Here is a 54,989-nt window from a genome sequence, read left to right on the forward strand (position 1 = left end):
GGGGCCTCGAACAGGATTTGAGACCCCGACATCAAGGAAAAGGTGGCGGGCCGAGCTCGCCGGCGGCGCCGACCCGACGCCCGAACGATGCGTGGCGACCACGTCAGCGGCCGACTACCGATAGGCCGCGCCACCGACGCCCGCGAAACAATCCCTGTCCCAGAGCCGCCCGCCGCGGGGTGGGCGCCTACCAGGCGTTTCTCGGCCCTTTGCTCCGCTTACCCATACGCCGCTCGGACGCGCGCGCCTGGAGGTACGCAGGGCAAGGATGAGCCGGCGCGTGGAGGTACGCAGAGCAGCGCGTATATGTGCGCAAAGCAGAGTGGTCAGAAAGGCCTGGTGGGCTGCGGCAGCAGGTGGAATTCGTTGCCGTCCGGGTCGGCCAGTCGGCCGGCCGGGGCGTCCAGCAGTGTCGCGCCCAGCTTGAGCAGGCGGTCCAGCTCGGTCTGGGGGTCGCCGTCGGGGAGCAGCTCGTAGCGCAGGCGGGCGCGGGCGGGCTTCGGATTGTACGGCGGGCCGCCCCAGCTGATCTTCGGGCCGCCGTGCGGGGAGCGGATCGCGGTCTCCTCGTCCTGGTCCCAGACCAGCGGCCAGCCGAGCGCCTCGCTCCAGAAATAGCCGACCTCCCGGGAACCGTCGGAGCTCAGCGCGCCGATGAACCCGCAGCCGGCCAGGAAGCTGTTGCCCGGCTCGACCACGCAGAACTCGTTGCCCTCCGGGTCGGCGAGCACGACGTGCAGCTCTTCGGGAAGCTGGCCGACGTCGTGGTGCCGGCCGCCCAGCTCCAGCGCCCGGGCCACCGTCTCCTGCTGCTGGCCGAGGGACCGGCTGGTCAGGTCAAAGTGGATCCAATTCGGGAGGGTCTTCGGCGAGGAAGACGGCCGGAACACCAGGTGGAAGCCGGTGTCGTCGGCGGGCTGCAGGGCGTCCCCGCCGACGATCTCCCAGCCGAGGATGCCGGACCAGAAGCGGGCCAGCTCGGCCGGGCGGCTCGCGTCGAAGCTGAGGGCGAACAGTCGGCTGCTCATCGCGGCAGCCTAGGCCGGGGTCACTGCCGGGTCACCCGAATTAGGACCAGCCGCTCGGGGAACAGCACCGGTGCCTGCACGCCGGTGACGGCCAGCATCCGGCCGCTGAGCTCGGCGCCGCCGGCCCACCAGGGCAGCGGATATTGAGTCGCGCCCTGCGCCTCGTCGGCCGGCGCGAGCGGCTCGATCCGGTAGGTGGCGTCCGGGTCGAGGCCGGGCAGCCGCACCCGGCCGGGCGGCGACCACACCCCGGTCGCCACGGTGGTGAGGGCATAGATCGCCGCCGAGCGGTCGGTGGCGACCACGCCGTGCACCCACAGCGCCGGGTCCGGGTGATCGGCGCGGACCACGGTGCCGCTGTGCAGCAGGCCGCGGATGTCCTTGTAGAGCCGGATCCAGGCGGCCAGCCGGTCCCGGTCGGCCGGGCTCGCCTCGGTGATGTCCCATTCGATGCCGAAGTGGCCGAACAGCGCCGTCCCGGCCCGGTAGTCGAGGGTGTGCACCCGGCCGGTGGTGTGCGAGACGGTCGGCCCGACGTGCGCGCCGATCATCTCCGGCGGCAGCAGCGTGCCGGTCCAGCGCTGGATGAGCTGCCGTTCGAGGGCGTCGTTGCAGTCGCTGGACCAGACCCGGTCGGTGCGTTCGAGGACGCCGAGGTCGACCCGGGAGCCGCCGGACGAGCAGCTCTCGATCTCCACGCCCGGGTGCCGGGCCCGCAGCTCGTCCAGCAGGCGGTAGAGCCGCAGCGTCTGCACATGCACCCCGGCTTCGCCGCGCGGCGAGTGCCCGGCGTCGATCAGGTCCCGGTTGTGGTCCCACTTGAGGTAGCCGATGGCGTACTCGCTCAGCAGCGCGTCGAGCCGTTCCAGGAGGTACGCGTACGCCTCGTCGTGGCCGAGGTCGAGCACCTGCTGGTGGCGGGACTCGGGTGGCAGCCGGCCCCCGGTCGCCATGATCCATTCGGGGTGGGCCCGGGCCAGGTCGGAGTCGGGGTTGACCATCTCCGGCTCGACCCACAGCCCGAACTGCATGCCGCGTTCGCGCACGTGGTCGACGAGCGGGTGCAGGCCCTTGGGCCAGACCGTCTCGTCGACATACCAGTCGCCGAGGCCGGCGTGGTCGTCGCGGCGGTGCCGGAACCAGCCGTCGTCGAGGACGAACCGTTCGACGCCGGCCGCCGCGGCCACGTCGGCGAGGGCGGTGAGCTTGGCCAGGTCGTGGTTGAAGTAGACCGCCTCCCAGGTGTTGATGATCACCGGGCGGGGCGAGCGGGGGTGCTGCGGGCGGCCGCGCAGGTAGCGGTGGAACCGCCCGGACAGCTCGTCGAGACCGTGCCCGTACGAGCCGTACAGCCAAGGGCTTTGATATTTTTCGCCCGGTGCCAGCCGGACCTCGCCGGCCAGCAGGAGTTCGCCGCCGCCGAGCAGCGACACCCCGGTCGAGGTTCGTTCGGCGAGGGTGCGGTGGTTGCCGCTCCACGCGACGTGCACGCCCCAGACCTCGCCGGTGGCGAAGCCGAAACCGGCGGTGCCGGCGGCGAGGACGATCGAGGCGTCCGCGCCGGTCCGGCCACGCCGGTTGTCCCGCAGCCGGGTGCCGACCGTGAACGGCATCCGTTGCGGGGTGCGTTCGCGCAGGTGCCGGCCGGTGAAGTCGAGCAGCTCGGCCGCCTCGGTCGGCACCGGCAGAGTCAGCAGCACCCCGTCGAGCGTGAAGGTCGAGCCCGGGTCGTCGTTGGTCAGCGTGACCCGCTGCCGCAGCAGGCCCGACGCGGTCATCTCCAGCTCCAGCCGCAGTGACAGCCCCGCCGCGGCGTCCCGGGCGGTCGCGTCGAGGCGGTGCCGGTCACCCTCGAGCGCCAGCTGCTCGAGGGTGAAGGCGGTGGAGAACGCGGCACCGTCGCGGTGGCCGGTCAGCCCGGGCGTGCCGAGCCAGCCGACCGACTGCTCGGGCAGCACGCTGACCGGCACCACCTCGTCGATGTTGTTGGAGACCTGCTGCGGGATGGCGGCCAGGGCCAGGCCGGCCAGCTCCGCCTCCGAGCAGGCACCGAGGTCGGCACCCCAGTGCAGGACCCGGGGCAGGAGCGGGCCGGCGCAGTCGAGCACCAGGCTGACACCGTCGGCGCGCCAATGGACCGGAACCTCGATCGACAACATCTACTGAGCCACCTTGAAGAGGTCGTTGAGCTGGTTGTTGAGGCCGGTCAGCGAGGAGACCGGCGCACTGCCGATGTAGACCGCGTCCATCCGGGGGTTCATCAGCGCGAGGATGTCGGCGGCGTTGGTCATCACCGGGAACAGGAACGTCGTCTTGTCGGTGACCTGCTGGGTGAACGGGGTGACGTCGAGGTTGCGGTCCTTCTTGTTGAAGGCGACGGCGAGCTCGGTCGCGGCCGGCCGGGCCGGGAAGACCACCCCGGACTCCCCGATGATGTCCTGGCACTTCTCACCGGACATGAACTTCACCCACTTGGCCGCGTTCTCCGGCTGCTTCGACAGCGTGGTGACCGAGTCGGCGAGGCCGTTGAACATCGACGCCCGCTTGCCGCTCGGGCCGATCGGCGTCGGCGCGAGGCCGATGTCGAGCTTCTTGCCGGTCGCGTCGGTCAGCTTGGTGAACGTCGAGATCATCCACGAGCCGCTGAGGCCCATGGCCGCGGTGCCGGACTGGATCTGCTTGTCGGTGCCGATCGCGTTGGCCCCGCCGATCTCGGAGTAGCTGGCCATGTAGCCCTTGCGCACCAACCCGTAATACCAGCTCAAGGTGTCCTGCAAGGCCGGTTGGTCCAAATTGAACCTGGTCCCCCACGGATTCTTGTCGGTGGCCTGCCAGCCCGCGCTCGCCGCGAACGCCGACCACTGGGTCTGCCCCCAGCCCGCCCCGCCCGAACCCTCCGAGCTCAGCCCGTGCACCTTCACATGGTCGCGGTCGAAGCCGGGCTCGTCACCGCGGACCCCCTTGTCGTCGATCGTCAGATGGGCGACCAGCTTCTCGAAGCTGCCGCCGTCCTGCGGATTCCATCGCAGGTCCTGCAGGGTCGCCGGGTCGACACCGGCCGCCTTGAGCGCGGCGTTGTCGTAGAAGATGGCGATGGTGTCCCAGTCCTTCGGCGCGCCGTAGCGCTTGCCGTCCTGCCCCTTCCACAGCGCGGCCAGGCCGGCCTGGTAATCGCCGTCCTGAAGGTCGGCGGTCGGCGCGAGATCGTCCAGCGGCCGCAGCACCTTCAGATCGACGAACTGCGCGTATTTCGCCAGGTGATCGGTGAACACGTCGGGCGCGGTGTCGGCGATGAAACCGGCGGTCAGCTTCGACCAGTAGGAATCCCAGCCGTACTGCGAGATGTGCACCGACAGGCCCGGGTTCTCCTTGGCGAATTCGTCGGCGCACTTCTGGTAACCCGGCTGCTGCCCGGAGTCCCACAGCCAGTACTCGATCACGCCGTTCTTTCCACCGGTTCCGCCGCTCCCGCAGGCGGCCGCGAGCAGGCCGACCGTCAGGGCAGTCGCGCCCATCTTGAGTTTCCGGAACATGCCGACCCTCCTCACTTGATGCCGCTGAAGCCGATGGAATTGACGATGCGTTTGGCGAAGACGATGAACAGCAGCAGCATCGGCAGCGCGGCGACCAGCGTCGCGGCCATCAGCCCGGCCCAGTCCGGCCCGGTCTGCGGGGTCTGCGACTTGAAGACGCCCAGCGCCACGGTGAGCACTCGCGATTTGTCGGTGTAGCTGACCATCAGCGCCCAGAAATACTCGTTCCACGACGAGATGTAGGTGAGGATCCCGAGCGTGGCGATCGGCGCGGTGGACATCGGCAGAATCAGCCGGAAGAACACCCGGATCTTCGACGCGCCGTCGATCAGTGCCGCCTCCTCCACCTCCTTGGAGATGCCGAGGAAGAACTGCCGCAGGAAAAACACCGCGAACGGGGTCATCAGCATGCTCGGCAGGGCGATGCCGAGCAGGGTGTCGACCAGACCCAACTGCTTGATGAGTACGAAATTGGGGAGCAGCGTGAAGATGGCCGGGATCATCAACCCGCCCAGGAAGAACGCGAACCACTTCTCCCGATGCTTCCACTCCAGACGGGCAAAGGCGTACGCGGCCATCGCCGAGAAGAACACCTGACCCACCGTGACCAGGGTGGAGACGACCACCGAATTGAGCAGGTAGCGCCAGAACGCGATCGGCTGCCCGGCCCCGCCGGCGTCGATCGCCTCCTGACCGGTCTGCAGGCCGAAGACCCGCTCGAACCCGCCCCACGACGGCTGCACCGGCAGCAGGTTGTCGGACCCGGCGTAGAGGGCGTTGTTGCTGGACAGGGCGGTGCGCAGCATCCAGTAGAAGGGGAACAGGCTGGCCAGGATGACGACGATCATGAAGGCCCAGGCGAACGCGCGGCCGATGCCGAACCGCTTCGGATCGGGCGGTTCGACGACCCGGGCGATGATCGAGTCGCCGATGGTGGTGGCGGGAGGGGCGGTGGTGGTGGCCATGTCCGTCTCCTTCAGTTCAGGTCGGACGAGTCGGCCCGGGTGACCCGGTACTGGATGAAGGTGATGACCACGAGCACCAGCAGCAGGGCCACCGACATCGCGGAGGCGTAGCCGAACTGGAAGCGCCCGAACGCCACGTCGTAGATGTAGAACTGCAGCACCCGGGACGAGTCGACCGGCCCGCCACGGGTCGCGATCGCGACCGTGTCGAAGACCTGGAACGACCCGACCACCGTGATGATCAGGACCAGCGCGAGGACCGGGCGCAGCAGCGGGACGGTGATGCTGCGGAACATCCGGGGTTCGCTGGCGCCGTCCATCCGCCCCGCCTCGTACATCGTCTCCGGGATCGTCTGCAGGCCGGCGAAGATGAGCAGCGCCGTGTAGCCGACGTGCCGCCAGACGTTGATCAGGGCGATGGTGGGGATGACCCAGGCGTCCGAGGACAGGAACGGGATCCGGTCGAAGCCGAGCGCCGCGATCACCGTGTTCCCGATGCCGAGCTGGTAGTCGAGGATCCAGAGGAAGACCATCGCGGCGACCACGTTGGAGACCAGATACGGCGTGAGCACGATGCCGCGCAGCCAGGTCCGCTTGGTGAGCCGCTGCATCATCACGGCGATGACCAGCGCGAACATCGTCTGAAGGACGATGTTGACGAATACGTAGTAGACCGTGACCTTCATCGAGTTCCAGAAGACCGGGTCCTGGACCATCCGGATGTAGTTGTCGAGGCCGTTGAACTCGGGCGGGGTCAGCAGGTTGAACTTGGTGAAGCTCAGGTAGATCCCGCGAAGGGTCGGCCAGACCATGAAGACCAGGAAGCCGATCAGCGCGGGCAGGATGAAGAGCAGGGCGAGCCGGGTGTCGTCGCGCCGGCCGCGGGCCTTGGTGGTCTTCGGAAGCGGAGCGGTCAGTGCCATCGTGTCTCCTTCACCGGAAACTTCGCGGCCACATATTTTCAATCAGGCTGAAAATAAACCGCCGTAACCGGTGTGACAAGAGCCACTCGTAAACTGGGCAGATGGTGATGGTCGGCCCGGTCCCACGAACCACCCTGTCGCCGGGTGAGCTCGCGGTCACCCGGCACCTCCTCGTGCACGGCCCGGCGTCGCGCGGCGACCTCGGCGACCGGCTCAACCTCTCGTACGCGTCGATGTCCCGGGTGGCCCGCGCGCTGGTCGACGGCGGGATGGCGGCCGAGACCCTCGAGTTGGAGACCGCGGTCGGCCGGCCGCGCCAGATCCTGACCGCGGTGCCCGGCGCCCGCCACGTGGTCGGCGTCAAGCTCACCGCCGACACCGCGTACGCCGTGGTGTGCGACCTGTTCGGCGTGGTCAAGGCGGCGACCCGAGCGGCCCTGCCGAAGCCGGACGCCGACGGCACCGTCCCGGTCGCCGCCACCGTGCGGGTGCTCGCCCAGGTCGTGAGCCGGTTGGCCCGCCGGGTCCCGCACCTGGACGGCATCGGCGTCGCCCTCGGCGGCATCGTCACCGACCGGGCGGTCGTGCGCGAGGGCACCTTTCTCGGCTGGCACGACGTCGACCTCGCCACCCCGCTCGCCGACCGCACCGGCCTCCCGGTCGTGGTCACCAACGACGTCACCGCGCTGGCCCGCGAGCAGCTGTGGTTCGGCGCCGGGCGCAGCCACTCCACGTTCGGGGTCATCACGGTCGGGGCCGGCCTCGGGTTCGGCCTGGTCCGGGAGGGCGTCGCCGTCGAGTCGCTGATCGACAACGGTCACCTGCTCGCCCACTCCCCCCTCGACCTCCAGGGGCCACGCTGCGACCTCGGCCACCACGGGTGCGCCGCCGCCTACCTCAACCGCGAGGACCTCGAACGGCGCGCATCGGCGGCGGCCGGCCGGCCGGTCACGTTCGACGATCTGCTCCGGGCCCGCAGCGCCGCCGACGCCACCGCCACCCGCCTGCTCGACGACGCGTCGCGCGCACTCGGGCACCTGGCCGCCACGTTCGCCGGCGCGCTGCAGACGACCTGCATCGTCCTGGCCGGCGAGGACGTCGCCGCCCTGACCGGCTCGCCCGTCATGAATGCGGTCATCGAAGACCGGCTACGGCCCGGGCCGGGCGAGGCCCAGCGCTGCACCCTCGACATCGTCACCACCGAGCTGGCCTTCAAAGACTGGGCCCAGGGTGCCGCAGTCGTCGGCATCCAGGCGATCCTCGGCGCCTCCTGAGACAATGGCTTCGCAGGTCACCTGATTCGTACGCCATCGGAGGACATCATCCGCATCGTCAACGCCATCGCCGCGCCCTCCGCCACCGAGCCGCTCGTGCGCACCACGGTCGAGCGCCGGAACCTCGGACCGCGCGATGTCCTGATCGAGATCAGCTACGCCGGCATCTGCCACTCCGACATCCACACCGTGCGCGGCGAGTGGGGCAGCGTGCCCTACCCGCTGACCGTCGGCCACGAGATCGTCGGGCACGTCACCGAGGTCGGCGCCGAGGCCGGGAAGCACAAGGTCGGCGACCGGGTCGGGGTCGGCTGCATGGTCAACTCCTGCCGCGACTGCGACAACTGCCAGGCCGGCTACGAGCAGTACTGCCTGGACGGCAACACCGGGACGTACGCGAGTGTCGACCGGGACGGCACGGTCACCCAGGGCGGCTACTCGACGCACGTGGTCGTCGACGAGGACTTCGTGCTGCGGGTGCCGACCAGCATCCCGCAGGAGGCGGCGGCCCCGCTGCTCTGCGCCGGGATCACGACGTACTCTCCGCTGTCGCACTGGAATGCCGGGCCCGGCAAGCGGGTCGCCGTGGTCGGCATGGGCGGCCTCGGCCACATGGCCGTCAAGATCGCCGCGGCGATGGGCGCCGAGGTCACCGTGCTGTCCCAGACGCTGAGCAAGAAGGCCGACGGCGAGCGCTTCGGCGCCGCGCACTACTACGCCACCAGCGACCTGACCACGTTCGAGGCGCTGAAGAACTCGTTCGACCTGATCATCAACACGGTCAGCGCGCCGATCGACATGCGCTCCTACCTCGGCCTGCTCCGCCTCGACGGCACGCTGGTCAGCGTGGGCGCGCCGCCGGAGCCGCTGACGGTGCCGGTGTTCGCGCTGTTCGGCAACCGGCGCTCGTTCGCCGGTTCGAGCATCGGCGGCATCGCCGAGACCCAGGAGATGCTCGACTTCTGCGCCGAGCGCGGGATCGCCCCCGAGGTCGAGGTGATCGACGCCGACGCGGTGAACGACGCCTACGAGCGCGTCCTCACGTCGGACGTGCGCTACCGCTTCGTGATCGACATCGCTTCCTTGCGCTGACCTGTCACGAAAAGGGGGACTCGCTAGTCCTCCTGGCATGACAACCGCGATCAAGAAGTGGCTGCGGGCCGGCCTGCTCCTGCTGGCCGGCCTGCAGACCTTCGTCTCCCTGTGGCAGTATTTTTTCCCACGCTCGTTCTACGACGACTTCCCGACGGTGCGCCTGGACCCGCCGTACAACGAGCACCTGGTCTCCGACGTCGGCGGCCTGGGCCTGGCCCTGTCGGCCATGCTGGTCATCGCGGCCGTGGTCCTGGAACGCACGATCGCCCTGGCCGCGCTGACCGGCTACGCGATCTACGCGGCCACCCACTTCGCCTTCCACGTCCGCCACTTCGAGCACTTCTCGCTGCGCGACGCCCTCAGCGTCGGCACCGGCCTGGGCCTCGAGGCGGTCCTGGCCCTGGCCTTGATCGTCGTGGCGTGGCGAGCACGCCAACCTGCCCTAGGCTGAGCCGCAGCGGTTTTCCGCCGCCCCGTTTTCAGCCGCCGGCCAGGAGGGCTTGGCTCTGCGCCTCGGAACAGGCCGACGTCGGTCGTTCCCCGGGCGCGGTGGTCGCGACCGTCTCGACGGCGTTGTCGGGGTGGATGCGCGCGGGAAGCTTGCCGAAACGGATCGCGCGGTCACGCGCGCTGTCCAGGTCGCCGAGTTCCTTCTTCATGCCGTCATGCTCGCACGCCGGCGCCGCCCCCGGCCTCGACTAATACGACATCACCTTCTTCAGCTCGACGATCACTTTCGACAGCGATCGGTCGATCTGGGCGAAATGTTTGGCCTCGCCGTCCTCCTCGAGCACCAGCCGTCTGGTCTCGATCCGCAGCTCCCGATAGTCACCGGCGCCCAGCTTCGCCACCGCCGCCAGCGGGATGGCCTCGACCTCGTCCGCCCGCTTCACGAAGGCGACATCACCGGCGTGGAGCCGGCGGACGGCCAGCCATTTGTGGATCAGATTGCGCGCCTTGAGGCATTCATTTTCGAGTTCGATGCTCAGATAGAGCATGCCCGGATTGTGACTCCAGGTCACCGCCACGCAGTAGTCGTGACAGGAGATCTCGGCAATGATCAGCAATTGGAACAGAAATGGGTCGGACCGGTCGGTGACCTTCCCGCTGATCGCCCGATAGTTGCGCAACGCGTCCTGCGCCGTGCGGGCACTGACGAAGACCCGCTCGTAACGGTCGAGGTGACCTTCGAGCGCGCGTTTCATATGGTCGTTCTGCCGCTTCTTCCGCTGCTCGACCAGAAATATGATCATCGAGCAGGTAGCGGTTATCGACGCCCCACCGGCGGCCCCGAGCACGGCGAACACGGCCGGGCCCACGCTCACCCCACCTGCCCACGATGCATGTTCGGAATGATGATGAAGGTGCGTGTAACGGTGACGATCGGCAGCTTCTGGATCTTCTCCATGACAAGCTGATGCAACTCCTCGACCGAGGTGGTCTCGATCCGGGCAATGACATCGGCTTCGCCGTAGACCGCCTCCGCCTCCTTGACGAACTGCGGATAATCCTCAAGAAGCGTGTTGACAAGATCCCCGGAATTCTTGGCCGGCACAGTGATCAACACATACGCAGAAACCACGGATCGGCTGGTCATAAAAGAAGCGTAGAACCGCCCCGCAAGAAGACCACCGACCGACATTCACCAGCATTCACCCGTTCGCGAAATCAGCAAATGGCGAATCGCCAACGGACGCATGTCTTCGGCCTCCGAGATCTTTCTATCGCCGGATCGGCTTCCACACCGGCCAGAGTGCCGGATGGGGCATCCGGCCAGTGCGGGGATCGGCGATGATGCAGGGCGGCACCGTCCCCCTTGGACTGTTGGAGACCGCAATGGATGCTCGGCTCGAGCTGACTCGTCCCGATGTGCGGCTGCGCGACGCCTGGCTCGCTGCCTACGCGGAGTGGCCCGCGGGCTCCCACCTGGACGCGTCCGGGCTGCGGGACACCGACGATGTGCGCAGCCAGGAGGGCTTCGCCGCTTGGGTCGCGAAGCTGCTCAGCTGCGCGGACCCGCAGGCACCGCTCCCGCCGGGCCAGGTCGCGCACTCCACCTACTGGTGGATCACCGAGAACGCGGACGTGCTGGGCTCGGTCGAACTGCGGCACGACATCGACCACCCGCTCCTGCTCGACGCGGGCGGTCACATCGGATACAGCGTGCGCCCCGGTCACCGCGGGCGCGGCATCGCGTCATGGGCGCTGGCCGCGACCCTCGACCAGGCGCGCGCGGCCGGCATGGACCGGGTGTTGCTGACCTGCTCCCCGGAGAACTCAGCGTCCGCCCGCATCATCGAAAAGGCCGGCGGCGAACTCGAAGACATCCGCGAAACCCCCATCGGCCCCAAGCGCCGCTACTGGATCTCGCTATGACCTCGCCCTGAGCCGGCGATCAGGCGCTGCATGGTGGCGTGGGCGGGTGGGCCCCACGTCGGCTTGCCGCCGGGGCGGCCGTGGGTGCCGTTGTCGCCGATCAGCATGCCGCTCAGGGCCCGGGCCATCGCCCAGCCCCGGGCCCGGCGCCGGGTGGCGGCGTCCGCCACCGGGCGGTAGGCGGCGTAGAAGTCGTCGATGGTGTCGGCGGTGAGCAGGATCCACGCGGCGGACAGGTCGTAGGCCGGGTCGCCGGCGCAGCAGTCGCCGAAGTCGATCACGCCGCTGAGCGTGCCGCCGGTGGTGAGGACGTTGGCCGGGTGCAGGTCGGCGTGCAGCCACAGGCGCGGGCCGGCCCACGGCGGCGCGGTGATCGCGTCCTGCCAGACAGCGACGACGGCGTCGGGGTCGGCGATCAGGCCGCGCTCGGTGGCCAAAGCCAGCCCGCCGGCGAAGCCGTCGGCGCGGTCGGCCAGCGGCCCGCCGCGATCACGGCCTTCCGGTGCCCCGATCGGGGCGGGCTGGTGCAGACTCGTCAGGAAGGCGGCCAGTAGGCGGGCCGAGTCGGCCGCCCGCGTGACAGGAGCCAGGTCGGCGGGGGTGCCGGGCACCCAGGTGGTGACGATCCAGGGCCGGGGGAACAGCGCGGACGGTGAACCGAGGCGCTGCGGGACCGGGATCGGCAACGGCAGCCGCGAAGCCAGCGAAGGCAGCAGGTCATGCTCCTTGCGCAGCTGAGCGTCCGCGTCGCCGACCACCCAGGGCAGCCGGACGGCCAGGTCGTCGCCGAGCCGCCACATCTGGTTGGACCAGCCGCGCGCGCCCAGCCGGATGGGCCGGTCAGCAAGGTCCGGGTGCTGATCTTGGAGCAGCGAGAGGACCAGTTCCGCAGTGATCTCGATCGCGCCGTGGGTCATGCGTTGCGACGCTAGCCCGGCCGCACCACTAGTGTTCGAGAGGTAAGTTACGCAACCGTAGGTTTGGAGGCCTGATGGCGGACGACCGGCCCTGGCTGGCGGCCTACCCGGAGGGTGTCCCGGCCGACATCACCGTCCCGACGCAGGCGCTGACCGCGAATCTCCACAACTCCATAAAACGGTTCCCCGATCGGATCGCCCTCGACTTCCTCGGGGCCACCACCACGTACGCCCAGCTCGGTGACCAGGTGGCCCGGGCCGCGGAGGCGTTGCGGAAGCTGAAGGTAAAGCCCGGGGACCGGGTCGCGCTGATCCTGCCGAACTGCCCCCAGCACGTGGTCGCCTTCTACGCGGTACTGCGTCTCGGCGCGGTCGTGGTCGAGCACAACCCGCTCTACACCGCGGACGAGTTGGCCCACCAGCTGGAAGATCACGGCGCGGAGGTCGCGATCTGCTGGGAGAAGGTGGCCACCACGATCGCCGGCAAGGTCACAACGATCGTCGCCGTCGACCTGACTGCCGCGTTGCCGCTGGTCAAGCGCCTGGCGCTCAAGCTGCCCCTGCCGCCGGCGCGCAAGATGCGCGCCGAGATGCGCGGCCCGTTACCGGACGGCGCGCTCCGGTGGGAGGCGCTGGTCGCCGCGGCAGAGCCGATAGCGGAAACAACCAAGGGCCCAGCGGTCGACGACATCGCCCTCCTGCAATACACCGGCGGCACCAGCGGCACCCCGAAGGGCGCGATCCTCACCCACAAGAACCTGGCGGCCAACGCCGAACAGAGCCGCGTCTGGGTGCCGGGCCTGCGCGACGGGGGCGAGACCTTCTACGCGGTGCTTCCGCTCTTCCATGCGTACGGCCTGACCCTGTGCCTGACCACGGCAGTGCAGATCGCCGCGACGATCGTCCTGCTCCCGCGTTTCGACGCGAAGATGGTCCTGGACGCGGCGAAGCGGCGCCCGCCGACGTTCTTCCCGGGCGTCCCGCCGATGTACGACCGGCTGGCCACCGCGGCACGCGACCACAAAGCCGACCTGAGCTCGGTGCGCTATGCGATCAGCGGTGCGATGCCGCTGCCGGCGAAGATCGTCGAGACCTGGGAGGCGCTGACCGCGGGCCTGCTGATCGAGGGCTACGGGATGACCGAGACCTCCCCGATCACGGTCGGCAACCCGATGTCGGAGCGGCGCCGGACCGGTTCGATCGGCGTCCCGTTCCCGTCGACCCGGGTCCGGATCGCCGACCGCGACGACCTGGACCGTGACATGCCGCTCGGCGAGCCCGGCGAAATGCTGTTGCAGGGCCCGCAGGTGTTCTCCGGTTATTGGAACCTGCCCGAGGAGACCGCCGCGGTGCTGCTGCCGGGCGGCTGGATCCGGACCGGGGACATCGCGGTGATGAGCGACGACGGCTTCCTGTCGATCGTGGACCGGATCAAGGAGCTGATCATCACGGGTGGCTTCAACGTCTACCCGTCCGAGGTCGAGGACGTCCTGCGCAAGCACCCGGACGTGGACGACGTGGCGGTGGTCGGCCTGCCGTCGGAGCGTACCGGAGAAGAGGTTGTCGCCGTGGTGGTTGCGGCCGAGGGAGCGTCGGTGGATGCCGAGGCGGTGCTGCGCTGGGCGCGGGAGCGGTTGTCCGGTTACAAGGCGCCGCGCCGGATCGAGGTCACCGACGAGCTGCCGCGCAGCCAGATCGGCAAGGTCCTGCGCCGCCAGGTACGCGACGATCTACTGGACCGCGAATAGTTCGGCGCCGGAGGCCGGGTCGTAGGAGACCGCGAGGACCCGGTCGGCCTGCAGGTAGATCGAGAGGTCGGCGGCGACCCGGTCCTGGGCGCGAACCTGGGTGACCGCGATCGTCAGCGTGCCGGCTTCGAAATGCTCGACGAGGTGCAGGGCGTCCCGGCCGAGCTGCACCGGGTCGTCGTGCACCGCCAGGGCGATGACGCTGTGCCGGGGAAGCCGGGCCCGGAGGCCGGCGGCCAGCCCGGCGGCGCTGAGCCCGCGCCCCGGCTGCTCGCCGACCCCGTAGACGACGAGCAGCTCATCGTTGGTGGCCAGCTCGGCGAGCCGGGCCACGACGGCGGCCGCACCGCGCCGGGTGTCCGGTTCGCCGAGGACGGCCACGGTCGTCGTGGTGGGGCTGTGCTCGGGCCGGAACCGGACCGGCAGCCCGAGCCCGACCCGCAGGTCGGAGGTCCGGACGTAGAGCGCGGCCGCCACCAGCACGGCGGCCAGCAGGCTCCAGGCGGCGGCGTGCGACGGCAGCGCGACGATCAGCAGGGGCGGGACCAGCGCGCCGAGGCTGCCGGCGGCGCCGGTCACCCCCATGATCGCGCCGGCGCTGCCGGGCGGCGCGGCCCGGCCGATCAGGGCGAGGAGGCCGCCGCCGGCCACCCCGTCGCACAGGGCGATCCCGGCGATCGCCCCGACCTGGATGTACGAGCTGGCCGCCAGCGCGACGACCACACTCAGGCCGGCGGCCACGCCGTAGCAGGTCGCCAGCAGCCGGGTCCGCGGGTAGCAGGCGCCCACGAGTCGCGCGACCGACGCCAGGGTGACCACCGACCCGGTGACGGCGAGGGCGTCGAACCAGGCGAAGTGCAGGGTGGTGACCAGGTGGACGGGCAGGAACACGGCGATCGACACCATGCCGCTGAGCGCGACGACGTAGAGCAGGGTCACCGACGAGGTCGAGGCGAGCCGGATCAGCGCCGCGCACTCCCGGACGACCGAGCCGGCGCCACCGGCCGGGGCGGGCTCGCGGATCATCACCGCGGACAGCGCGGCGAAGGCCACCAGAAGCCCCGCGAGCACCAGGGCACTGAGCCGACCCTCGCGGTCAAGCGCCCAGGAGAGGGCGGAGCAGGCCACGGCGACCGCCACCCCGAGACCGAAAATGCCCAGCATCCGGCCACGCCGGCCGTACGGGAACATCCGCGCCACCAGGGCGGCGCCGACGACGAAGGACGAGCTCGCCACGCCGGCAAAAGCCCCGGCGATCACTATCGCCGGTAGCGAGCGGGCCAGTCCGAGGCCGGCCACCGACAGCGCTCCGACCAGGCTGACGGCGGGAAGCATGACGCGGACGCCGTAGCGGTCGGTGAGCACCCCCACCGGCAACCGGACCAGTGCCGCCACCAGCACGGGCAGTCCGATCAGAGCGACATACCACCCCGGGCTCGCCGCGAACCTGTCGTGCAGGTGCGGGCCGAGGAGTATCGACGCCCGCAGGTTCAGCCCCAGCCCGATCGTCACCAGCGCCAGGATCGTGCCCGGTCTTCGCAGAAAGGTCATCGCCAACACACCCGATCCGCAACGTTTCAAGGCCCATCAAACCAGCCGTCACGCTCCGGATCCAACCATGCACCCGGGAGTGTCAATATCAGGCGATCGTCCGGCGGAGGGCGCGCAGCCGGCGGGCCTCGGCCGGATCGGTCACCGGGACGGCGGCGAGGAGCTCCTTCGTGTACGGGTGCTGCGGCTGGGCGTACACCTCGGCGGTGTCCCCCAGCTCGACGATACGGCCCTCGTAGAGCACCGCCACCCGGTCGGCGATCTGCCGCAACACTGCCAGGTCGTGCGACACGAACACCATGGTCAGGCCGAACTCCTCACGGAGCTCCTCGAGCAGGGCGAGCACCTGGGCCTGGGTGGTCACGTCGAGCGAGGACACCGGCTCGTCGCAGACGATCAGTTTCGGACGCGGGGCGAGCGCGCGGGCGATGCCGACCCGCTGCCGCATGCCACCGGAGAGCTGATGCGGGTAGCGGTCGTACTCCGTACGGGCCAGCCCCACCCGTTCGAGCAGATCTTCGACGCGGGTACGCGGGTCGCGTACACCTGAAAGGCGCAAGGGATCGGCGATGCTCTCGCCGATCGAACGCCGGGGGTTGAGCGACGACATCGGATCCTGGAAGACCATCTGCACCGAGCGACCACGCCGCCGGGTGATGTCGGCGCCGTCGAGGGTGATGGTGCCGGCGGTCGGCGCGAGCAGGCCGGTCATCACCCGAGCCAGGGTGGTCTTGCCGGTGCCGGACTCGCCGACGATGCCGAGCGTCTCCCCCGCCCGCACGTCGAGGGTGACGCCGTCGACCGCACGCACCGGCTCGGGACGACGCCAGGACCCGCGGCGCGGCTGCGGAAAATGCTTCCGGACCGCGTCGAGCCGCAGCAGCGGCGCACCCTCGATCGTCCGCGGCGGCTTGGCGTGCGGCACGGCGGCGAGAAGTTCCCGGGTGTACGCGGCGGACGGCGCACCGAGCACAGCGGCGGTCGCCCCGTGCTCGACGGAAACCCCGCGGCGCATCACCACGATCCGGTCGGTCGAACCGGCCACCACGCCGAGGTCGTGGCTGATCAGCAGCAGTGAGGTGCCGGTCGTTTCGCGGACCTCGTCGAGCAGGTCGAGGATCTGCGCCTGGACGGTGACGTCGAGGGCGGTGGTCGGCTCGTCGGCGACGATCAGTTGCGGCCGGCAGGACAACGCCATCGCGATGAGCGCCCGCTGCCGCATCCCGCCGGAGAACTGGTGCGGATAGCTGGCCGCGCGGCGGGCCGGGTCGGGGATGTGCACCTGCCGGAGCACCTCGACGGCCCGTTCCCGGGCGGCCCGGCGACTGGCCCCGGTGTGCAGGCGGTAGACCTCGGCGATCTGGTCGCCGATGGTGTGGAACGGGCTGAGCGCGGTGAGCGGCTCCTGGAAGACCATCGCGATCCGGGCGCCGCGCACGTCCCGCCAGCGGCGATCGGTCAGCGTGGTCAGGTCGAGGCCGTCGAAGCTGATCCGGCCCTCGACGACGGCGCTGGTGTGCAGGCCGAGCAGGGCGAGCGCGGTGGCACTCTTGCCCGAGCCGGATTCCCCGACGATGCCGAGCGCTCCCCCGGCCGGCAGCTCGAAGGACAGCCCGTCGACGGCGACCGTGTCCCCGAAGCGGATCCGCAAATCTTCGACGGCGAGGGCGGTCATCCCTGAGCCTCCTTCGCGATGCCCTTCTGGCCCTCGCCTGCGATGCCGTCGTTCGGTGCGGCTGGGTGCCGCTCGGTGCAGGCGGTCATCGCAGCTCCACGCGGGGGTCGACGGCGGCGTACAGGAAATCGGCGACGGTGTTGGCGGCGACGATGAGCACGCCGGTGAGCATGGTGACGCCGACGACCACCGGCAGGTCGATCTGGTTGACCGCGCCGACCAGCAGCTGGCCGACCCCGGGCAGGCCGAACATGGTCTCGGTCAGCACCGCACTGGTCATGATCGCGGCGAGGTCGATCGCGGTCAGCGTGACCAGCGGCAGCAGGGCGCCACGCAGGGCCCGCCGCCAGACGATCCGGCTCTCCGGCAGCCCGTACGCCCGGGCGGTGCGGATGTGGTCCTCGGCCAGGGTCTCCTGGATGCCGGCCCGGGTGAGCCGGGCGTAGGCGGCGGTCTGGATGACCGCGAGCGCGACCCACGGCAGCAGCAGGTTCTGCGCCCAGGCGAGCGGGTCGGTGGTGATCGGCACGTAGGTCGGGAACGGCAGCCACTGCAACTGCACACAGAAGATCAACAAGAGCAGAAGACCGACCAGGAAGACGGGTACGGCGTAGCCGGCCAGGACCAGGCCGTTGACGACCCGGTCGAGCCAGCGGTAGCGGCGCAGCCCGGCCAGCGCCCCGGCGCCGATGCCTGCCACCAGCGACAGCACCTCGGCGCCGATGGCGAGGGACACCGAGACCGGCAGCCGGTCGAGCAGCAGCGCGGTCACCGGCTGGTCGGTCTCGAACGAGTAGCCGAGGCAGGGCGCCGGGCAGTGCCGGGTGGCCGGCCCGGCCGGGTAGTCGCGGCCCGCGACCAGGCCCTGCAGGAAGTGCGCGTACTGAGTGGCGACCGGGTCGTCGACGCCCATCGCGTGCCGCACCTCGGCGAGCCGTTCCGGTGTGCAGCCCTTGCCGCAGGTGAGGATGGCCGGGTCGGACGGCGCCAGGTAGAACAGGCCGTAGAGCAGCAGCGACAGGCCGAACAGGACGAGCAGCGCGCCGCCGATCCGGCGGACCAGGTAGCCGATCACCGCAGCACCTCGCTCTGCCGCGGGTCGAGCGCCCGGCGCAGGCCGTTGGCGACCAGCACGAACGACAGCAGGGTGAGGAACAGCAGGCCGCCGGGGATGAACACGTACATCGGGTCGGCCCGGAACCAGGTCGTCGCGCTGGAGAGCATCTGCCCCCAGGACGGCGTCGGCGGGCGCACCCCGACGCCGAGGAAGGACAGCCCGGCCTCGACCACCATGTTGGTCGGCAGCAGCAGGGCGGCGTAGGTGAGCACCGGCGCGGTCAGGCCGGGCAGGATCTCCCGGCGGGCGACCCGGAACCAGCCCGCCCCGGAGAGCCGGGCCGCGGCCACGTAGTCGCGGGTGCGCAGGGTGAGCGTCTCGCCGCGGGTGATCCGGGCGGTGCCGCCCCAGCCGAGCACCGCGATCACGGTGGCCAGCAGCAGCGGGCGCGGCCAGTCGGGTGGCACGATGGCCAGCAGCGAGATGGCCAGGACCAGGATGGGCAGGGCCAGGACCAGGTCGACCAGGCGGGTCAGGATGGTGTCGGCCCAGCGGCCGCCGAGCCCGGCCGCGGTGCCGACCAGCAGGCCGATCAGCACCTCCAGAATGGTGGCGCCGATCGCGACGCCCAGCGACACCTGGGCGCCGTAGACGACCCGGGCGAACAGGTCGCGGCCGGTGCCCGGCTCGACCCCCAGCCAGTGGTCGCCGCTGATCCCGCCGAACCGGCCCAGCGGCACCCCGCCGCGGGCCGAGTCGAGCAGGTTGTCGTGGTAGGTGGTGTAGTCCTGGCCGGCCGCCGCCGCGAGCAGCGGTGCGGTGGCGGCGACCAGGACCATGAGCAGGGCGGCAACGGCACCGAAGAGGAAACCGCGGTCCCGCAGCGCCCGCCTCACTTGACCGAGACCCGGGACAGGTCGTAGGTGCCGCGCCAGCCGTCCGGCACGGCGTTCTTGACGTTCTTGCCGAACAGGAAGACGTCCTTCTCGTGCGCGAGCGGAATGACCAGCGCCAGCTTGCCGATCTTGGTGTCCAGGGCCCCCCACCGGGCCTGCGCGGTGGACTGGTCGGTGAGCGCGTTGATCGCGTCGATCTCGGCGTTGAACTCGGGGTCGTTGTACTGCGCGAGGTTGAAGTTGCCGCCCGCGGTGATGATCTGCCGGCCGTCGAAGATCGGGATCAGGAACGGGCCGCCGGACGGCCAGTCGGCACCCCAATACTGCAAGGAAGCGGCCGGTTCGGTGGCCGGCTTGCCGGTCACGTCGCGGTAGGTGGCGCTGTCGATCGCGGTCAGCTTGACGGTGACGCCGGCCTGCTTGAACGCTTCCTGCACGGCGGCGGCGACCTTCGGCCCGTACCCGTCGTTGTCGTCGTTGGCATGGGCCAGCTCGATCGTCAGGTTGGTCACGCCCGCCTCGGCCAGCACCGCCTTGGCCTTGGCCGGGTCGCCGGTGTCGCCGGCCGGGAACGGGTCGTAGGGCTGGTAGCCGAGCGCCTTCTGCGGCGGCAGGAAGGTCGTCGACGAGCCGGCCACGGTGCTTCCGCCGAGCGCGTTGACCACCGAAGTGCGATTGATGGCGTACGAGAGTGCTTCGCGCACCTTCTGGTTGTCGAAGGGTGCCTTCTTCGTGTTGAACGCCAGGTAATAGGTGGCCGGGAACTCGCCGCGGGCCACCTGCTTGTCGAGCGGCCCGCCGTTGCCGAGCTGGGCGAGCTGCTCCGGCCCGACCACCGCGTCGGTGGTGACCGCGTTGGCGTCCTGGCCGGCCCCGCTGGTCAGCCGCTGGTTGATCACCGCGCCGTCGAGCCCGGCGGTGACCTCGATCCGATCCGGGCAGGCGTAGCGCAGCGGGTCGCTCTTGGTCGTCCAGTGCGTGTTGCGCACCAGGATCAGCGACTTCTTCGGCTCGTACGACTCCACCTGGTACGGACCCGAGGAGACCGGATGCGCCTCATATCCCACGCCCTTGTCCTTGGCCTTGGGCACCGGGGCGAACTGGGTGGCGGTGGCCAGGAACGGGAAGTCACCCTCGGGCTTGCTGAGCTTGAAGATGATCGTCTTGTCGTCCGGCGTCTCGATCGCCTTGATGCCCTCGGGCTGCTTGTACGGCCCCTGATAGCTCGCCGCGTCCTGCAGCCAGTCGCGCAGGTAGGGCGCACCGCCGGGCAGCTCGGGCGCGAACGAGCGCTCGATGCCGTACTTCACGTCGGCCGAGGTGATCGGCGTGCCGTCCTCGAAGAAGACGTCGTCGCGCAACCTGTACGTCCACGTCTTCGCGCCGTCCGACGCGGTGCCGAGGTCGGTGGCCAGGTCGGGTGCGGGTTTCGCGCCCGCCTCGCCGGCCTGCCGGTTGCGGGTGGTCAGCGTCCGGAACAGCAGCGACGGGATGTTGCCGCCGCCCGAGGTGTAGAGCCGGGCCGGGTCGAGATGGGTGATGCCGCCCTGGTTGAGCACCGTCAGAGTGCCACCCTGGCAGGTCGCCGGGTCGAAGGCCGTCGACGACCCGTTTCCGCTGCTGCCACCGCCGCCGTCGCAGGCGGCCAACAGCAGGAGACCAGGCAGAACGAGGGTCAGAGCTCGCCGCATTGACACTCCTCAAGATCTATGGGCTTTGTATGCTATCCCCCGTTATTGAAGTTTGTCGTCCCGGGTTGTCGTATCCGGGAAGCTTTGTTCGTAGACAGGTCGAGAGAGGATGTCGTCACCAGCACCGGGAGACACCGACCATGCCGCACCCCATGACCAAGATTCACCGGATGTTCGAGCTGATCGAGGTGATCGGCACCGTCACGTTCTCCGAGGTGCCGACCGAGGCGTTCCTGGCCGTCGGCATGCGCAACTACTGGGACGGCTACTTCGCCGGCCGGGCCGCGCCGCTCGGGCTGGCCCCGGCCGAGGTGGTGCACGCGGTCTTCTACAACTTCGCCGACGGCGAGGTGGCCCGGCACATCCCGTGGGTCTGGGGGAAGGTCACCCCGCAGGAGGCGATCGCCATCCGCGAGCGGGGAAGCGCCGACGCGATCCGGCAGAAGATCGGCGACGTCGCCGGCCTGGCGCGGATCGCCGACCTCGCCACCCGGGCCGCGGTCAGCGCCCCGACCGAAGGCCGGCCCCTATATGCCGGGCTCCGGACGATCGACATTCCAGCCGATCCGGTGGCCCGGGTCTGGCATGCGGCCACGCTGCTGCGGGAGCACCGCGGGGACGGCCACAACGCTCTCCTGGTCGCGCACGGCATCGGCGGCACCGAGGCGCACGTGCTTCTCGCGCTCACCCTCGGGATGCGGGCGGAGGAGTTCGGCCGGGTCCACCACCTGCCGCCGTCGCAGCTCGCCGCAGTCGTCGACGGGCTTCGGGCCCGCGGCCTGGTCAACGCCGACGGCGGGTTCACCGACGCCGGCCGCGAGCTGCGGGAGCGGATCGAGGCCCGCACCGACGAGTTGGCGGCGCCGGCCTACGACGTGCTCAGTGCGGACGAGCTCGACGAGCTGATCGCCGGGCTGTCGCCGATCGTCGAACGGCTCAGCTGAGGGCTTGCAGCCACTCGGCGTTGAGGCGACCGAGGACCACTGCGGGCGCTCCCTTCACCCAGAACGCTCCTGGGATCCGCCCTTCTCTACCGCGTGAAGGTCACGTGGGTCACGCCGCTCGGGGACGTGGCCGACTCGATCGTGAACCGGTCCTCGAGACTCTCCAGGCCGTCCCAGAGGCGTACGCCCCGGCCGAGAACGATCGGGACCAGCACCACGTGCAGGTAGTCGATCAGGTCGGCGGCGAGGAACTGGCGGACCGTCTCGGGGCCGCCGCCGATGCGGACGTCCAGGCCGCCGGCCGCCTCCCGGGCCTGCGCGAGCGCCTCGGCCGGGGTCGCGTCGATGAAGTGGAACGTGTTTCCGCCCTTGAGCTCCAGGGTCGGCCGCGGGTGATGGGTCAGCACGAAGACCGGCGTGTGGAACGGCGGATTGTCACCCCACCAGCCCTGCCACTCCTCGTTCTCCCACGGCCCCCGCTGCGGCCCGAACTTGTTGCGGCCCATGATCTCGGCGCCGATGCCCGGACCCCACCCCGCGGCGTACGCGTTGTCGATGCCCTCGCTCCCGCCGTCCTTGCCGTTCATCGACCGGAACGCGCGGGTCCCCATGAACCACCCCATGAGCCGCCCGCCGGCGTGCCCGAACGGCGCTTCGAGGCTCTGCTCGTCCCCGGTGGCGAACCCGTCCAGCGAGACCGCGAAGTTGTGCACCCGTACTTTCGACATCCGACAACTGTAAGCCCGTCCCTGCCAATCGAAGCGCTTCGATTGACATGTGTGGATAGCCGTAGGAACACTCTTCGGCAGGCACGGAGTCGGATTCACCGCCGGTTACCGCGCCCGATACCGAACGAGAGGAACATCGATGAGTTCGATCGTACGAAAGGCTGGGCTCGGATTCGCTGCCGCCGCCCTGGCCCTGACCGGAGCCGCCTACGGCGTGGCGAGGTCCGCCTCGGCCGACGTCACCGCCCAGCTGACCGCCTCTCAGCTGGTCGCCGACATGGGGGCCGGCTGGAACCTCGGAAACCAGCTGGAGGCCAACTCCAACGGCATCCCCAGCGAGACGGCGTGGGGCAACCCGGTCGTCACGCAGGCCCTCATCAACCAGGTGAAGGCGTCGGGCTTCAAGACGATCCGCATCCCGGTCTCCTACCTGGGCAACATCGGGGCCGCCCCCGGCTACACGGTCAATTCGGCCTGGCTGACCCGCATCGCCGAGGTGGTCAACTACGCCTACAGCCAGGGCCTCTACGTGCTGATCAACATGCACGGCGACGGCTACAAGTCGATCACCGGCTCCTGGCTGGTCTGCGACGCGGCCGACCAGACCACGATCAAAGCCAAGTACGCGGCGGTCTGGCAGCAGATCGCCACGAAGTTCGCGAGCTACAACGACCATCTGATCTTCGAGAGCATGAACGAGGAGTTCGACGGGCAGTACGGCACCCCGACCTCGGCCTGCTACTCGAACATCAACGCCTACAACCAGATCTTCGTGGACACCGTCCGCAAGACCGGCAGCACCAACGCCTCGCGCTGGCTGCTCGTCCCCGGCTGGAACACGAACATCGAGTACACCGCCGGCAACTACGGCTTCGTGCTGCCCACCGACACGAACCGGTCCAGCACGATCCCGAGCGCCGAGCAGCGCATCATGATCTCCGTCCACTACTACGACCCGTGGGACTTCGCGGGCCAGGAGGACGGCACGATCACCCAGTGGGGCGCGGCCGCGACAAATGCGGCGAAGAAGTCCACGTGGGGCCAGGAAGACTACATGGACACCATGCTGAAGAAGATGTACGACACCTTCGTCACGCGCGGCTACCCGGTCTTCGTCGGTGAGTACGGCTCGATCGACAAGACCACGTACGACTCGGCCAACAACACCTACCGGGCGAACTACGCGAAGGCCCTGGTGGCCACGGCCAAGAAGTACGGCGCGGCGACGGCCTACTGGGACAACGGCTACAACGGCCAGCACGGCTTCGGCCTGTTCAACCGCAGCACCAACGCGGTGACCCAGCAGAGCCTCATCACCGCCATCATCACCGCCGCCGGCGGCAGCACCTCGACCACTTCACCCACCACCGCACCCACCACGACGCCGACGACGGCGCCCACCACGTCACCCACCACGGCGCCCACCACCGCCCCGACGGCGGGCACCGGCGCCTGCAAGGTCACCAACGCGGTCAACGCCTGGAACAACGGCCTGACCAACAGCATCACCATCACCAACACCGGCACCACCGCCATCAACGGCTGGTCGCTGGTCTTCACCCTGGCCACCGGCCAGACGATCACCGCCGGCTGGAGCGCCACGTACGCCCCGACCAGCGGCACGGTGACCGCGACCAACGCCAGCTACAACGGCTCGTTGGCGGCCGGAGCCTCGGCCAGCATCGGCTACCAGGCCACCCACACCGGCAACGCCGCCGCCCCCACCGGCTTCAAGCTCAACGGAGCCACCTGCAGCTGACCCACCAAGGGTGGGCCGGCGCCACTCGGCGCCGGCCCACCCTTGCCTTGGGCCGACTTCGAGGTATCGTTACCCGCCAATGAGAACGTGTTCTAGTTTCTGACGATCTCTTCTTGGCGGAGGAGCGATGGCAGACGAAGGCAACCCGGCCCGGCCCTGGTGGTCGTGGCGGAATTGGGCCCACCGGCCGACCCACCGCCGTCGGCGACGGGTCACGATCGCGCTCGGCGGCCTGCTCGCACTGATCCTGGTGTTCCTGATCGTGCCGATGCCGTTCACGAACAGCTGGGTGAGCTCCTACGCCCGCGACCGCATGGCCGCCCAGATGAGCTGCGCCGGCAAGCCCCCGGAGATCACCGTCCGGGCCGGCGCGCTGCTCCCCCTGCTACTGCACCGGCGGCTGCCCGAGGTCAAGCTGACCATGCCCGACCTGACCGTGAGCGGGGTGGAACACGCCACCTTCACCGCCACCCTGCACGACGTGAGCCAGCCCGAGCCGAATGTCACCAAGGCCGGCAGCATGGACGCGGCAATCACCATCGGCTTCGCCAGCCTGCCCGATCCCCCGAAGGGCCAGCCGGTGCCCAAATACAGCCGGGCCGAGGACGGATCGCTGGCAATAGAGGTGACGGTCCCACCCGACGCCGCGAAGAACGTGCGCACAAAGCTCTACTTGAAGATGGCCATAAACGGCCACACCATAACGTCAACCCCACAACGCCTGACCATCTTCGGCCGTACGCTCCCCGCCGAGCAGGTGGGTTCCATGACCGGAGGCGTACGCAAACAGCAGTTGCCTTCATTGCCCGCCGGCCTGAACTACCAGTCGATAACGCCCGAGAGCGACGGCCTGCACGTGGCCTTGGCCGGCGTGTCGACAACGCCGCTGAACCAGCTGCCCACAGATTTCGCAGGCCAGACGGTTTCCTATTCGTCCCGAGACGGCCTGCTGGGCATCTCCACGTCGTTCGGCATAGAACCGATCATCAACATCCCGCTGACGATCTACGTAGAGCCCAAGTTGACCGGCAGCGCAATAACCATGCAACCAAGGTCAGTGCAGATCTTCGGCGCCAACCGCCCACCCAGCGACCTGCTGGCCAAGCTGGTCCTCTCCCAGATCAAGAGCGAGGACCTGACCCAGGATCTCCCCGCCCTGCCGGCGGGAATCCGCTACCGCTCGGTGCGGGTAGACGAAGGCGGCATAAAGGTCGTAGTAAGCGGCGTGACAGTCCAGCCCTACTCAACCTTGCCAAAACCAAAGGGCGCAACCACAACCTACGGCGCCGACAAGGGCCTACTGACGGTGACAACGGTGGGCTCAGCAGGCCGAACAATGCCGGTAAAGGTCTACGCAACCCCCACCATCAAGGCGAACAAACTGGAGATAACTCCCCAGAAGATCGCCATGTTCGACACGCTGTTCCCCGCAGCAGACGTGTTCGCCGAGCTGAAGCCGAGCAACACCGCATACGACCTACAGGCGCTGCCAACCAACCTCCACTACAAGAACGTGGAGCTGGTCCCCACCGGCATCCGCCTGAACCTGACCGGCAAGGACGTAACGATGGGCAAGGACCTCCTGGGCGCCGGCTGTTGAGCCCCGCACGCCCTAGCGGGCCAGGCGGTCCAGCAGCGCACGCGACGTCAATGCGCGCCCGGGCCACGTTCCTCGGCGATGGTCAGCAGCGCGCGCAACCGGTCCCATTCGCGGGCGCCGACGCGGGCGCGCCAGGCTGATTCGACCTCGGCCATCAACGTCTCGGCCGCCTCGACCACCCGCAGGCCCAGCGCCGTGGGCCGGACGATGCGCACCCGCTTGTCGGCCGGGTCGCGCACGCTCTCCAGCAAGCCGTCGCTCTCCAGCGCCGTGGCGAACTCGCCCAAGGACTGCTTGCTCATGTTGGCCACCTCGGCCAGGTCGCTGATCCGCATGCCCTCGACCGGGGTCAGGCTCAGCAGCCTGATGTGCGATGAGCGCAGGTCGCGCAGCACCGGTGGCAGGTCCGGCATCGATGTCGTCCGGATGGCATGGGCCATGTCTTTGCGCAGGCCGTCGAGGACGTAGCCGAGCAGCGCGTGGGTGTGGTCCGGCCGCGGGCCCTTGACACCGTTCATACGGTTACCTTACTTTTTCTCCAAGTAGGAAGGTAACCTGACGATCATCGGAGGGTTCCATGTCGTCTGAGCTCGCGGTCCTGCTCGGCGTACCGGAAAGTTCGGTGTCAGCCGCACTCGCCGACATGGTCGGCGTGCCGGTCGCCGTTGGCGAGCCGGTCATCGAAGAAGTGCCCTATGCCTTTGGGAGCCCGGCCACCGGTGGGCTCTGGCGCGTTCGCGGTGATGGCTGGTCTCTCTTCGTCAAGCAGTTGCAGCATCCCCGGCACTGGCCGGGCCTCGCGCTGATGCCGCCGGAGATCGCCAAGACCTTCGCCGCCGAGCTGCCGTGGCGGACCGAGATCGAGCTCTGGGATCCGCGCGTGCAAGCCTCGCTGCCGGCCGGCCTCCGCAGCCCGATCCTGCACCGCCTCGTCGAACTGCCGGACGATCGCATCGCGCTCTGGCAGGAGGACGTGCAGCACACGCCGCACACCGGCGACCTCGGCCAGTTCGAGAGGGCGGCCTTCCTGCTCGGACGGTGGAACGCTCGCTCCATGGCGCCCGACGTTCTCGCCGTGACCGACCATCCCCCGGGCTTCGCCCTCCGGATGTACGCCGGACGTGCGGTTCCGCTGCGCGGGCTCGGCCCGTTGCGCGACGACGGCATCTGGCACCACGCGTGGCTGGCCGATCATGCGGATCTGCGGAAATCCCTGCTCGAGCTCGCCCCGCACATCCCAGCCATGCTCGACCGGCTCGACACCTTCCCGCAGAGCCTGCCGCACGGCGATGCCAGCCCGCAGAACCTGTTGGTCTCACTCGACGACCGGGCTGATTTCGTGGTGATCGACCTTTCCTTCCGTACACCGCACGCTCTTGGATTTGATCTTGGTCAGCTCCTGGTGGGCCTGACGCACGCCGGTGAGCTGCCGGCGTCGATGTTGCCGCAGGTCAGCGACGTCATCGTGCCGGCCTACCTTCGTGGCCTGGCCGCCGAAGGCGTGGCCGGCGCCGACGCCCAGGTCCGCGACGGCTTCGCCACCTCGGTCCTGCTGCGCAGCGGATTCGACGGCTTCCGCTACGACCTGCTCGGCCGGGACGACGAGCTGTCACGCACGGCCTTCACCGAACGACTCACGATGGCGCGCTTCCTGCTCGACCAGTACCACGGCGCCGTCAAGTAGAGCCGCCTCGGATCGCCGCATCCAGCAGGGCGTGGGCGTTGGCCCGCACCGTGTCCGCGGCCTGTTCCCGGGTGTAGCCGGCGACATCGGTCAGCCAGATCAGCGTCTCGATGCCGGTCGCGGACCGGATGGCGACCGCGAGCCGGTGGATGTCGATGCCGGGATGGGTGTCCCGCAGCGGTGTGAGCGCCTCGGCGATCCAGCCGATCGCGCGCCCCTGGCGTAGCGCCGTCCGCTCGGCGGCGGGCTCCAGCGACAGCCGCAGCGAGGTCCGCAGCTGCGGTTCCCACGCGACGTTGTAGCTGGTGAACTCGGTGATGACCGCGTCGAGGCGGACGCGGGGGTCGGTGCTCGGATCGGTCGGCAGCAGTGTCTCGGGGGAAATGCTCGGATGCGCGGCGAGCAGGAGACTGCGCTGGTTCGGGAAGTACCGGTACGCCGTGGACCGTGAAATGCCGGCGTGCGCGGCCGCCTCCTCCACTTTCGGGGTCAGTCCGGCGTCGAGGAGTGCGCGAGCGGCGGCGACGAGCGCGAGTCGGGTTCTCGACTTCTGCCCGGCTCGGCCGGTCGACTCATATGGCGTCTCCACGTCGTGATGGTACGGTCGCGCGATATGGGACTGGAGTCCCATGAAGACTTCTCGCGGCGGGAGCCAGTAATGAGCCACGACGATCCGACCGTCACCGACCCGAGTCTGTACAAGGTGGTATTCGAGAACGACCGGGTGCGGGTCCTGGAGTACCGGGACGAGCCCGGTGACCGCACCCACCCGCACCGTCACCCGGACAGCGTGATGGTGACGCTCAGCGCCTTCCACCGGCGGGTCACCGCGGGCGATCGCAGCGCGGAGGTCGAGCTGGCCGCCGGCGAGTCCCGCTGGCTGGCCGCGCAGGAACACGTCGGCGAAAACATCGGCGACACCCCGACCCACAGCATCTTCATCGAGCTGAAGGAGCAGGGCGCCACGGCAGCCGAACCCTCGCTCGGCCCGGACGCTCCCTGACGCCTTGAAAAAACCGACCGGCCGGTATGTACATACCGAGCGGTCTGTTCTAGGCTCGGGGCATGACAGAAGGAAGAACCCCGGCGACAGCCAAGGGCGAAGCGACCCGGGCCCATCTGCTGCGCACCGCCGGGCGGATCTTCGCCGAGCGGGGCTATGCGGCGACGACCCAGAGCGAGCTGATCGCCGCGGCCGGGCTGACCAAGGGTGCGTTCTACTTCCACTTCCCGAGCAAGGCCGACCTCGCGCTGGCCGTGCTGCGCGAGCAGAAAGGGCAGTGGCTCAGCCAGGTGGGGCAACGAGTCCTGGCCGAAGCCACCGCCCTGGAGCAGCTGCGCGCGCTCGTGCCGGCGATGCTCGACCTGCACGAGCGGGAACCGGCCGCCTGGAGCATCACCCGCCTGACCCGCGAGCTGGCCGCCGACCCGGCGCTGGCGGCCGAGGTCGCGAAGACGCCGGCCGAGTGGGTCGCGCTGATCGCCGACATCGTCCGCCGCGGCCAGCTGAGCGGTGATCTGCGGTCCGGGCTGGAGCCCGAGCAGGTCGCCGCGGTGCTGGTCGGCGCGTTCGACGGCATCAAGGATCTGACCGACGTCCTCGAACCCGGAGTCCAGGGCGGCCCCGCTTTCGCTGCCCGCATCCGCACCTGCCAGTCCCTCGTGGAGCTGGCGTTGGTCGTGCCCCGCTGAGCACGGCATTTCCCTGCCCGCAAAACATACCAACCGCCCGGTTTTACCTAAGGAGATCACCATGCAGTTCACCGGACAGACGACCCTGATCACCGGCGCGTCCAGCGGCATCGGCGCCGCGTACGCGAAAGAGTTCGCCGCCCGCGGCGCCGACCTCGTGCTCGTCGCCCGCGGCGAGGAGCCCATGCAACGCCTCGCCGAGGAGATCCGTTCGCAGTACGGCCGCAAGGTCGAGGTGATCGCCGGCGACCTCGGGGTCCCCGGCGCCGCCGACTGGCTGGCCGGCCGCGTCGCCGAGCTCGGACTCGACATCGACGTGCTGGTGAACAACGCCGGCTTCGGGCTGCACGGTGAGCTCGTCGAGGCCGATCCGGCCCGGCTGACGGCTATGGTCCAGCTCAACTGTGTGGCGCTGGTCGACCTGACCCGGCGTTTCCTGCCCGGCATGGTGGCCCGCCGCCGGGGCGCGGTGATCAACGTGGCCAGCACGGCCGCCTATCAGCCGGTTCCGCACCTGGCCGTCTACGCGGCGACCAAGGCGTTCGTGCTGTCCTTCACCGAGGCGCTGCACGCCGAGGTGAAGCCGGCCGGGGTGCGGGTCCTGGCGATCAGCCCGGGCGCCACCGAGACCCAGTTCTTCGAGGTGGCCGGGGACAAGGCCGCGTTCGGCCGGCGCCGGGACGTGCGACAGGTCGTCGCCAGCACGATGCAGGCCCTGGACCGCGGCCGCCCGAGCCGGATCGACGGCGTGCTCAACGCCATCGTGGCCAACAGCAGCCGGTTCGCGCCACGGCGGATGGTCCTCGCGATGGGCAACCGCACGTTCGGCACCATCAAATAACCGGGACAAAAGCCGGTTCCAGCAGCGTACGGTCCCCGTCGGCACCATGACTCAGGGCCGCGGCGACGTCCTCGTGCGGGGTGCCGAGCCGAACGGCACTGACCTCGTCCAGCCGCCGATAGTGCTGCTCGCCGAGCTCGACATGCAGCGACTTCAGGTACTCCGCCAGCTGGGCCGGGGTGCGCGGGCCGACGATCGGGACGAGGCTGGTGGGGGCCAGCGCGGCTTTTCTACGCAGCCAGGCCAACGAGACCTGGACCGCGCTGACGCCGAGCTCATCGGCAACCGCCAGCACGGCGTCGACGACGGCGGTGCGCTGCGCGGAGCCCTCGATCGCGTCCCCCCGGGCGCTCAGCCGCCCCTGCTCCCCCTGCCGATACTTGCCGGTCAGCAATCCCCCGGCAAGCGGGGAATAGAGAACAACACCAAGCCCATGTGCGTACGCCATCGGCAGCAACTCCCGCTCGGCGGATCGCTCGGCCAGGCTGAATTCCGTCTGTACGCCGACCAGCGGGGCCAATCCGCGCAGGTCGGCCCGGACAGCGGCGCCGGCGACCCGCCAGGCCGGAAAGTTGGACAGCCCGCCGTGCCGGATCTTGCCGGCCCGGATCAGGTCGTCGAACCCGGCCAGGATCTCCTCGATCGGCGTGCGGCCGTCCGGGAAGTGCGGCATGAAGACGTCGACGTAGTCGGTGTCGAGGCGGCGCAGGCTCGCTTCGAGGGAGCGCACCATGACCTTGCGGCCGTTGCCGGTGGTGCCGGGGCGAGGCTGGGCCTGCCGGGTCCCGCTGTACTTGGTGATGACCACGAAGTCGTCCCGGTCCCGCCCGAGCAGCTCGCCGAGCACGGTTTCGGCATGCCCGTCCTGATAGATGTTGGACGTGTCGAACGTGGTGCCGCCGGCCTCGACGAACCCCGCGAAGATCTCCCGCGCGGCACCCGCGTTCACGGTGTTGAAGTTGGCCGTCCCGAGCGCGTACTCCGACACCCGCAGTCCGGTCCGGCGCCCGAAGGTCTGGTAGCGCATGGCAGCTCCTCAAGATCGCGGTAGGCTGCCGACAGTAACACGCAAAAAGAGAGGTCACTCTTTTATGCCGAGGGTCAGCCAGGCGCATCTCGACGCCCGCCGCCAACAGATCGTGGACGCCGCCCGCGCCCGGTTCGCCACCCACGGCTTCGCCCACACGTCGATGGCCGACATCATCACCGAGTCCGGCCTCTCCAACGGCGCCGTCTACCGCTACTTCACCAGCAAGGAACAGCTCGTCATCGCGGTCTGCGAGCAGGGCACCGAAGCCCTGCCGAAGGCGCTCACGCCCGAGGCGGTGGCCGGCTTCCTCGACTACATCCGCACCCGGGCCCGGGACACCAACCACGCCCAGCTGGTAGCCCAGATCTACGCCGAAGCTTCGGTGTCGCCACCGCTGGCCGCCGTGGTCCAGCGACAGCTCGCCGCCATGCGGGCCGCGGTCGCCGAGCTGGTGCCCGGCCCCCGCCGCCCGCAGGCCGGCCAGATCGCCGAAGCTTTCGTGGCCCTCTGCATCGCCTACAACCAGCAACTGGCCATCCGTGGCGACCTGGACCCGGCCCCCTTCACCACAGCCTTGATGGCCATCATCAAGGAGTGATCTCTCCTTTTGTGAGGCCAGGCAAAGTGTTCAGGAAGGCCCCGGTCGCGCCGATACAAGGGGGATGCTGCAGTGGACGCTTTCGGTGCCGAAGTCTTTGGCCTTGGCCGCCGTCGTCGGCGTGGCGTTTCAGGCAGTGATCACCGTGGCCCCCGCGGGAGTGGTCGCTCCGGTGGTCTACGCGCTGCTGGCCCTGATGGCCGGCGCCGCCTCGGTCGGGCACGTCTGGCAGGCGCGGGAGCGTCGCGGGCGGCTGCGGCTGGGCTGGTCGGTCGCGGTGGCAGCGAGCGGCATGTGGAGCCTGGCCAACCTGCTGTGGTTCCTTGATCCGTCATCGAGACCGGATTCGGGCGTGCTGAGCCCGGCCAGCTATCTCGCGACCGCCTCCGGGGTCCTGGCGCCCACCGCACTGCTGCTGTGCAGCCCGGCCGAGGGGCGACTCGCTTCGCGGCTGCGGCGGATGATCGACGGCGCCACCATCGCCGCCGCACTTGCGCTGCTGGGCTGGCAGCTGGTGCTCCGGCAGATCTTCCCGGGCATCCATGCCGACACCCGGGCCGCGGTGATCGCGGTCCTGGCCGGCGAGTTGGTCGCCGGAGCGTACGCGGTCGTCGTGATCGCCCGCGCCCGGCCGTCCGAGGGCAACAGTATTGCGCTGTGGGCGTCGGCGCTCGGAACGCTCAGCCTCTTCACCGTGCTGGACGCGGCCAACGCCGCGCTCGGTGACGACCGGTTCAGCAACGGCGTGGGCGGCGGCTACCTGGCCGCGACCCTGCTCCTGGTCGCCTGCTGCCGGACCCCGCTGCCCTCGGTGTCCGGCCGGGCCGAGGGCGAGCAGCCGGGTCCGTTGCGGGCCCTGCCGTACCTGCCGATCGGTCTGGCCTTCACCACCGCGGCCCACCAGCAGATCGCCGAGGGCCGGGTCGACGCGCTCTCGTTCTGGGTGCTGCTGAGCATGGCGGTCCTGGTGTTCCTGCGCCAGTTCCTCCAGCTGCGCACCATCGAGATGCTGATCGAGAAGGTCGAGGCGCAGCGCCGGGACCTGGCCCACCAGGCCACGCACGATCCGCTGACCGGTCTCGGCAACCGCACCGCGCTTGCCGAGCGCGCCACCGCCCTGTTCGACGGCGAGACCACCCGCCACGTCGGCGTTCTGATGCTCGACCTGGACGGTTTCAAGCCGATCAACGACACCCACGGTCACTCCGCCGGCGACAAGGTACTCCGCGCGGTGGCCGACCGGCTCCGCGCGCAGTTACGCCTCGACGACCTGGCCGTACGCCTGGGCGGCGACGAGTTCGTGATCCTCCTCGCCGACGTGCGGGACCAGGCCCACGCGGCCGAGATCGGCGAACGGATCCTGCGCTCCCTGCGCGCGCCGCTCGACCTCGGCCCGGCCGCCGTCCCGGTGCTGGCAAGCGCCGGCCTCGCCGTCGGCGCAACCTCGGACACCAGCTTCGAGGACCTGCTGCACCGGGCCGACGCGTCGCTCTACACCGCCAAGGACTCCGGCAAGAACGTCCTGCGGATGGCCGAGCTCTACCGTGCTGGGCATGACGGAGTCGGATTGGCGGGCCGTTGATGGTGCTACGACAGCATGGTGCGACGCATCCTCGTTGATCCGGGCCTTCGGCGTTCAGTCCCCGCAGTTCACGACGGGCGGCCACGTCGTCCGCGGGCCGTGGGGACTCCACGACCCGCGTCGCCCGATGACCGTTCAGAGGGCGGGGACGCTGATCACCTCGCTGACGGTCCGCTGCCAGCCGAGCTCGCCCGGATAGACCGCCCGCCAGGAGACGGTCTGCGGCATGCTCACGCCGGTGACGCCGAACTCCCACTGGTCGGTGAACGTCTGGTAGGTCTGCCAGCCGTCGACACCGTCGGCCGAATACTGCAGCTGGACGTCGAAGTGCGCGGGGGCCTGGCGGTTCGTGAAGCCGAACCGTCCGTGCACCGCGATCAGCCCCTCGCTGTCACGGGCGGCCGTGAAATCGGAGAAGGCCGACGGCTGGTCGACGATGACCAGCTTGGACGCTCCGAACCCGGCCTGCACATATGGGTCGACGCCGCCGTCCGCGGTGTACTCGAAGTGCGACACGCCGATGTAGGTGCCGGCGGACGGCGCGTAGGTGTAGGTGAAGCGGCCGTCCCCGCCGGTCACGACCGAGGCGATGTAGTCGCAATGGTCGACATCCGGCTGCGTGCACCGGAGGACGAACGCGGTGACGTTCGGCATCGGCACCCACCTGCCGCCGGCCCGCCACGTGATGCGGCCCGCGGCCGTCACGGTCTGGCCGTAGTCGATCCTCGTCCGGTCGACCGCGACCGTCACCCGCACCGGCCGGGGCTTGATGGTCACCGGATACGTGTCCGAGGTGGAGGAGATCAGCCCGACGCTCGACGAGTTGAAGATCGCCTGCAGGAACTCGCTCTCGTACGCGATCGTGACCTCGGCCGTGAACGAGCCATCGGCCTCGGTGGTCGCCTCGCCGTAGTTCGCCAGGCCGTAGACGACCAGGTAGACGCCGCCGACCGGAATGATCTCGTGGGTGCCGGGATAGCGCCCGAGCAGCTTGCCCCGGACCGTCACCGACCGGTGTTCATAGGTGGTCGCCGTGCGGTCCAGGGTCACGCCGTCGAAGTACGACGCCACCGCGTAGTTCAGCGAACCGATGCCGTCCGTACGCACGTGGTGCCCGTCGGCGTCGGTCACCTCGACATCCACCACGTATTCGCCCACCGCGTCCAGCACGAGCGGGACGCCCGCCCAGACGCCGTCGGTCGCGGTCCCGGACCGGAGCGTGAAGGCGCCGGTGCTGGCGACCTCCGCACGGGTGCTCGGGTCGAGGACGTGCGCGGTGATCGCGGTGATGTCGCTGCCGGACCGCGCGGACACGACAAGCGTGTCGTAGGCGTTGTTGTCGTAGTCGCTGTGCGCCCCGGTGACGACCGGTGGATCAGCAGCCTGCGCGGCGGCCGGAGCCACGGCCGAGGCCATGATGCCGGCGCCCACCGCGGCGAGAATGACACAGATTCCCCGCAATGTATTCCTCCCCGTGAATGCCCTCGCGGGCCGCCCCGGAGCCTAGAGCAACGACGATCACCGCGCGGACCGCGCAGAAGGATCGTGCGGTGTGGTGAACTGGGTGGCGTGCAGATACGTCCCGCGGAACTGGCGGCTATCCGGGCCGGCGACATCGATGTGGCGTTCCGCCGGTGGGACCGGCCGCGACTCAAGATCGGCACCCGGATGCGTACCGCGGTCGGACTGGTCGAGGTCACGTCCGTGGACCCCGTGCCGGCGGAGTCGCTGACTGCCGCCGACGCCCGCCGGGCCGGCGCGGCATCGCTGGCCGCGCTCCGCCAGGGACTGGACCGCCTGCACCCCGAACGGCCGGTGTATCGGATCGGCCTGCGCTACGCCGGCGCCGACCCGCGGCAAGCGCTGCGGGAGGCGGTACCCGACACCGCCGAGATCGACGCGATCGTCGCGGGCCTCGACCGGCTCGACCGTGCCTCGCCGACCGGCCCGTGGACCCGCACGACACTCCTGCTGATCGACGAACTGCCGGCCACCCGGGCACCCGACCTCGCCCAACGGATGAGCCGAGACACACCCTCGTTCAAGCTGAACGTACGCAAGCTGAAGGAGCGCGGCCTGACCGAGTCACTCGACATCGGTTACCGGCTCTCCGCACGCGGCGCCGCCGTCCTGGACCACGAGGGCCATCCCCGGCCGGCCCAGGCCCGATCGGCCCCGGAGCCGGGCACGCCGCTGCCACACATCGGCGCTCCCGCAACCCGGGCGCTCACCGCACACGGCGTGGTCCGCCTCGAACAGGTGGCCGCCCTCAGCGAGACCGAGGTCAAGGCGCTGCACGGAGTCGGCCCCTACGCCGTTGACCGGCTGCGAACGGCATTGACCGAGGCCGGCCTCACCTTCCGCGACGGCCCCGGGTGACAGGCGGGAATCCGGGCGCTGGTGGTGGGGTTGGTCGGGGCGTGGAGAAGAAGATCGGGTTTTTGTCGTTCGGGCACTGGCGTGACGCTGCCGGGTCGCAGACCCGCAGTGCTGGGGACTCGCTGCTGCAGACCATTGAGTTGGCTGAAGCCGCTGAGGAACTTGGGGTTGATGGGGCCTATGTCCGGGTTCACCATTTTGAGCGGCAGCTTGCCTCGCCGTTTCCTTTGCTCTCTGCCATCGGGGCTCGCACCCGGCGCATCGAGATCGGGACCGGCGTTATCGATATGCGGTATGAGAATCCCTTCTACATGGCCGAGGAAGCTGCTGCTGCCGACCTCATCAGTGGTGGGCGGCTTCAGCTCGGGGTCAGCCGGGGATCTCCGGAGACTGTGCTCAACGGGGCCTACACCTTTGGCTACGTGCCGCCGGAGGGCAGCACCGCGGCCGACCTCGCTCGGGAGAAGACGGCCATCTTCCTGGAAGCGATCAGCGGCAAAGCCGTGGCCCGCACCGATCCGGCCCGCACCGGGATCAGCGGTGGGCTTGCCATTCAACCTCAGGCGCCTGGGCTGCGGGACCGCATCTGGTGGGGTGCCGGCACCCGGCAGACCGCGCAATGGGCCGCCGAGCAGGGCATGAATCTGCAGAGCTCGACTCTTCTGTCCGAGGACACCGGCGTGCCTTTCGACCAGCTTCAGGCCGAGCAGATTGCGCTCTACCGGGCCGCCTGGGCTGACGCAGGGCACAGCCGCGAACCCCGGGTCTCCGTCTCCCGCAGCGTGCTGCCGATCACCGAGGAGATCGACCGGATCTACTTCGGCAGTCAGGAGCAGGAGGACCAGGTCGGTCTGCTTGAAGGGGTTCGGTCGCGCTTCGGGCGGACCTACGCCGGCGAGCCCGATCACATCGCTGCCGAACTTGCCAAGGACGAAGCCGTTCGGGTCGCTGACTCGGTGCTCTTCACCGTGCCCAACCAGCTTGGGGTTGCCTACAACGCTCGGATTCTGGAGACGATCGTCAAGCACATCGCGCCGGCCATCGGGTGGTCGGCCAAGTTCCGGAACCAGGATGGGTCGAGGTAACGACGCCTGTCGATGAGAGCGCTCTCGCCCGAATCCCCCATCCCTTCGGGAGAGTCTCATGCAGCAACTCATCCCCCGGCGCCGGCTGGTGTCGGTGGCGCCGCGTCGTCGGTCGGGGTCAGCGCTGGTGAGGACCTGAACTAGAGGGCTCGGCCGCGCCTCGCCACCGTGAGCAGGTGGGTGGTCGGCCAGTCGAGCGGCCGGCCGTCGGTGTCGGTCAGGGCGGCGACCGGGGCGATGCGGTTGTCGATCACCCAGTCGTTGCGGGTCGGCTTCGAGGACGGGTCCAGCTCGAAGCCGGCCTCGGCCAGCAGTTCCCGCCAGTCGGCGAAGCTCAGGCCGCAGAACTGCTCCTGGGTCTCGGACAGCCAGTTGTCCAGGTAGTCCTTGCGGGTCAGGTAGTCCATCGCGGCGCCCAGCTCGATCCGCACCGTGTCGTCGCCGACCGGCTCGTAGTCGAACGGGAACGCGAAATCCACCGCGAACTGGTCGAGCCGGGCCCGGGTGGAGAGGCTTCCGACGTACGCCGGAACGTGGTCTTCGCTGTTGAGATCTCGCCGGGGTTTCGCCGGATTGGCGCCGTCAGCGGTGGAGAGCCGAAGCAACACCTGGCGGTGCGGGTCGTCGGGGCCGCAGACGTCGCTGTTGATCCAGACGCCGCCGGGGGTGGTGTGGTCGTAGATCCGCCGGATGAACTGCCGGAGCGAGGCGCGCTGCTTGCCGTACGACCAGATCTCGTGGGTCAGCGCGAACGTCAGCGTGGTGTCGATCGAGCGGTCCGCGAAGATCGCGCCGCCGAGGACGTTGCGCTGGTAGAAGTACACGTTGGCGTTCTGGAAGACGCCCTGGGCCTTCTTGTGCACGCACTCCTGGTAGAGGTGGCGGGCCACCTCGACGCCGATCAGGTCGCTCTCGTGCAGGCCGGGCTCGCGGTCGGCCAGCTCCAGCAGGGAGCCGGCGCCGCAGCCGATGTCGACGATCCGGCCCGGCCGGACGTAGCCCGCGACGGCCTTCCACTTCCGGTCGGCGGCGTCGGCGAAGGCCTCCGCGTACGTCCGGTAGTCGCGGGTGGCGGTCAGGCCGCCCTCGTCGCCGACCAGGGGATCGTTGACCGCGGTGCGGACCGCCTCGACCAAGCGGTAGCGCTCGTAGACGTCGATGGTGGCCGGGTGGGCCAGGTCGCGCCAGGTCTCGTCGCCGGCCGCCAGGCGCAGCAGCACTTCCCACGGGCGCTCCTCGTCCTCCTCCACGCCCTGGACCGGGTAGCCGAGCTTCTCGTAGAGGGCCGACACCGACGGCGTCGAGCAGGCGACCACCGTGTTGTCGGGGGTCAGGTCCAGGCCGGTCACCACCGCCACGGTCTTCAGCGTCACCTCGGCGAAGGCGTTGGTCGGGGCGGTGTCGAAGATGGGTACGACGATCGAGTGGAGGCCGGTCAGGGCGCTCAGGCGCTCGATGGCGGCCTCGCGACGGTGGTACGGGATCGGGTTGCGCTTGGTGTTCTCGTGGTTGGCCGAGGTCACCGCCCAGATCACCGTCGCGTCCAGCGTCCGCAGGTAGTCGGCCTGGAAGCGGGTCAGCAGGTGATGGCGGCCAGGGAACAGCACGTAGCGCATTCGCGAGATCCTAACCCCGGGACTATTCCTATCGTACGAGTAGGGATAGGCTGGACGGCATGGCGACAGATGAGTGGGCGCAGTGGCACACCGCGCACGAGCAGCAGCTGGCCTCCCCGCACGGGTTCCTGGCCATCACCAGCCTGAACTTCCTCAACGAGACGCCGCAGCGCTTCCCCGACGCGCCCGGTTCGTGGTCGACCGGGGCCGGCGGAGTGATCGTCGAGCTGGCCGACGATGAATCGCTGATCGTCGACGGTGCGAAGGTCGGCGGCCGCGTCGAGCTCGGGGTCATCGCCGAGCGCGGCGGCATCAACGTCGAGGCCGGCGACGCCGTCATCGAGGTGGCCAAGCGCGGCGGCTTCGACATCATCCGGCCGCGGCACCCGTCGAACGCGCTGCGGTCCGAGTTCCACGGCACCCCGGCCTACGAGCCGACCGACAAGTGGGTGCTGACCGGTCAGTTCGTGCCGTTCGCCGAGCCGCGGGACATCACCGTGGGGGCCGCGGTCGAAGGGCTCGAGCACATCTACGAGTCGCCCGGCCAGGTGGAATTCGAGGCGCTCGGCACTCCCCTGGCGCTGACCGTCTTCAACGGGCGTACGCCGGGGTCGCTCTTCGCGCTCTTCACCGACGAGACGTCGGGCGTCACCACCTACGCGGCCAACCGGAGCCTGGCCATCGACGTGCCCGATCCGGACGGGACCGTGGTGCTCGACTTCACCCGGGCCACCAATTTGCCGTGCGCCTACACGGATTTTGCGACCTGCCCGCTTCCGCCCGCCGAGAATAGACTGCCGGTGGCGGTGGAAGCCGGCGAGAAGATCCCGTACGAGCGGGCCGGAAGTTTGTCCTAGGGCAACTATTGCCCCATAATGATCCGCCGACCGGTACGGAAGGCGGTGCGGAATGCCAGAACTCGCTCTTACCTGGGCAACGGCCCTGCACCGCCTGTGGCAGGGCGTCATCGCGATCGACGACCGGGAGGACCTGGGCGACCTGGTGCTCCCCCCGCTGATGGCCCTGCCCGGGGTCGGTGCGGTCTGGGGCCTGCGGCACCGCGCCGGCGGCGAGTTCCTGGCGCACCGCTGGGCGGGCCTGCCGTTGGAGAGTGACGACCGGATTCTCGCCGAGCGGTTCGCGGTCAGCGGCGAGGAGGCGACGGCCGCGTTCGGCACCCTGGCCGCGCACGGCCTGACCCGGGTGCTGGCCGCCCGGTTCGACGTCGCCGGCGAGGCGTCCGGCACCATCCTGGTCGCGGTGGACGACCGCGCCGACGCCCGGTTCGTCGCCACCTGCCTGGCCCAGGTCGTCGAGGTGACCCGGGAGGCGGTCCGCCGGATCGCCGCGCACCGGGCCGAGCAACAGCAGCAGACCCGCGACGCGCTGCTCGCCGAGGCGTCGCTGCAGATGGACGCGGTGCTCGACGCCACCCAGACGATGCACCGGGTGGCCCGGATGACCGTGCCGGCCATCGCCGAGGGCTGCCTGGTCTTCCTGTCCGAGAACGGCCGGCCGGTGCTGCACAGCGGCGTGCACGTGGACATGCGGCGGCTGTCCGCGATGCTCGACGACCCGGCGCAGACCGGCCGCCTCGCCGAGTTCGCGGCCACCGCCGTCCGGGACGGCGCGTCCCGGAACGCCGGGGCCGACGCCCAGGTGCTGCGCGCCCGCGGCCGGGTCATCGGGGTGCTGGTCTTCCTGTTCGACCGGGACGCCGACCGGATCCCGCCGGCCGCGTTCCTGCGCGACGTCGCCTCCCGGGCCGCGCTCGCGATCGACAACAGCACCCTCTACGAGCAGCGGCGCCGCGAGGTGGCGGCGATGCAGCAGCATCTGCTGCCGAACCGCCTGCCGGTCGTGGCCGGCCTGTCGGTCGCGGCGTCGTACACCGTCGGCGACGAGGTCCTCGAGGTCGGCGGCGACTTCTACGACGTGGTGGAACGCGGCGACGGCGCGGTGGCGGCGCTGATCGGCGACGTGTGCGGCCGCGGCGTCGAGGCGGCCGCGCTGACCGGCCTGGCCCGGCACACCCTGGCCGCGCTGCTCGCCGAGGGCATCTCCCCGGTGCGGGCGATGAGCAGCCTCAACGCCCGGCTGCACCGGCACGGGTCCTGGCGGTTCATCACCGCGGGCGTGGCCCTGCTGCGCCCGGCCGGCGACGGCTTCCGGGCCGACTGGACCTCGGCCGGGCACCCGGCGCCGGTCGTGCTGCGCCGCCGGCCGCCGAACGGGCCGGGCCGCGGCGGCGGGGTGCCGCTGGGCATCCTGCCGCGGGCGAAACTGGGCCGGTCCCGGTTGTCCCTCGGCCCCGGCGATACGCTGGTGCTGTTCACCGACGGGCTCACCGAGTGCCGGGACGCGGACGGCCGGATGTTCGAGGAGAGCGCCTTCGCCGCGACGCTCGACCGGCTGCGCGGGGCGCCCGCCGACCTTCTGGTGAAGGAGTTGGGCCAGGCGGCGGCCGCGTTCGGCGGCGGGCAGGCCGACGACGCCGCGATCGTGGCACTCCAGGTGGGGGAAAACTGACTTGATCTTCGTGACCGAGGACTCCGCCGAGGACATCGAGGCGATCGAGCGGGCGATCGGCCGGTCCCATCCGGGTCTGCGGGCCGAGTTCTTCTCGTCCGGCGCCGAGATGCTGGCCCGGCTGGCCACCACCCGGCCGCGCCTGCTGCTGCTCGACCTCAACATGCCCGGCGAGAGCGGCCTGGACGTCATCCGGCGGGTCCGCGCCGACGACACCCTGGCCGACCTGACCATCATCGTCTTCACCTCGTCCGAGGAGCCGGCCGAGGCGGACGCCTGCTACGCCGCCGGCGCGGACAGCTACATCTACAAGCCGCTCAACTTCGCCCTGTTCCAGAGCGTGCTGAGCCGCACCCTGGACTATTGGCTCAACCGGCCGGCCGCCGGGAACGACGCCCGGATCGTGGTGCCGCCGTCCGGGGAGTCCTCCGCCCAGACCTGACCGCCGTGCCGCTCGACGATCCGGCGCACGATCGCGAGGCCCGCGCCGGACCCCTCCAGTTCGGCCGCCGGATGCAGCCGCCGGAACAGCTGGAAGGCCTGTTCGCGCAGGTGCGGTGGCATGCCGATGCCGTTGTCCCGGACGACCAGGGTGTCCGCCGACGCCACGCCGGCCGCCACCCGCCGGTCGCCGTCCCGCCGGGCGTACTTGGCCGCGTTCACCAGCAGGTTCACCAGGACCTGGTCGAGCAGGACCGGATCGGCGTCGAGCATCTCGCCCGGCTCGGGCAGGCCCACCTCGACCGACGCCTCGGTCAGCCGCGGGCCGGCCACCTCCAGCGCGCGCAGCACCGCGACGCGCAGGTCCACCTGCTCCCGGCGCAGCTCGGTGCGGCCGATCCGGGAGTAGTAGAGCAACGCGTTCAGCAACGCGTCCATCCGGGCGGCGAGCCGCTGGATGGCGGCGAGCCGGCGGGCGGTGACCGGGTCGACGTCGGTCGCGTCCTCGGTGATGAAGGTGGCGGTGTTCGCGATGCCGCGCAACGGCTCCTTCAGGTCGTGCGCGGCGGCGTGCGCGAACGAATCCAGGTCGATGTTGCTGCGCAGGAGCTCGCTGTTCAGCGCGGACAGCCGGCGGGCGTGCGCCGCCGCGATCCCCATCACCGCCCGGCCGAACTCGACCGCCATCGCCAGGTCGTTGGCCGTCCACGGCGTGCTCCGGCCGCGCACCGAGGCCAGGAAGACGGCGGTCGAGCCGCGCGGGGTCAGCCGGCGGCCGTGCGGGCCGAGCCGGACCGGCTCGGCCGGATCGGTCGCCCAGCGGCGGGCGACCGAACGCTCCCGGCGCAGCCACACCACACAGTCCCGGCCCAGCCCGGTCGGCAGCACCAGCGCACCGGCGAGGGCGGCCGCGTGCCCGGCCAGCGCCGGCAGGTCCTCGCCCAGCCGGTCGCTGTGCCACGGCTCGCCGGCGGTCAGCTCCGGCAGCGCGTCGAACAGGGCGGACACCACCGCGGAGCCCGGATCGTCGCCCTGCACGGTGATCCGGTCCGCGTCCCGCACCAGCACCGCGTCGCTCTCGATCACCTCGCTCAGCCCGGCCGGGCTTTCCGGCCAACCGGCCGACGGCTCGGCGGTGATCTGCTCCAGCAGCCGGGCGATCATGGTGCGGGACCGCTCCCGGGCGGCCGCCTCGTCATGCTCGCGCAGCGCGGCCAGGTGCAGCGACAGCGCCACCCCGAAGAACTCGCAGGCGGCCCGGACCTGCGGGCCGAGGATCGTGACGTCGCGGCCGTGGCAGGCGATCAGCCCCCACAGCCGCCCGCCGGACAGCAGGGAGACCGACATCGACGACCGGACGCCGATGTTGCGGAGGTACTCCAGGTGGAATTCCGAGACGGTCCGCAGCACCGACAGGGACAGGTCGAGCGGCGGTTCCGGTGGCACCAGCCGGGCGGTGGCGTCGTCCACGTCGGCGATCACCCGGATCCAGTTGCTCTCGTACAGCCGGCGGGCCTGCGGCGGGATGTCGGTCGCCGGGAACCACAGGCCGAGCCACGGCTCCCAGTCGCCGACGACGTCCTCGGCGATCACCTCGCCGGGCCCGTCGGCGGACTCGAACCGGTAGGCGACGACCCGGTCGTAGCCGGTGAGCTCGCGGATCTCGGTCACCGCCGCGCGGCACGCGTCGGTCACCGTCGCGGCCCGTTGCAGCCGCATCAGCGCCTGGCGCACCGGGCCGTAGAACCCGGCGAACTCCTGGGCCAAACCGGCCGGCTCGAACTCCAGCATCAGCCGGGCGCCGGACCGGTGCACGGTGACGTCGAACCGCCCGGACGCCAGCTCCACCGGCATCATCGCGGTGCTGCCGGTGTCCGCGTCGGCGAGCGCGGTCAGCGTCTCGAACTGCCCGGCCGTGAGCAGCGCGTCCACCGGCGCACCGGCGACCGCCGCCGGCCCGAGCTTCCCGGCGGCGTTGGCGCTGACCACGGCGATCCGGCCGGCCTCGACGGCGACCAGCGCGCCGTACGACTGCACCCCGCCGAGCAGATGAATCGGCTCCTGCACGCACTGTCCGAGGTCGAAGGTCGCGCCGGCCTCTTTCTCGGCCGCCGCGACCCTCGCCGAAACCCAGCCCGGTGTTCTCTCGATCACCGACCGACCCTATGCGAAGGGCGGCGTCAGCTCAGCGCGAACTTCTGCGCCGCGCTGCCGTTGCAGTCGTAGATCTGCAGCCGGGTGCCGTTCGCGGTGGTGCCGTTGGGCGAGTCCAGGCAGCGGCCCGACTGCGGGTTCTTCAGCGATCCGTCGGCCTGCTGCTGCCAGACCTGGCCGCCGACACCGTTGCAGTCGTACAGCTCCACCTGCGTACCGTTGGCGGTGCCGTTGCCGTTGATGTCGAGGCAGCGGCCGAGTGTCTTCAGTGCGCCGTTGGACTGTTGCGCCCAGTGCTGGTCGGCCGCGTAGGACTGGCAGTCCCACAGCTGCACCGCGGCCAGGTTGCCGCCGGTGTCATCGGCCGCCACGTCCACGCACTTGCTGCCCGGCCCGGTCACCGCGCCGCCGCCGTTGACCGCGAACTTCTGGGCGGCGGCGCCGTTGCAATCCCAGATCTGCAGCCGTACGCCGTTGGCCGTCGAGCCGTTCGGCGAGTCGACGCAGCGGCCCGACTGCGGGTTCTTCAGCGATCCGTCGGCCTGCTGGATCCACTTCTGGCCACCGACCCCGTTGCAGTCCCAGAGTTCCAGCTGGGCGCCGCCGGCCGTGCCGTTGCCGACGATGTCCAGGCAGCGGTTGAGCGTCCGCAGCGTGTTGTCGGCCAGGTGGGTCCAGCGCTGGTCCTCGGCGTAACTCTGGCAGTCCCAGAGCTGGACGCCGGCGCCGTTGACGCCGGTGTCGTCGGCGGCCACGTCCATGCACTTGCCGCCGGGGCCGGTCACCGTGCCGGCCGAGCCGTTGATCACATTGGTCTGGCCCGAGTAGCCCGCCGCCACCACGTTGGCCTGGACCGCGTTCTCGGCCGCGTCGGTCGGGTAGCCCGACGTCATCGCGCCCTCGAACCAGGTGCCCCGGTTGCGGTTGCTGTTGTCGCCGCCGATCGCCAGGATGATGCCGCCCTCCTGGTGCATCGGCTTGTAGCCGCTCTTGTCGGTCGGGAGCGACCCGTTGTACCAGGTGGTCAGGCCGCCCGACTGCGAGTTGCCACCCTTCAGGGCGTACGTCGTCTGGCCGTTGTTCTTCAGCACCGCGGTGACGAACGCCGAGTTGTTGCCGGCGTTCGGGTTGGAGCCGTTGCCGCCCTGGAACATGCCGTTCTCCAGGTCCGCCTCCATCCACGGGCCGGAACCCTGGCACGGCGCGAAGTAGCAGGTGGTGGCGATGCTGACCGCGTCCATGTGGCCGTTGCCGGTGTCGTTCGGGGTGGACTCGGCATTGCCGTAGTCGAAGCAGCAGTCCGAACCGACGTGCGTGCCGCTGGCGACCATGTAGACACCCTCGGGCTGGCCGTTGACCGCCACCCCGGACGCGACGCCGGTGTACCGGTAGCCGACGCCGGGGGTGCCCCAGATGCCGTACACCTTGTGGCCGCCCGCGGTCACCGCGATCGCACTCGCGTTCGCGCCGCGGTCGCCGCTGCCGGCGCTGCCGTTCGGCGCGATCGAGAGGTCGTTGTGCCGGGTGGTCTGGTCCCAGATCTTGCTGATCCGGCAGGTGGTGCCGTTGCAGAAGGCGTCCTGGTCGGCGGCGTCGGCGTAGCCACCGGCGGCGAGGGTGCCGACGTCGTCGGTGGCGCCGTCGGAGGCCCGGGTCACCTGGTAGAGCCGGCCGCTGTAGGCGCCGAACAGGGCCCGGGTGGTGCTGTGCGCGGCCACGCAGGGCGTGCCGTTCGCGGCGTAGATGTCGCAGGTCATCGAGGTGGCGGCGCTGGCCGCGCCGGCCAGCCCGACGATGGTGCCGGCGACGAGGGCCAGCACGGCGAAGGCGCGGCGGACGAGTGGGGACAGACGATGCTTGAGCATGGGGGCGCTCCTGGGGAAAGGACGGCGCTGACATTCACGGGTGTCGACATCCCACGCCGGAAATTACGCTCGCACGCTCGAATGCGTCAATAAGCGCTAAATCATGTTCGATTTTGTTTGCCCTATTGGGCAACACTCTTAACCGCCGAGGTCACGGCGGCGGTAGGCCACGGTGCCGGCGGTGCAGGCCAGCACGGCAAAAGCGATCATGACGGCCGCGGCGGGAAGGTCCGGGCTTCTTGCGGGTACGGGCGCCAGATGGGTGTACGGCGAGAGCGTCAGCAGCCGGCCCGGCATCCGGACCGCCTCGCCCAGCGTGACCAGCAGGAACCCGCCGATCGTCGGGATCGCGCCCAACAGGGCCACCGCCCGCGGCGCAACGCCGACGGCCAGCACCGCCGCGCCGAGGCTGAGCGCGACCACCGGCAGCACGTTTGCCGCACCGGCCAGCGCGGCCGCCGGCCCCAGCCTCGACCCGCCCGCCCACAGCGCCACCGCCGCCACCAGCGCCAGAACCAGTGCTCCCGTGCCGGCCGCCAGCATCTCGGCGCCCAGCCACCGCCATCGCGGGACCGGGCCGGCGCAGGCGAGCGCGTGCCGGCCCGCCACCTCGTCGCCGATGAAGGCCGCCAGCCGAGATGCGACGAATCCGCCGGCCGGCATCGTGAGCAGGACGAACAGCGTGGCCGCATAACCGGCCGGGGTGCCGAGGCCGGTGGCGCCGCCCTGCTCGGCCAGCTCGGCGAGGCGCGGGTTGTCCCGCAGCAGGTCGGTCACGGACCCCGCGACCAGGCCGATCAGCAGGTAGAACGCGCCCATCCCGAGCGACCAGGCGACGATCGGGAGGCGGGCGCGGCGCAGGGCGAACGCGGCCGGGGAGCCGAGCAGCGCGTAGCTCGGGCGACGGCGGCCCGGCCCGCCCAGCCGGGCGCCGCGCACGTCCCGGCCGCGAGCCGCGCGGCCGGCCAGCACGATCAGGGTGGCGTCGGCGACGGCGAGGGTCAGCAACGGCAGCCATCGGCCGGGGCCGAACGGCTCGCTCAGCTCGACCAGGCCGAGCGGGGTCAGCCAGCGCAGCCAGGCCAGGCCGGCGAAGCCGTCGGCGACCATCCGCAGCAGCAGGCCCACGCCGAGCAAGCCGGCCGCCACACCGGTCGCCGCCGCCCGCGACGCGAACAGCTGGGCGGTGCCGGCCGCCGTCGCCACCCCGGCCGCGCCGACCAGGGCCAGGCCGGTCGCGTGCAGCGCCGCGCCGCGGACCCCGGCGGTGAGCAACCCGGCCGCGACCACGACCCACACCGCGGCCATGACCGTGAGCAGCACGGCCACCTGCCGGCCGAGCACACCGGACACCGTCGTCCGGCCGGACAGCAGCAGATCCCAGCGTCCACTCTGCTCCTCGCCGCGCGAGATGCGCGTCATGACGAGCACACCCCAGCCGCCGAGGATCAGCGCGAGCACCGTCCCGGTCCGCCAGACGGTGAACCCGCCCGGGTCGCCGAGCCCGGACGGCGTGCCGAAGAGGGTGCGGATCGCCCGGTTGCCCGCGATCGCGGCCAGTTGCGCCCGCTCCGGCGGACCGGTGACCACGCTGCGGTAGGTGCCGGCGACGAGCGCGGTCATCCCGCCGGTGACGACGACCACGACGATCGCGCTCCGGCGGACCTGCCGCAGCGTGAGCCGGACGATCGCGCCGTTCATCGCGCGGGCTTGCCGTAGTAGCCGAGGAAGATCTCCTCGAGGGACAGCTCGCGGCCCGCCGGGCCGGTGCCTGCGGTCCGGTGCAGGTGGCGCAGTTCGGCGACGGTGGCGACCTCGAGCAGCCGGCCGGCCCGCAGGATCGCCACCCGGTCGCAGACCGCCTCCACCTCGTCGAGCTGGTGCGAGCTCAGGAACACCGCCTGACCCCGGTCGCGGGCCTCGGTGACCGCCCGGCGGAACTCGCGCTCCATCAGCGGGTCGAGGCCGCTGGCCGGCTCGTCCAGGATCAGCAGCGGGGCGCGGGTGGCGAACGCGGCGACCAGGGCGACCTTCTGCCGGTTGCCGGTCGAGTAGGTGCGGGCCGGGCGGTCCAGGTCGAGGGCGAACCGGTCGATCAGCTCGGCGCGGTAGGCCGGGTCCACCCCCGGCCCGAGATTCGCCAGCAGTTCGAGGGTCTCGGCGCCGGTCAGAAAGGGCCACAGCGAAACGTCAGCCGGAACGTACGCAAGGAATTGATGTGCTCTGGCGACGTCGCTCGCCTCCGCGCCGAAGATGGTGGCGCGGCCGGCGGTGGGGCGAGCTTGGCCGAGCAGCAGGCGGATGGTCGTCGACTTGCCGGCGCCGTTCGGGCCGAGGAAACCGAACACCTCGCCCGGGCGGACCTCGAGATCCAGATCGTCGAGGGCGACGAGCGATCCATAGTGCTTGGTCAGGTGCTCGGTGCGGATCGCGGTGCTGGTCATCACGGGCTCCGATCGACAGACGCCATCACGACGCCGACCAGACTTCCCGGCTCACCTACCGGTCACCGTACGCCCCGCCCGCACCCCGCGGGTTGCCGGCCGCTCAGCCCAGCGCCGCACTCGCCGCCCGCAGCTCGGCCAGGGCGGCCAGCGCATGCGGGGCGAAGTCGCCCTTGGCGTCGCCGCCGGACCACGTGGCGTAGCCCCGCTTGAACGCCAGCAGGCCCAGCTCACCGGCGAGCGCCGCGGTCGGGTCGGGCACGCCCCGGTCGGTCAGGGCGGCGGTCATCGCGGCCGCGAGGCTGACGCTCTTGAGGGCGTCGCGCTCCTGCAGCTCGGTGCTGGCCGCGACGGCGGCCTTGAGCCGCGGGGCGATCTCGCGGCTGATGTCGCCGAACGCGGTCGAGGCGCGCTCCAGACCGGCGGCGACCGCATCGAGCGGGCCGGCCCCGGCCGGCGCCTCGGTGATCCCCTGCGTCAGCAGCAGGCTCAGCGCTTCCTGCCCGGCCACCAGCAGCTCACGCTTGTCGGGGAAGTGCCGGAAGAAGGTGCTCTTGGTGACGCCGGCGCGCTCGGCGATCTGCGCGACCGTGGTGGCGTCGTATCCCTGCTCGGTGAACAGGTCGACGGCCGCCAGCACGAGGCGTTCCCGTGCCCCCGGCTCCCATCGACCCATGGTTCCCATCATAGTTGACGGGACTCTTGTCCCATCACCTGGTAGCGTTCGACGGGACAAGAGTCCCATCACTTGTGGGGAGCATCCCATGCGCGTCTTCATCACCGGCGGCACCGGCCTGATCGGCACCGCCGTCGTCGCCGAGCTGCTCGGCCACGGCCACACCGTCCTCGCCCTCGCCCGCTCCGACGATTCCGCGAAGGCGGTCGAGGCGGCCGGCGCCGAGGCGCTGCGCGGAAGCCTCGCCGACCTGGACGCCGTGCGGGCCGGCGCCGCCGGGGCCGACGGCGTGATCCACCTCGCCTTCGCCAACGACTTCAGCAGCCCCGAGGCCCTCGGGCAGGCGATCGCCGAGGAGACCGCGGCCATCACCACGGTCGGTGCGGCGCTCACCGGCAGCGACCGGCCCTTCGTGGTCGTCTCCGGCACACCCTGGATTTCGGGCCGCGCCTCCACCGAGGCCGACCCACTGCCGACCGACGGGCCGGTCGGCGGGCGCGGCCGCACCGTCACCGCAACCCTGGCTCTGGCCTCGCGCGGGGTCCGGGTGAGCGCCGTGCGCCTCCCGCGCACGGTGCACAACGAGGGCGCCGGTGGCTTCGCCGGCCTGCTGACCACCATGGCGCGCCAGAGCGGCGTGTCCGGCTACCCGGGCGACGGCGCCCAGCGCTGGCCGGCCGTGCACGCGCTCGACGCGGCCGTCCTGTTCCGGCTCGCCCTGGAAAAGGCCGAGCCGGGCACGTCCTGGCACGCCGTGGACGACGAGGGCGACGCGGTGCGCGACATCGCCGCGGTCATCGGCCGGCGGCTCGGCCTGCCGGTCCGGTCGGTACCGGCCGAGACCTTCGGCCCGCTCGGCCCGGTCTTCGCGGCCAACCAGCCCGCGTCCAGCGCGCACACCCGGCAGGCGCTCGGCTGGGAGCCGACGCACCCGAGCCTGCTGGCGGATCTGGAGAACATTCAGCCCTGACCGGACGGGGCCGGCGTCACCAGGGCGCCGGCCCCGGGCGTACGTCAGAAATTGCCCTCGGTGTTGCACTTGGCCTTTTGCACGAGGCAGTTCTTCACCCGCTGGCTCTGGGCCAGGTTGTCCCAGGCGAAGAACGCGTCGCCGTGCATCGACGACGCCATGCCCGAGGCCAGCCGGAGGCCGTTGGCCGAGCCCTGGGTCGGGTAGGAGATGAGGAAGGACAGGTTCGGGATCGCGATCGGGTAGTCGCCGGTGCAGGCGCCGGTGTAGCTGTACGAGACGTGCGCCTTGTGGGTCGGGCTGTCCAGGTGCTTGCCGTCCCAGCAGTCCTGGAAGACCAGGTGGAACATCAGGACGGCGGTGGAGGCGCAGATCGGCCAGTTGCCGTCGGCGCTGCGGCCGATCTGACCGCCGGGGCCGGCGCAGTAGAACGCGTTGACCGAGCCGTCCGGGGTCGGGGTCTGCAGCTTGGCGTCGCCCGCGATCATCCGGAAGCCCTGGGGGAAGGGCTTGGTGACGCTCGGGTCGGTGATCCGGGAACCGTAGTAGACGACCACGTCCTTCGGCTCGATCGCCTGGTCACCGTTGTAGAGGGTGGGAATCCAGTACGCCGAGAGGTCGGGCGCCGGCTTGCAGCTCGTGCCCGCGTTGGCCAGCAGCGTCTGGGTGGTGGTGTTGGCGTCGGTCTTGTCGTTGCCGAGGAACGTGTGCATGTGCGACGCGCCCGGCATGCCCGGGAAGATGATCGGGTCGTCCGGGCGCGAGTGGCTGTAGGTGCAGCTGGCGTTGAACTCGGACACCCGGACCGTGCCGGCCGGGACCGCGCGCGGCGTCAGCGCGTTGAACTCGGCCAGCTGGGCGTTCCAGGCGGCCTGGTTGATCGGGATCCAGCCGGGGCCGTCGGTGGTGGTGCCGTCGCCGAACGAGAACCAGTTGATGTTGACGAAGTCGCCGCCGGTGGTGTTCTTCAGGAGCGCGAACACGGTCTGCGCGCCGGTCGGGTGGGTGGCCGCGGTGGCGGTCGCCGTGGTCCAGGCCTGCCAGCCGCCGGTGTTGGGGACGGCGAGAGTGGCCAGGACCGGGCCGGTGTTCGAACCGGTGCGCAACTCGATGCTGCCGGTGCCGGTGGCCGAGGCCACCCGCGCGCCGATCGTCAGCGTGCCGGCCGCGCCGAGGTCGACGCCGTCGTAGCGCAGCCAGTCGCCGTTGGCGAGGTAGGCGGCGTTCTGCCCGCCGCCGGTGTCGGCGGTGGCTTCCAGTTGCACTCCGGATTGCGCGGCGTACGCCTCGGCCTGGACGGTGATCGTGGCGGCCTCGGCCGTCGCGGGCGCCAGGACGAGCGTCGCGGCGGCGGCCAGGGTGGCGGCTACCAGCACGCGAATTCGTGGGGATGAATGCATGACACTCCTTCGGGGATCGGGGATTGGAGGAGTGCCCAGGAGTATCGAGGCTCGGGAAGCGCTCTCTCAACATCGACCCGTTTTAATCGCCGCCATGTGTCGAAACATGCGCGAAATCCCGGGAAGCGCTTCCCCGGCCTACGTCGCGGTATTCTGACGCGAACCGTTCAGCAACGAGGCGATGATGGCTATCCGAACGACCGCGCCGGGCCGGCCCCGGGATCCGGAGGTGGACCGGCGGATCGCCCGGGCCGCGCTGGACACCTTCGGCGAGCTCGGCTGGGCCGGGTTCGCGATGGAGGTGGTCGCCCGCCGCGCCGGGGTCGGGAAGGCGTCGCTCTATCTACGGTGGAGCAGCAAGGAAGCGCTGCTCACCGACGCGCTGACCACCGGTCTGGTCCGGATGAACGATGTGGACACCGGGACCGTCCGCGGTGATCTCGTCGAGCTGGCCACCCAGATGCTCGACCTCTACGCCGGGCCGTCCCGCGGGGCGGCGATGCGGCTGGCCCTGGAGGCCGGGTCGATCCCGGGCATCGCCGAGAACTACGCCGCGATGCGCACGTCGCAGATCCAGGCCGCGCGGGCGATCGTCCGGCGCGGCATCACGCGGGGCGAGTTACCGGCCGGCACCCCGGTCACGCTGCTGCTGGACACGCTGATCGGCGGCGCGATGATGCACGCCCTGAGCAGCCCGGCCTTCGACACCGCCACCTACGCGGGGCAGTTGGTGGACTTCCTGCTCGGCTCCCCCAGTCACCCATTCGAGTGACAGCTACCCTGTGCGATCAAGTCACTACTGGGTGACACTGTGGCCCGGTAGTGCTGCGGCAGGGAGGGCCATCATGAACGACGGTGAGCGGCAACTTCAGGACAGGCTCGGCAGCCGGGAGCGGGCCGACACCTTCCACGCGCGACAGACCCTCGATCACCTCAACGACCGGATGCGCGGCTTCATCGGGCGGCAGCAGATGATGTTCGTGGCCACCGCCGACGCCGGCGGGGGCTGCGACAGCACCTTCCGGGCCGGGCCGGCCGGGTTCGTCCGGGTGCTCGACGCCGGGCACGTCAGCTGGCCCGAGTATCGCGGGAACGGGGTCATGGCCAGCCTCGGCAACATTACCGAGAACGGCCACGTCGGACTGTTGTTCATCGACTTCCGGGACGTCATCGGGCTGCACGTGAACGGCACGGCCGAGATCGTCGAGGACCCGGACGAGGAGGCGGACGCCCCGCCCGGGCGACGAGCCCGGCTCTGGGTCGTCGCCCGGGTGCAGGAGGCCTACATCCACTGCGCCAAGCACATCCCGCGGATGGTCGAGCTCCCCCGGCAGCGCGGCCGCGACGCCACCATGGAGCAGCCGAAGAAGAGCGACTACTTCGTGCCGGGCGGGTCGGCGAACCAGCCGGTGGCCGGGCGCGGCGACGGTTCGGGCATGGTGGGCTCCTCCGGGGGCTGGGGTGGCCAGAGCAGCTGACTCCGCTCGGCGGCGGCGCGGATCGCCGCGCCGTCGAGGACCGTGCGGGTCTCCGGGATGCCGAACGACGGCCAGGCCAGCACGACCGTGACCGGGCCCTCGGGCGGCAGCGGCGACACCCAGTACTCCTGGTCGACGGTCAGGTCTCCGCCGCCGCCGCTCGTCGAGACGATCATCAACCCGGGATCCTCGGACGGGCCGTCCCTCCGGGTGTCGTGCAGGGTCGACGCCCGGCTGCCGTCCGCGTACTCGATGCCGAGCAGCAGGCGATCCTCCAGCGCCGGCGAGTGGTGCGGGTGGTGGGAACCGACCAGCGCCAGCAGGCCGCCGTGGCTGGTTTCCGGCCGGGCACGGCGCAGCCGGACCGCGAGGGTGAACCGGAAGCCGCCGGAGAACACCTCGACCCCGGACAGCCCGACCGCGGTGTCCTCGGTCCGGCCCAGCACGGCGCTGAGCCCGGCCGCGGCCGGCAACTCGTTGTCGGGCGCCGAGGTGCGCTGATGCCACTCGCTGATCTGCTCCGGCGTCAGGTCTTCGCTCCACATGGCGTCATTCTCCCGCGATGCCGGGCGCAAAGTAGTCCCGTAGGTGGGCTATCCGCCCCTCGCGCAGGCGAAACAGCTGGAGGAGTGAGATCGTGGTGCGGCGGCCGTCGGGCCGGTCGAGGACGGTGTCGATCTCGGCCATGAAGACGTCGGGGTCGGCGGTGTCGTGCAGAACCGCGGTGCTGAGCTCCATGTTCAGCGTGCCCAGGTCGGCCGGCTGCTGGTGGTAGACGCCGATGCCGGCCCGGATCGCCTCGCGGCCGGCCAGGCGGTGCCCGGACAGCGGCGCCTCGTAGACGCCGTCCTCGGTGAACAGGTCGGCGATGGCGTCGGGATTGCGGGTGATCGCGCCGGCGTAGATGTACCGCTCGAAGACTTCCTTATGCGTTTGGCTCACTCTCCAGCATTGCACTTTTCCCCCGCCGAAATCTGCCCGGTGCGGTGCCGAACCGGCGCTTGAAGGCGTGCGCGAAGGCGAACTCGGACGCATAACCGACCCGGCCGGCGATGGCGGTCAGCGGGGCGTCGGACTCCTGCAGCAGGCGGGCCGCGGTGGTCATCCGCCACCAGGTCAGGTAGGTCAGCGGCGGGCGGCCGACCAGATCGGTGAAGCGGCGGGCGAACGGCGCACGGGACAGGCCGGCCTCGGCGGCCAGCGTGGCGACGGTCCACGGGCGGGACGGATCGCGGTGCATGGCGGTCAGCGCGGCCGACAGCGCCGGGTCGTTGAGGGCGGCCGGCCAGCCCGGGCCGGCCGGGTTGCGGGCCAGCCAGGTGCGCAGGATGTGCACCAGCAGCGTGTCGAGCAGCGCCGGGATGATCGCGTCGGCGCCGAGGCGCGGGTGCTCCAGCTCGGCGGCGAGCAGGTCGACCGTCGGCCGCAGCCCGGGATCGGCCGGGAGGTGGATGAGCGGCGGCAGGTCGCGGATCAGCGGGTGCACGCGGGCCGGGTCGAGCTCGTACGCCCCGCAGAGAGTGACCGTCGAGTAAGGACCCGGTGATGCCGGTGGCGGCGGATCGTCGGGGTTGCAGGCCGGACCGGTGGGCCGGGTCGACGGGCTGTCGGCCAGGGTGTGGCCGTGCCCGTGCGGCCGGAAGACGACGTCGCCGACCGCCAGCCGGACCGGGTCGGTGTCGGGGGCGGTGAGCCAGCACGGGCCCTGCAGGACGATCTGGAAGCCGGCCGAGCCGGGGACGGACGCGAACTGCTGCGCCCACGGCGCCGGCCAGCCCACCCGCGCGGAGCGAGGCCGGCCGGTACGCATCAGGGTGATCACGTCGCTGAGGACGTCCATACGCGCCAGCTTAGCGACGATCACGCATGAAACCGCGACCACAGAGCATGGCTCGTCTCGGCGGTCGGCCATAGGTTCGACGTGTGCGAGCGATGCGAATTCATGAGTACGGCGATGCCTCCGTGATCCGCCAGGACGAGATCCCCCGGCCGGTGCCGACGCCCGGTGAGGTGCTGATCCGGGTCGCGGCGACCTCGTTCAACCCGTCCGACATCGGCATCCGCCGCGGCCTGTTGAAAGAGATCCTGCCGATGGACCTGCCGTACGCGCTCGGCATCGACGTCGCCGGCACCCTCGTCGACGGTGGTGATCGGGTCGTCGGCCGGGTGGACACCGGCGGGACCGCGGCCGAATACGTCGTCGCCGCGGCCGACAGCCTGGTCGCGGCACCCTCGACCGTGCCGCTCGCGCACGCCGCCGCCCTTCCGATCGCCGGTCTCACCGCGTGGCAGGCGGTCTTCGAGCACGCCGAGCTCAAGCCCGGCCGGCGGGTCCTGATCAACGGCGCGGGCGGCGGGGTGGGCGGCTTCGCGGTGCAGCTGGCCAAGTACGCCGGCGCCTACGTCGCCGCCACGGCCAGTCCCCGCAGCGCCGAGGTGATCCGCGGGCTCGGCGCCGACCGGATCGTCGACTACACGACCGAGCCGCTGCCGGACGACGTCGACGTGATCATCAATCTCGTGCCGGACGCCCGGCTGCCCAGCCGTGGCGCGATCGTCTCGGCGACCGGCCCGGTTCATTTCGTGGCCCGCAACGACACCGCCCAGCTCGCGGCGCTGGTCGAGCTGGTCGACGCCGGGGTCGTCCGGATCGACATCGGCGCCGAGCGACCGCTGTCCGAGCTCGCCGACGTGCACCGGGACGCCGAGGCCGGCCGGACCCGCGGCAAGGTCCTGTTGGTGCCGTAATGCAGAGCGACCCGGTG

52 protein-coding genes are annotated in these 54,989 nt (G+C 70.6%); 23 read left to right on the forward strand and 29 right to left on the reverse strand.

What is annotated here, in order from left to right; genetic code table 11:
- Nucleotides 1-326 precede the first annotated feature (326 nt).
- From Adu01nite_RS15410 to Adu01nite_RS15430, 5 genes are read right to left on the reverse strand one after another with little or no spacing between them, the layout of a single operon-like run.
- Nucleotides 327-1,028 (reverse strand): VOC family protein, encoded by a 702-nt coding sequence (locus tag Adu01nite_RS15410; RefSeq protein WP_203727535.1) that lies wholly within the window; start codon nt 1,026-1,028, stop codon nt 327-329.
- 20 nt (nt 1,029-1,048) lie between these two features.
- Complete coding sequence (locus Adu01nite_RS15415) at nt 1,049-3,187, reverse strand: alpha-galactosidase (RefSeq protein WP_203727536.1); 2,139 nt, start codon at nt 3,185-3,187, stop codon at nt 1,049-1,051.
- Nucleotides 3,188-4,561, reverse strand: a complete 1,374-nt coding sequence (locus Adu01nite_RS15420) for an ABC transporter substrate-binding protein (RefSeq protein WP_203727537.1) — start codon at nt 4,559-4,561, stop codon at nt 3,188-3,190.
- Nucleotides 4,562-4,572: 11 nt separating this feature from the next.
- Nucleotides 4,573-5,526: a carbohydrate ABC transporter permease gene (locus tag Adu01nite_RS15425; RefSeq protein ID WP_239132437.1), complete on the reverse strand. Its 954-nt coding sequence runs from the start codon at nt 5,524-5,526 to the stop codon at nt 4,573-4,575.
- 11 nt (nt 5,527-5,537) lie between these two features.
- Nucleotides 5,538-6,449 carry a carbohydrate ABC transporter permease gene (locus Adu01nite_RS15430; RefSeq protein WP_203727538.1) on the reverse strand — a complete coding sequence of 304 codons (912 nt, stop codon included), beginning with the start codon at nt 6,447-6,449 and terminating at the stop codon, nt 5,538-5,540.
- A 101-nt stretch (nt 6,450-6,550) separates the two neighbouring features.
- Between Adu01nite_RS15430 and Adu01nite_RS15435 the strand changes: the two genes are divergently transcribed.
- From Adu01nite_RS15435 to Adu01nite_RS15445, 3 genes are read left to right on the forward strand one after another with little or no spacing between them, the layout of a single operon-like run.
- Nucleotides 6,551-7,723, forward strand: a complete 1,173-nt coding sequence (locus Adu01nite_RS15435) for an ROK family transcriptional regulator (RefSeq protein WP_203727539.1) — start codon at nt 6,551-6,553, stop codon at nt 7,721-7,723.
- 48 nt (nt 7,724-7,771) lie between these two features.
- Entirely contained in the window at nt 7,772-8,815 is a 1,044-nt protein-coding gene (locus Adu01nite_RS15440) for an NAD(P)-dependent alcohol dehydrogenase (RefSeq protein WP_203727592.1), read from the forward strand.
- A 37-nt stretch (nt 8,816-8,852) separates the two neighbouring features.
- Nucleotides 8,853-9,269: a hypothetical protein gene (locus Adu01nite_RS15445; protein WP_203727540.1), complete on the forward strand. Its 417-nt coding sequence runs from the start codon at nt 8,853-8,855 to the stop codon at nt 9,267-9,269.
- Nucleotides 9,270-9,297: 28 nt separating this feature from the next.
- On the opposite strand, the gene Adu01nite_RS15450 is transcribed toward Adu01nite_RS15445, so the two are convergent.
- Genes Adu01nite_RS15450 through Adu01nite_RS15460 form a run of 3 tightly spaced genes read right to left on the reverse strand, consistent with a single transcriptional unit; the run spans nt 9,298 to nt 10,415 of the window.
- On the reverse strand, nt 9,298-9,477 hold the full coding sequence (locus Adu01nite_RS15450) for a hypothetical protein (RefSeq protein WP_203727541.1): 180 nt from the start codon (nt 9,475-9,477) through the stop codon (nt 9,298-9,300).
- Nucleotides 9,478-9,516: 39 nt separating this feature from the next.
- The gene (locus Adu01nite_RS15455) at nt 9,517-10,137 is read right to left on the reverse strand and encodes a hypothetical protein (protein WP_203727542.1); all 621 of its coding nucleotides are present in this window, start codon (nt 10,135-10,137) and stop codon (nt 9,517-9,519) included.
- Between the two features lie 2 nt (nt 10,138-10,139).
- Nucleotides 10,140-10,415, reverse strand: a complete 276-nt coding sequence (locus Adu01nite_RS15460; protein WP_203727543.1) for an Lrp/AsnC ligand binding domain-containing protein — start codon at nt 10,413-10,415, stop codon at nt 10,140-10,142.
- Between the two features lie 239 nt (nt 10,416-10,654).
- Here Adu01nite_RS15460 and Adu01nite_RS15465 point away from each other — a divergent pair, with 239 nt between their 5' ends.
- On the forward strand, nt 10,655-11,194 hold the full coding sequence (locus Adu01nite_RS15465) for a GNAT family N-acetyltransferase (protein WP_203727544.1): 540 nt from the start codon (nt 10,655-10,657) through the stop codon (nt 11,192-11,194).
- Here the strand turns inward: Adu01nite_RS15465 and Adu01nite_RS15470 are convergent.
- Nucleotides 11,176-12,111, reverse strand: a complete 936-nt coding sequence (locus Adu01nite_RS15470; protein WP_203727545.1) for an aminoglycoside phosphotransferase family protein — start codon at nt 12,109-12,111, stop codon at nt 11,176-11,178. The two genes, Adu01nite_RS15465 and Adu01nite_RS15470, sit on opposite strands and share 19 nt — an antisense overlap.
- A gap of 74 nt (nt 12,112-12,185) precedes the next feature.
- Between Adu01nite_RS15470 and Adu01nite_RS15475 the strand changes: the two genes are divergently transcribed.
- Nucleotides 12,186-13,859, forward strand: a complete 1,674-nt coding sequence (locus Adu01nite_RS15475) for a long-chain-fatty-acid--CoA ligase (protein WP_203727546.1) — start codon at nt 12,186-12,188, stop codon at nt 13,857-13,859.
- Here Adu01nite_RS15475 and Adu01nite_RS15480 read toward each other — a convergent pair.
- The 5 genes from Adu01nite_RS15480 to Adu01nite_RS15500 all read right to left on the reverse strand — a co-directional run bounded on the left by Adu01nite_RS15480 (nt 13,842) and on the right by Adu01nite_RS15500 (nt 20,729).
- Nucleotides 13,842-15,410, reverse strand: coding sequence for an MFS transporter (locus Adu01nite_RS15480; protein WP_203727547.1), 1,569 nt, complete (start codon nt 15,408-15,410; stop codon nt 13,842-13,844). The two genes, Adu01nite_RS15475 and Adu01nite_RS15480, sit on opposite strands and share 18 nt — an antisense overlap.
- Before the next feature lie 88 nt (nt 15,411-15,498).
- Complete coding sequence (locus Adu01nite_RS15485) at nt 15,499-17,085, reverse strand: dipeptide ABC transporter ATP-binding protein (protein ID WP_203727548.1); 1,587 nt, start codon at nt 17,083-17,085, stop codon at nt 15,499-15,501.
- Nucleotides 17,086-17,170: 85 nt separating this feature from the next.
- A complete protein-coding gene (locus Adu01nite_RS15490) occupies nt 17,171-18,160 on the reverse strand; it encodes an ABC transporter permease (protein WP_203727549.1) in 990 nt (329 codons plus the stop codon).
- Nucleotides 18,157-19,038, reverse strand: a complete 882-nt coding sequence (locus Adu01nite_RS15495; RefSeq protein WP_239132438.1) for an ABC transporter permease — start codon at nt 19,036-19,038, stop codon at nt 18,157-18,159. Before Adu01nite_RS15495 ends, Adu01nite_RS15490 begins: the two co-directional genes overlap by 4 nt.
- The gene (locus Adu01nite_RS15500; protein WP_203727550.1) at nt 19,035-20,729 is read right to left on the reverse strand and encodes an ABC transporter substrate-binding protein; all 1,695 of its coding nucleotides are present in this window, start codon (nt 20,727-20,729) and stop codon (nt 19,035-19,037) included. The genes Adu01nite_RS15495 and Adu01nite_RS15500 overlap by 4 nt, the downstream gene beginning before the upstream one ends.
- 152 nt (nt 20,730-20,881) lie before the next feature.
- On the opposite strand from Adu01nite_RS15500, the gene Adu01nite_RS15505 reads away from it, so the two are divergent.
- The gene (locus Adu01nite_RS15505; protein ID WP_239132439.1) at nt 20,882-21,673 is read left to right on the forward strand and encodes a MarR family winged helix-turn-helix transcriptional regulator; all 792 of its coding nucleotides are present in this window, start codon (nt 20,882-20,884) and stop codon (nt 21,671-21,673) included.
- Between the two features lie 86 nt (nt 21,674-21,759).
- On the opposite strand, the gene Adu01nite_RS15510 is transcribed toward Adu01nite_RS15505, so the two are convergent.
- The gene (locus Adu01nite_RS15510) at nt 21,760-22,401 is read right to left on the reverse strand and encodes a dihydrofolate reductase family protein (protein WP_203727552.1); all 642 of its coding nucleotides are present in this window, start codon (nt 22,399-22,401) and stop codon (nt 21,760-21,762) included.
- Between the two features lie 139 nt (nt 22,402-22,540).
- Between Adu01nite_RS15510 and Adu01nite_RS15515 the strand changes: the two genes are divergently transcribed.
- Together Adu01nite_RS15515 and Adu01nite_RS15520 are read left to right on the forward strand one after the other, a co-directional pair.
- On the forward strand, nt 22,541-24,160 hold the full coding sequence (locus Adu01nite_RS15515; protein WP_203727553.1) for a cellulase family glycosylhydrolase: 1,620 nt from the start codon (nt 22,541-22,543) through the stop codon (nt 24,158-24,160).
- A 127-nt stretch (nt 24,161-24,287) separates the two neighbouring features.
- Nucleotides 24,288-25,760, forward strand: coding sequence for an LmeA family phospholipid-binding protein (locus Adu01nite_RS15520; protein WP_203727554.1), 1,473 nt, complete (start codon nt 24,288-24,290; stop codon nt 25,758-25,760).
- Nucleotides 25,761-25,807: 47 nt separating this feature from the next.
- On the opposite strand, the gene Adu01nite_RS15525 is transcribed toward Adu01nite_RS15520, so the two are convergent.
- Nucleotides 25,808-26,278, reverse strand: coding sequence for a MarR family winged helix-turn-helix transcriptional regulator (locus tag Adu01nite_RS15525; RefSeq protein WP_203727555.1), 471 nt, complete (start codon nt 26,276-26,278; stop codon nt 25,808-25,810).
- A 59-nt stretch (nt 26,279-26,337) separates the two neighbouring features.
- Here Adu01nite_RS15525 and Adu01nite_RS15530 point away from each other — a divergent pair, with 59 nt between their 5' ends.
- Nucleotides 26,338-27,444, forward strand: a complete 1,107-nt coding sequence (locus Adu01nite_RS15530) for a hypothetical protein (RefSeq protein ID WP_203727556.1) — start codon at nt 26,338-26,340, stop codon at nt 27,442-27,444.
- Here the strand turns inward: Adu01nite_RS15530 and Adu01nite_RS15535 are convergent.
- Entirely contained in the window at nt 27,437-28,033 is a 597-nt protein-coding gene (locus tag Adu01nite_RS15535; protein WP_203727557.1) for a TetR/AcrR family transcriptional regulator, read from the reverse strand. The genes Adu01nite_RS15530 and Adu01nite_RS15535 overlap by 8 nt on opposite strands.
- A gap of 69 nt (nt 28,034-28,102) precedes the next feature.
- Here Adu01nite_RS15535 and Adu01nite_RS15540 point away from each other — a divergent pair, with 69 nt between their 5' ends.
- The 3 genes from Adu01nite_RS15540 (at nt 28,103) to Adu01nite_RS15550 (ending at nt 29,977) form a co-directional block, all read left to right on the forward strand.
- On the forward strand, nt 28,103-28,447 hold the full coding sequence (locus Adu01nite_RS15540; RefSeq protein WP_203727558.1) for a cupin domain-containing protein: 345 nt from the start codon (nt 28,103-28,105) through the stop codon (nt 28,445-28,447).
- Between the two features lie 62 nt (nt 28,448-28,509).
- Nucleotides 28,510-29,136, forward strand: coding sequence for a TetR family transcriptional regulator (locus Adu01nite_RS15545; RefSeq protein ID WP_203727559.1), 627 nt, complete (start codon nt 28,510-28,512; stop codon nt 29,134-29,136).
- 61 nt (nt 29,137-29,197) lie between these two features.
- Nucleotides 29,198-29,977, forward strand: coding sequence for an SDR family NAD(P)-dependent oxidoreductase (locus tag Adu01nite_RS15550; protein WP_203727560.1), 780 nt, complete (start codon nt 29,198-29,200; stop codon nt 29,975-29,977).
- Here Adu01nite_RS15550 and Adu01nite_RS15555 read toward each other — a convergent pair.
- Nucleotides 29,970-31,004, reverse strand: a complete 1,035-nt coding sequence (locus Adu01nite_RS15555) for an aldo/keto reductase (RefSeq protein ID WP_203727561.1) — start codon at nt 31,002-31,004, stop codon at nt 29,970-29,972. The genes Adu01nite_RS15550 and Adu01nite_RS15555 overlap by 8 nt on opposite strands.
- Before the next feature lie 64 nt (nt 31,005-31,068).
- Between Adu01nite_RS15555 and Adu01nite_RS15560 the strand changes: the two genes are divergently transcribed.
- On the forward strand, nt 31,069-31,605 hold the full coding sequence (locus Adu01nite_RS15560; protein ID WP_203727562.1) for a TetR/AcrR family transcriptional regulator: 537 nt from the start codon (nt 31,069-31,071) through the stop codon (nt 31,603-31,605).
- Nucleotides 31,606-31,690: 85 nt separating this feature from the next.
- Nucleotides 31,691-33,187, forward strand: a complete 1,497-nt coding sequence (locus Adu01nite_RS15565; RefSeq protein WP_203727563.1) for a GGDEF domain-containing protein — start codon at nt 31,691-31,693, stop codon at nt 33,185-33,187.
- A 135-nt stretch (nt 33,188-33,322) separates the two neighbouring features.
- Here the strand turns inward: Adu01nite_RS15565 and Adu01nite_RS15570 are convergent, their stop codons facing one another.
- Nucleotides 33,323-34,618: a hypothetical protein gene (locus Adu01nite_RS15570; protein WP_203727564.1), complete on the reverse strand. Its 1,296-nt coding sequence runs from the start codon at nt 34,616-34,618 to the stop codon at nt 33,323-33,325.
- Nucleotides 34,619-34,756: 138 nt separating this feature from the next.
- Between Adu01nite_RS15570 and Adu01nite_RS15575 the strand changes: the two genes are divergently transcribed.
- Nucleotides 34,757-35,566 (forward strand): hypothetical protein, encoded by an 810-nt coding sequence (locus Adu01nite_RS15575; RefSeq protein ID WP_203727565.1) that lies wholly within the window; start codon nt 34,757-34,759, stop codon nt 35,564-35,566.
- Between the two features lie 41 nt (nt 35,567-35,607).
- Entirely contained in the window at nt 35,608-36,651 is a 1,044-nt protein-coding gene (locus Adu01nite_RS15580; RefSeq protein ID WP_203727566.1) for an LLM class flavin-dependent oxidoreductase, read from the forward strand.
- 140 nt (nt 36,652-36,791) lie between these two features.
- Here Adu01nite_RS15580 and Adu01nite_RS15585 read toward each other — a convergent pair whose 3' ends face one another.
- Nucleotides 36,792-38,267, reverse strand: a complete 1,476-nt coding sequence (locus Adu01nite_RS15585; RefSeq protein ID WP_203727567.1) for a methyltransferase domain-containing protein — start codon at nt 38,265-38,267, stop codon at nt 36,792-36,794.
- 59 nt (nt 38,268-38,326) lie between these two features.
- Here Adu01nite_RS15585 and Adu01nite_RS15590 point away from each other — a divergent pair, with 59 nt between their 5' ends.
- The 3 genes from Adu01nite_RS15590 to Adu01nite_RS15600 are packed head-to-tail and all read left to right on the forward strand — an operon-like array spanning nt 38,327 to nt 41,238.
- The gene (locus Adu01nite_RS15590) at nt 38,327-39,124 is read left to right on the forward strand and encodes a DUF1684 domain-containing protein (RefSeq protein WP_203727568.1); all 798 of its coding nucleotides are present in this window, start codon (nt 38,327-38,329) and stop codon (nt 39,122-39,124) included.
- 52 nt (nt 39,125-39,176) lie between these two features.
- Complete coding sequence (locus Adu01nite_RS15595) at nt 39,177-40,796, forward strand: PP2C family protein-serine/threonine phosphatase (protein WP_203727569.1); 1,620 nt, start codon at nt 39,177-39,179, stop codon at nt 40,794-40,796.
- A gap of 10 nt (nt 40,797-40,806) precedes the next feature.
- The gene (locus Adu01nite_RS15600; protein WP_239132440.1) at nt 40,807-41,238 is read left to right on the forward strand and encodes a response regulator; all 432 of its coding nucleotides are present in this window, start codon (nt 40,807-40,809) and stop codon (nt 41,236-41,238) included.
- Here Adu01nite_RS15600 and Adu01nite_RS15605 read toward each other — a convergent pair.
- The 5 genes from Adu01nite_RS15605 to Adu01nite_RS15625 form a co-directional block, all read right to left on the reverse strand.
- The gene (locus tag Adu01nite_RS15605) at nt 41,157-43,391 is read right to left on the reverse strand and encodes an ATP-binding protein (RefSeq protein ID WP_203727571.1); all 2,235 of its coding nucleotides are present in this window, start codon (nt 43,389-43,391) and stop codon (nt 41,157-41,159) included. The genes Adu01nite_RS15600 and Adu01nite_RS15605 overlap by 82 nt on opposite strands.
- 26 nt (nt 43,392-43,417) lie before the next feature.
- Nucleotides 43,418-45,256 (reverse strand): arabinofuranosidase catalytic domain-containing protein, encoded by a 1,839-nt coding sequence (locus Adu01nite_RS15610; protein WP_203727572.1) that lies wholly within the window; start codon nt 45,254-45,256, stop codon nt 43,418-43,420.
- Between the two features lie 138 nt (nt 45,257-45,394).
- Entirely contained in the window at nt 45,395-46,957 is a 1,563-nt protein-coding gene (locus tag Adu01nite_RS15615; protein ID WP_203727573.1) for an efflux permease Rv1217c-related protein, read from the reverse strand.
- A complete protein-coding gene (locus Adu01nite_RS15620) occupies nt 46,954-47,700 on the reverse strand; it encodes an ABC transporter ATP-binding protein (protein WP_203727574.1) in 747 nt (248 codons plus the stop codon). Before Adu01nite_RS15620 ends, Adu01nite_RS15615 begins: the two co-directional genes overlap by 4 nt.
- 103 nt (nt 47,701-47,803) lie before the next feature.
- Nucleotides 47,804-48,376: a TetR/AcrR family transcriptional regulator gene (locus Adu01nite_RS15625; RefSeq protein WP_203727575.1), complete on the reverse strand. Its 573-nt coding sequence runs from the start codon at nt 48,374-48,376 to the stop codon at nt 47,804-47,806.
- An 88-nt stretch (nt 48,377-48,464) separates the two neighbouring features.
- On the opposite strand from Adu01nite_RS15625, the gene Adu01nite_RS15630 reads away from it, so the two are divergent.
- Entirely contained in the window at nt 48,465-49,346 is an 882-nt protein-coding gene (locus tag Adu01nite_RS15630; RefSeq protein ID WP_203727576.1) for an SDR family oxidoreductase, read from the forward strand.
- 44 nt (nt 49,347-49,390) lie between these two features.
- Here Adu01nite_RS15630 and Adu01nite_RS15635 read toward each other — a convergent pair whose 3' ends face one another.
- Nucleotides 49,391-50,746, reverse strand: a complete 1,356-nt coding sequence (locus tag Adu01nite_RS15635) for a DUF1996 domain-containing protein (protein WP_203727577.1) — start codon at nt 50,744-50,746, stop codon at nt 49,391-49,393.
- Nucleotides 50,747-50,930: 184 nt separating this feature from the next.
- On the opposite strand from Adu01nite_RS15635, the gene Adu01nite_RS15640 reads away from it, so the two are divergent.
- Entirely contained in the window at nt 50,931-51,518 is a 588-nt protein-coding gene (locus tag Adu01nite_RS15640) for a TetR/AcrR family transcriptional regulator (RefSeq protein WP_203727578.1), read from the forward strand.
- Between the two features lie 73 nt (nt 51,519-51,591).
- Entirely contained in the window at nt 51,592-52,224 is a 633-nt protein-coding gene (locus Adu01nite_RS15645; RefSeq protein ID WP_203727579.1) for a pyridoxamine 5'-phosphate oxidase family protein, read from the forward strand.
- On the opposite strand, the gene Adu01nite_RS15650 is transcribed toward Adu01nite_RS15645, so the two are convergent.
- Genes Adu01nite_RS15650 through Adu01nite_RS15660 form a run of 3 tightly spaced genes read right to left on the reverse strand, consistent with a single transcriptional unit; the run spans nt 52,122 to nt 54,064 of the window.
- Nucleotides 52,122-52,769 (reverse strand): hypothetical protein, encoded by a 648-nt coding sequence (locus tag Adu01nite_RS15650; protein ID WP_203727580.1) that lies wholly within the window; start codon nt 52,767-52,769, stop codon nt 52,122-52,124. The genes Adu01nite_RS15645 and Adu01nite_RS15650 overlap by 103 nt on opposite strands.
- A 4-nt stretch (nt 52,770-52,773) precedes the next feature.
- Entirely contained in the window at nt 52,774-53,166 is a 393-nt protein-coding gene (locus tag Adu01nite_RS15655; protein ID WP_203727581.1) for a nuclear transport factor 2 family protein, read from the reverse strand.
- The gene (locus tag Adu01nite_RS15660) at nt 53,150-54,064 is read right to left on the reverse strand and encodes an AraC family transcriptional regulator (RefSeq protein WP_203727582.1); all 915 of its coding nucleotides are present in this window, start codon (nt 54,062-54,064) and stop codon (nt 53,150-53,152) included. The genes Adu01nite_RS15655 and Adu01nite_RS15660 overlap by 17 nt, the downstream gene beginning before the upstream one ends.
- A gap of 92 nt (nt 54,065-54,156) precedes the next feature.
- On the opposite strand from Adu01nite_RS15660, the gene Adu01nite_RS15665 reads away from it, so the two are divergent.
- The gene (locus Adu01nite_RS15665) at nt 54,157-54,972 is read left to right on the forward strand and encodes an NADP-dependent oxidoreductase (RefSeq protein ID WP_203727583.1); all 816 of its coding nucleotides are present in this window, start codon (nt 54,157-54,159) and stop codon (nt 54,970-54,972) included.
- The last annotated feature ends 17 nt before the right edge of the window (nt 54,973-54,989 follow it).

Source organism: Paractinoplanes durhamensis, from assembly GCF_016862175.1.
GTDB lineage: Bacteria > Actinomycetota > Actinomycetes > Mycobacteriales > Micromonosporaceae > Actinoplanes > Actinoplanes durhamensis.

What these genes read in the sequence shown, in the direction of transcription:
- Adu01nite_RS15410 (WP_203727535.1), bottom strand. Translation starts at nt 1,028, where the DNA reads ATGAGCAGCCGACTGTTCGCCCTCAGCTTCGACGCGAGCCGCCCGGCC.
- Adu01nite_RS15415 (WP_203727536.1), bottom strand. Translation starts at nt 3,187, where the DNA reads ATGTTGTCGATCGAGGTTCCGGTCCATTGGCGCGCCGACGGTGTCAGC.
- Adu01nite_RS15420 (WP_203727537.1), bottom strand. Translation starts at nt 4,561, where the DNA reads ATGTTCCGGAAACTCAAGATGGGCGCGACTGCCCTGACGGTCGGCCTG.
- Adu01nite_RS15425 (WP_239132437.1), bottom strand. Translation starts at nt 5,526, where the DNA reads ATGGCCACCACCACCGCCCCTCCCGCCACCACCATCGGCGACTCGATC.
- Adu01nite_RS15430 (WP_203727538.1), bottom strand. Translation starts at nt 6,449, where the DNA reads ATGGCACTGACCGCTCCGCTTCCGAAGACCACCAAGGCCCGCGGCCGG.
- Adu01nite_RS15435 (WP_203727539.1), top strand. Translation starts at nt 6,551, where the DNA reads ATGGTGATGGTCGGCCCGGTCCCACGAACCACCCTGTCGCCGGGTGAG.
- Adu01nite_RS15445 (WP_203727540.1), top strand. Translation starts at nt 8,853, where the DNA reads ATGACAACCGCGATCAAGAAGTGGCTGCGGGCCGGCCTGCTCCTGCTG.
- Adu01nite_RS15450 (WP_203727541.1), bottom strand. Translation starts at nt 9,477, where the DNA reads ATGAAGAAGGAACTCGGCGACCTGGACAGCGCGCGTGACCGCGCGATC.
- Adu01nite_RS15460 (WP_203727543.1), bottom strand. Translation starts at nt 10,415, where the DNA reads ATGACCAGCCGATCCGTGGTTTCTGCGTATGTGTTGATCACTGTGCCG.
- Adu01nite_RS15465 (WP_203727544.1), top strand. Translation starts at nt 10,655, where the DNA reads ATGGATGCTCGGCTCGAGCTGACTCGTCCCGATGTGCGGCTGCGCGAC.
- Adu01nite_RS15470 (WP_203727545.1), bottom strand. Translation starts at nt 12,111, where the DNA reads ATGACCCACGGCGCGATCGAGATCACTGCGGAACTGGTCCTCTCGCTG.
- Adu01nite_RS15475 (WP_203727546.1), top strand. Translation starts at nt 12,186, where the DNA reads ATGGCGGACGACCGGCCCTGGCTGGCGGCCTACCCGGAGGGTGTCCCG.
- Adu01nite_RS15480 (WP_203727547.1), bottom strand. Translation starts at nt 15,410, where the DNA reads ATGACCTTTCTGCGAAGACCGGGCACGATCCTGGCGCTGGTGACGATC.
- Adu01nite_RS15485 (WP_203727548.1), bottom strand. Translation starts at nt 17,085, where the DNA reads ATGACCGCCCTCGCCGTCGAAGATTTGCGGATCCGCTTCGGGGACACG.
- Adu01nite_RS15500 (WP_203727550.1), bottom strand. Translation starts at nt 20,729, where the DNA reads ATGCGGCGAGCTCTGACCCTCGTTCTGCCTGGTCTCCTGCTGTTGGCC.
- Adu01nite_RS15505 (WP_239132439.1), top strand. Translation starts at nt 20,882, where the DNA reads ATGACCAAGATTCACCGGATGTTCGAGCTGATCGAGGTGATCGGCACC.
- Adu01nite_RS15510 (WP_203727552.1), bottom strand. Translation starts at nt 22,401, where the DNA reads ATGTCGAAAGTACGGGTGCACAACTTCGCGGTCTCGCTGGACGGGTTC.
- Adu01nite_RS15515 (WP_203727553.1), top strand. Translation starts at nt 22,541, where the DNA reads ATGAGTTCGATCGTACGAAAGGCTGGGCTCGGATTCGCTGCCGCCGCC.
- Adu01nite_RS15520 (WP_203727554.1), top strand. Translation starts at nt 24,288, where the DNA reads ATGGCAGACGAAGGCAACCCGGCCCGGCCCTGGTGGTCGTGGCGGAAT.
- Adu01nite_RS15525 (WP_203727555.1), bottom strand. Translation starts at nt 26,278, where the DNA reads ATGAACGGTGTCAAGGGCCCGCGGCCGGACCACACCCACGCGCTGCTC.
- Adu01nite_RS15530 (WP_203727556.1), top strand. Translation starts at nt 26,338, where the DNA reads ATGTCGTCTGAGCTCGCGGTCCTGCTCGGCGTACCGGAAAGTTCGGTG.
- Adu01nite_RS15540 (WP_203727558.1), top strand. Translation starts at nt 28,103, where the DNA reads ATGAGCCACGACGATCCGACCGTCACCGACCCGAGTCTGTACAAGGTG.
- Adu01nite_RS15545 (WP_203727559.1), top strand. Translation starts at nt 28,510, where the DNA reads ATGACAGAAGGAAGAACCCCGGCGACAGCCAAGGGCGAAGCGACCCGG.
- Adu01nite_RS15550 (WP_203727560.1), top strand. Translation starts at nt 29,198, where the DNA reads ATGCAGTTCACCGGACAGACGACCCTGATCACCGGCGCGTCCAGCGGC.
- Adu01nite_RS15555 (WP_203727561.1), bottom strand. Translation starts at nt 31,004, where the DNA reads ATGCGCTACCAGACCTTCGGGCGCCGGACCGGACTGCGGGTGTCGGAG.
- Adu01nite_RS15560 (WP_203727562.1), top strand. Translation starts at nt 31,069, where the DNA reads ATGCCGAGGGTCAGCCAGGCGCATCTCGACGCCCGCCGCCAACAGATC.
- Adu01nite_RS15585 (WP_203727567.1), bottom strand. Translation starts at nt 38,267, where the DNA reads ATGCGCTACGTGCTGTTCCCTGGCCGCCATCACCTGCTGACCCGCTTC.
- Adu01nite_RS15590 (WP_203727568.1), top strand. Translation starts at nt 38,327, where the DNA reads ATGGCGACAGATGAGTGGGCGCAGTGGCACACCGCGCACGAGCAGCAG.
- Adu01nite_RS15595 (WP_203727569.1), top strand. Translation starts at nt 39,177, where the DNA reads ATGCCAGAACTCGCTCTTACCTGGGCAACGGCCCTGCACCGCCTGTGG.
- Adu01nite_RS15610 (WP_203727572.1), bottom strand. Translation starts at nt 45,256, where the DNA reads ATGCTCAAGCATCGTCTGTCCCCACTCGTCCGCCGCGCCTTCGCCGTG.
- Adu01nite_RS15615 (WP_203727573.1), bottom strand. Translation starts at nt 46,957, where the DNA reads ATGAACGGCGCGATCGTCCGGCTCACGCTGCGGCAGGTCCGCCGGAGC.
- Adu01nite_RS15620 (WP_203727574.1), bottom strand. Translation starts at nt 47,700, where the DNA reads ATGACCAGCACCGCGATCCGCACCGAGCACCTGACCAAGCACTATGGA.
- Adu01nite_RS15625 (WP_203727575.1), bottom strand. Translation starts at nt 48,376, where the DNA reads ATGGGTCGATGGGAGCCGGGGGCACGGGAACGCCTCGTGCTGGCGGCC.
- Adu01nite_RS15630 (WP_203727576.1), top strand. Translation starts at nt 48,465, where the DNA reads ATGCGCGTCTTCATCACCGGCGGCACCGGCCTGATCGGCACCGCCGTC.
- Adu01nite_RS15635 (WP_203727577.1), bottom strand. Translation starts at nt 50,746, where the DNA reads ATGCATTCATCCCCACGAATTCGCGTGCTGGTAGCCGCCACCCTGGCC.
- Adu01nite_RS15640 (WP_203727578.1), top strand. Translation starts at nt 50,931, where the DNA reads ATGGCTATCCGAACGACCGCGCCGGGCCGGCCCCGGGATCCGGAGGTG.
- Adu01nite_RS15645 (WP_203727579.1), top strand. Translation starts at nt 51,592, where the DNA reads ATGAACGACGGTGAGCGGCAACTTCAGGACAGGCTCGGCAGCCGGGAG.
- Adu01nite_RS15650 (WP_203727580.1), bottom strand. Translation starts at nt 52,769, where the DNA reads ATGTGGAGCGAAGACCTGACGCCGGAGCAGATCAGCGAGTGGCATCAG.
- Adu01nite_RS15660 (WP_203727582.1), bottom strand. Translation starts at nt 54,064, where the DNA reads ATGGACGTCCTCAGCGACGTGATCACCCTGATGCGTACCGGCCGGCCT.
- Adu01nite_RS15665 (WP_203727583.1), top strand. Translation starts at nt 54,157, where the DNA reads ATGCGAATTCATGAGTACGGCGATGCCTCCGTGATCCGCCAGGACGAG.